General features: G+C 42.3%; 42 protein-coding genes and 1 rRNA gene (1 of these 43 running past the window's edge). 13 read left to right on the top strand and 30 right to left on the bottom strand.

Translation table 11 applies throughout. From position 1 onward, the window contains the following. From IEY67_RS21295 to miaB, 8 genes are all read right to left on the bottom strand, one after another. Positions 1-587, bottom strand: partial view of an alpha-N-acetylglucosaminidase gene (locus IEY67_RS21295; RefSeq protein WP_183672317.1) — the beginning only. The gene continues 1,675 nt to the left of window position 1, outside the view; the window shows 587 of its 2,262 coding nt (coding positions 1-587); its start codon is at positions 585-587; its stop codon lies beyond the left edge, outside the window. Positions 588-730: 143 nt separating this feature from the next. Next, complete coding sequence (locus IEY67_RS21290) at positions 731-1,438, bottom strand: DUF4998 domain-containing protein (RefSeq protein ID WP_183672316.1); 708 nt, start codon at positions 1,436-1,438, stop codon at positions 731-733. Between the two features lie 21 nt (positions 1,439-1,459). Continuing rightward, positions 1,460-2,644 carry a DUF5000 domain-containing lipoprotein gene (locus IEY67_RS21285; protein WP_183672315.1) on the bottom strand — a complete coding sequence of 395 codons (1,185 nt, stop codon included), beginning with the start codon at positions 2,642-2,644 and terminating at the stop codon, positions 1,460-1,462. Positions 2,645-2,671: 27 nt separating this feature from the next. Then, positions 2,672-4,564 carry a RagB/SusD family nutrient uptake outer membrane protein gene (locus tag IEY67_RS21280; protein WP_183672314.1) on the bottom strand — a complete coding sequence of 631 codons (1,893 nt, stop codon included), beginning with the start codon at positions 4,562-4,564 and terminating at the stop codon, positions 2,672-2,674. A gap of 11 nt (positions 4,565-4,575) precedes the next feature. Next, a complete protein-coding gene (locus IEY67_RS21275; RefSeq protein WP_122375444.1) occupies positions 4,576-8,007 on the bottom strand; it encodes a TonB-dependent receptor in 3,432 nt (1,143 codons plus the stop codon). Positions 8,008-8,160: 153 nt separating this feature from the next. Beyond that, positions 8,161-9,225 carry a FecR family protein gene (locus tag IEY67_RS21270; protein WP_183672313.1) on the bottom strand — a complete coding sequence of 355 codons (1,065 nt, stop codon included), beginning with the start codon at positions 9,223-9,225 and terminating at the stop codon, positions 8,161-8,163. Between the two features lie 67 nt (positions 9,226-9,292). Further along, entirely contained in the window at positions 9,293-9,859 is a 567-nt protein-coding gene (locus tag IEY67_RS21265) for an RNA polymerase sigma factor (RefSeq protein WP_229801161.1), read from the bottom strand. Between the two features lie 296 nt (positions 9,860-10,155). Beyond that, positions 10,156-11,526 carry a tRNA (N6-isopentenyl adenosine(37)-C2)-methylthiotransferase MiaB gene (gene miaB / locus IEY67_RS21260; protein WP_183672312.1) on the bottom strand — a complete coding sequence of 457 codons (1,371 nt, stop codon included), beginning with the start codon at positions 11,524-11,526 and terminating at the stop codon, positions 10,156-10,158. Positions 11,527-11,777: 251 nt separating this feature from the next. Between miaB and IEY67_RS21255 the strand changes: the two genes are divergently transcribed. The 4 genes from IEY67_RS21255 to IEY67_RS21240 all read left to right on the top strand — a co-directional run bounded on the left by IEY67_RS21255 (position 11,778) and on the right by IEY67_RS21240 (position 16,944). After that, the gene (locus IEY67_RS21255) at positions 11,778-12,215 is read left to right on the top strand and encodes a hypothetical protein (protein WP_183672311.1); all 438 of its coding nucleotides are present in this window, start codon (positions 11,778-11,780) and stop codon (positions 12,213-12,215) included. Between the two features lie 75 nt (positions 12,216-12,290). Then, positions 12,291-13,787 (top strand): butyryl-CoA:acetate CoA transferase, encoded by a 1,497-nt coding sequence (locus IEY67_RS21250; RefSeq protein WP_122354203.1) that lies wholly within the window; start codon positions 12,291-12,293, stop codon positions 13,785-13,787. 738 nt (positions 13,788-14,525) lie between these two features. Beyond that, on the top strand, positions 14,526-15,626 hold the full coding sequence (locus IEY67_RS21245; protein ID WP_183672310.1) for a DUF4934 domain-containing protein: 1,101 nt from the start codon (positions 14,526-14,528) through the stop codon (positions 15,624-15,626). Between the two features lie 43 nt (positions 15,627-15,669). After that, positions 15,670-16,944: a hypothetical protein gene (locus tag IEY67_RS21240; protein WP_183672309.1), complete on the top strand. Its 1,275-nt coding sequence runs from the start codon at positions 15,670-15,672 to the stop codon at positions 16,942-16,944. Between the two features lie 127 nt (positions 16,945-17,071). Here IEY67_RS21240 and IEY67_RS21235 read toward each other — a convergent pair whose 3' ends face one another. From IEY67_RS21235 to IEY67_RS21220, 4 genes are read right to left on the bottom strand one after another with little or no spacing between them, the layout of a single operon-like run. After that, positions 17,072-17,866 carry a gluconate 5-dehydrogenase gene (locus IEY67_RS21235; RefSeq protein ID WP_122354201.1) on the bottom strand — a complete coding sequence of 265 codons (795 nt, stop codon included), beginning with the start codon at positions 17,864-17,866 and terminating at the stop codon, positions 17,072-17,074. 13 nt (positions 17,867-17,879) lie between these two features. Further along, complete coding sequence (gene kduI / locus IEY67_RS21230; RefSeq protein WP_122354200.1) at positions 17,880-18,722, bottom strand: 5-dehydro-4-deoxy-D-glucuronate isomerase; 843 nt, start codon at positions 18,720-18,722, stop codon at positions 17,880-17,882. A 46-nt stretch (positions 18,723-18,768) separates the two neighbouring features. Beyond that, the gene (locus IEY67_RS21225; RefSeq protein ID WP_122354199.1) at positions 18,769-19,989 is read right to left on the bottom strand and encodes a DUF2264 domain-containing protein; all 1,221 of its coding nucleotides are present in this window, start codon (positions 19,987-19,989) and stop codon (positions 18,769-18,771) included. 6 nt (positions 19,990-19,995) lie between these two features. Beyond that, the gene (locus tag IEY67_RS21220) at positions 19,996-21,198 is read right to left on the bottom strand and encodes a glycoside hydrolase family 88 protein (RefSeq protein WP_183672308.1); all 1,203 of its coding nucleotides are present in this window, start codon (positions 21,196-21,198) and stop codon (positions 19,996-19,998) included. Between the two features lie 244 nt (positions 21,199-21,442). On the opposite strand from IEY67_RS21220, the gene pstC reads away from it, so the two are divergent. Genes pstC through phoU form a run of 4 tightly spaced genes read left to right on the top strand, consistent with a single transcriptional unit; the run spans position 21,443 to position 25,014 of the window. Next, on the top strand, positions 21,443-22,630 hold the full coding sequence (pstC, locus tag IEY67_RS21215; RefSeq protein WP_122354197.1) for a phosphate ABC transporter permease subunit PstC: 1,188 nt from the start codon (positions 21,443-21,445) through the stop codon (positions 22,628-22,630). 7 nt (positions 22,631-22,637) lie between these two features. Next, a complete protein-coding gene (gene pstA / locus IEY67_RS21210) occupies positions 22,638-23,525 on the top strand; it encodes a phosphate ABC transporter permease PstA (protein ID WP_122375450.1) in 888 nt (295 codons plus the stop codon). A gap of 27 nt (positions 23,526-23,552) precedes the next feature. Further along, positions 23,553-24,305, top strand: coding sequence for a phosphate ABC transporter ATP-binding protein PstB (gene pstB / locus IEY67_RS21205; RefSeq protein ID WP_122354195.1), 753 nt, complete (start codon positions 23,553-23,555; stop codon positions 24,303-24,305). Between the two features lie 34 nt (positions 24,306-24,339). Continuing rightward, complete coding sequence (phoU, locus tag IEY67_RS21200) at positions 24,340-25,014, top strand: phosphate signaling complex protein PhoU (RefSeq protein ID WP_122375451.1); 675 nt, start codon at positions 24,340-24,342, stop codon at positions 25,012-25,014. Between the two features lie 112 nt (positions 25,015-25,126). Here phoU and IEY67_RS21195 read toward each other — a convergent pair whose 3' ends face one another. The 8 genes from IEY67_RS21195 to IEY67_RS21165 all read right to left on the bottom strand — a co-directional run bounded on the left by IEY67_RS21195 (position 25,127) and on the right by IEY67_RS21165 (position 40,233). Next, the gene (locus IEY67_RS21195) at positions 25,127-29,215 is read right to left on the bottom strand and encodes a hybrid sensor histidine kinase/response regulator transcription factor (RefSeq protein WP_183672307.1); all 4,089 of its coding nucleotides are present in this window, start codon (positions 29,213-29,215) and stop codon (positions 25,127-25,129) included. Positions 29,216-29,280: 65 nt separating this feature from the next. After that, complete coding sequence (locus IEY67_RS25245) at positions 29,281-31,182, bottom strand: hypothetical protein (RefSeq protein WP_229801160.1); 1,902 nt, start codon at positions 31,180-31,182, stop codon at positions 29,281-29,283. Positions 31,183-31,198: 16 nt separating this feature from the next. Then, positions 31,199-33,136: a heparinase II/III domain-containing protein gene (locus tag IEY67_RS25240; protein ID WP_229801159.1), complete on the bottom strand. Its 1,938-nt coding sequence runs from the start codon at positions 33,134-33,136 to the stop codon at positions 31,199-31,201. Positions 33,137-33,227: 91 nt separating this feature from the next. Then, complete coding sequence (locus IEY67_RS21185) at positions 33,228-33,827, bottom strand: fasciclin domain-containing protein (RefSeq protein WP_183672306.1); 600 nt, start codon at positions 33,825-33,827, stop codon at positions 33,228-33,230. A gap of 12 nt (positions 33,828-33,839) precedes the next feature. Beyond that, positions 33,840-35,297: a RagB/SusD family nutrient uptake outer membrane protein gene (locus tag IEY67_RS21180; RefSeq protein ID WP_183672305.1), complete on the bottom strand. Its 1,458-nt coding sequence runs from the start codon at positions 35,295-35,297 to the stop codon at positions 33,840-33,842. Between the two features lie 12 nt (positions 35,298-35,309). Next, positions 35,310-38,348, bottom strand: a complete 3,039-nt coding sequence (locus tag IEY67_RS21175) for a SusC/RagA family TonB-linked outer membrane protein (RefSeq protein WP_229801158.1) — start codon at positions 38,346-38,348, stop codon at positions 35,310-35,312. A gap of 60 nt (positions 38,349-38,408) precedes the next feature. Beyond that, positions 38,409-39,098: an SGBP N-terminal domain-containing protein gene (locus IEY67_RS21170; RefSeq protein ID WP_229801157.1), complete on the bottom strand. Its 690-nt coding sequence runs from the start codon at positions 39,096-39,098 to the stop codon at positions 38,409-38,411. A 37-nt stretch (positions 39,099-39,135) separates the two neighbouring features. After that, a complete protein-coding gene (locus tag IEY67_RS21165) occupies positions 39,136-40,233 on the bottom strand; it encodes a glycoside hydrolase family 88/105 protein (RefSeq protein ID WP_183672304.1) in 1,098 nt (365 codons plus the stop codon). Between the two features lie 225 nt (positions 40,234-40,458). Between IEY67_RS21165 and IEY67_RS21160 the strand changes: the two genes are divergently transcribed. Next, entirely contained in the window at positions 40,459-41,556 is a 1,098-nt protein-coding gene (locus IEY67_RS21160; RefSeq protein WP_183672303.1) for a porin, read from the top strand. Here the strand turns inward: IEY67_RS21160 and IEY67_RS21155 are convergent. After that, positions 41,553-43,982: a glycoside hydrolase family 95 protein gene (locus tag IEY67_RS21155; RefSeq protein ID WP_183672388.1), complete on the bottom strand. Its 2,430-nt coding sequence runs from the start codon at positions 43,980-43,982 to the stop codon at positions 41,553-41,555. The genes IEY67_RS21160 and IEY67_RS21155 overlap by 4 nt on opposite strands. Positions 43,983-44,055: 73 nt before the next feature. Continuing rightward, entirely contained in the window at positions 44,056-45,903 is a 1,848-nt protein-coding gene (locus IEY67_RS21150; RefSeq protein ID WP_122376426.1) for an ABC transporter ATP-binding protein, read from the bottom strand. A 113-nt stretch (positions 45,904-46,016) separates the two neighbouring features. On the opposite strand from IEY67_RS21150, the gene IEY67_RS21145 reads away from it, so the two are divergent. The 4 genes from IEY67_RS21145 to IEY67_RS21130 all read left to right on the top strand — a co-directional run bounded on the left by IEY67_RS21145 (position 46,017) and on the right by IEY67_RS21130 (position 50,825). Beyond that, the gene (locus IEY67_RS21145; RefSeq protein ID WP_183672302.1) at positions 46,017-46,835 is read left to right on the top strand and encodes a radical SAM-associated putative lipoprotein; all 819 of its coding nucleotides are present in this window, start codon (positions 46,017-46,019) and stop codon (positions 46,833-46,835) included. An 18-nt stretch (positions 46,836-46,853) separates the two neighbouring features. After that, a complete protein-coding gene (locus tag IEY67_RS21140) occupies positions 46,854-47,924 on the top strand; it encodes a TIGR04133 family radical SAM/SPASM protein (protein ID WP_122376424.1) in 1,071 nt (356 codons plus the stop codon). 238 nt (positions 47,925-48,162) lie between these two features. Further along, a complete protein-coding gene (locus tag IEY67_RS21135) occupies positions 48,163-49,926 on the top strand; it encodes a DUF4091 domain-containing protein (protein WP_183672301.1) in 1,764 nt (587 codons plus the stop codon). Between the two features lie 428 nt (positions 49,927-50,354). Then, positions 50,355-50,825 (top strand): hypothetical protein, encoded by a 471-nt coding sequence (locus IEY67_RS21130; protein ID WP_122354182.1) that lies wholly within the window; start codon positions 50,355-50,357, stop codon positions 50,823-50,825. A gap of 158 nt (positions 50,826-50,983) precedes the next feature. Here IEY67_RS21130 and IEY67_RS25235 read toward each other — a convergent pair whose 3' ends face one another. From IEY67_RS25235 to rrf, 8 genes are all read right to left on the bottom strand, one after another. Then, positions 50,984-51,730: a PI-PLC domain-containing protein gene (locus IEY67_RS25235; RefSeq protein WP_229801156.1), complete on the bottom strand. Its 747-nt coding sequence runs from the start codon at positions 51,728-51,730 to the stop codon at positions 50,984-50,986. A gap of 203 nt (positions 51,731-51,933) precedes the next feature. Further along, positions 51,934-53,247, bottom strand: coding sequence for a ribosome biogenesis GTPase Der (der, locus tag IEY67_RS21115; protein ID WP_122354170.1), 1,314 nt, complete (start codon positions 53,245-53,247; stop codon positions 51,934-51,936). Positions 53,248-53,271: 24 nt separating this feature from the next. Next, positions 53,272-54,162 carry a GTPase Era gene (gene era / locus IEY67_RS21110; RefSeq protein WP_122354169.1) on the bottom strand — a complete coding sequence of 297 codons (891 nt, stop codon included), beginning with the start codon at positions 54,160-54,162 and terminating at the stop codon, positions 53,272-53,274. Then, positions 54,146-55,150 carry a beta-ketoacyl-ACP synthase III gene (locus tag IEY67_RS21105; RefSeq protein ID WP_122354168.1) on the bottom strand — a complete coding sequence of 335 codons (1,005 nt, stop codon included), beginning with the start codon at positions 55,148-55,150 and terminating at the stop codon, positions 54,146-54,148. Before IEY67_RS21105 ends, era begins: the two co-directional genes overlap by 17 nt. A gap of 106 nt (positions 55,151-55,256) precedes the next feature. Next, positions 55,257-55,442, bottom strand: coding sequence for a 50S ribosomal protein L32 (gene rpmF, locus IEY67_RS21100; protein WP_122354167.1), 186 nt, complete (start codon positions 55,440-55,442; stop codon positions 55,257-55,259). Positions 55,443-55,454: 12 nt separating this feature from the next. After that, complete coding sequence (locus IEY67_RS21095) at positions 55,455-56,039, bottom strand: YceD family protein (RefSeq protein ID WP_122354166.1); 585 nt, start codon at positions 56,037-56,039, stop codon at positions 55,455-55,457. An 88-nt stretch (positions 56,040-56,127) separates the two neighbouring features. Continuing rightward, positions 56,128-57,285, bottom strand: coding sequence for a sensor histidine kinase (locus tag IEY67_RS21090; protein WP_183672300.1), 1,158 nt, complete (start codon positions 57,283-57,285; stop codon positions 56,128-56,130). A 169-nt stretch (positions 57,286-57,454) separates the two neighbouring features. Next, positions 57,455-57,565, bottom strand: a 5S ribosomal RNA gene (gene rrf, locus IEY67_RS21085). Between the last annotated feature and the right edge of the window lie 106 nt (positions 57,566-57,671).

Below are 57,671 nucleotides of genomic sequence, written 5' to 3'. Positions count from 1 at the left end.
AGGTTTTGCATCCACTGCCAGGCGAAATGTCCGGGTCCTGCCAGGAAAGCACGGGCCTCTTCATCGGTAAAGCCATATTTCAATAAAGTATTATACCACACAGCTTCCAGTCCGACAACGGACAATGGCATATTGATGGAGTTCATCGCCATATAGTCCAATTCCCTTTGCCAGCGGTCCCAGTCCCACCAGGCAGCGGTATAGCTGACAGTACAGTAATTCATGTACACTCTGTATTTTCCATTGATCGTATTTTTTATTTCTTTTTCAGGGAGAGGCAACTGTTCCGGTAAATCCAGCTGGTCACCAAACCAGGAAACATGCGCATTGCAGGTATATTTCAGATATTGATTGTAGGCTGTAGCCAAAGAAACGGTATTATTACCCCGAAGAAGCACTTTTCCATCTACGGATGTTATTTCATATGCGTCCTGTCCGTCGACAGGTTCGATCAGTTCCAGTTTGAACTGTTTTCCATATCCGGGTGTAACACGCTCGATCAAATCGTAAGCCGCCCGGATCTGCGGGTCTTTCGTACATCCAATACAGAATATTGTAAGAATAAATAATGCTATTTTTAGTTTCATTTCGTATATCTTGTTTGTTATTTATTAGTATCAAATACTCGTAATTTAGAATAAACTATCTCCAAACATACCAATGGTATGCACAATAACACATTCCGAACGTATTATCTGCATACCATCAGTTCATAATCACCTTTCAGTTACTATTCCGCAATCGGGACATGATAGACCGTTGCACTCGCTTCAAAAGTATCCAGTGAACCATGAGGTTGATAAACAGAAAGCACAGCAAATTCATCACCTGCTTTCAGGTTCGACAGGACGGTTTCTGACATATCATTCTCCACTTTCTTCTCAATCGTCTTCGGATCAGACGGCTCGGTATTATCCGTATAAGTGATCATAGTATACGATAAAGTCTCGCTCTCGATCGAACTCCAGGTCAACTTAACGCTATTACCTTCCTGAGCTACTATCGTTCTGATTTCCCTGTTTCGCAAAGTAGAAACATATCTGGAACCATAAATATCCGCTGTTTTTTCTACGTTCAACGATTTATGACCTTCATCATCTTTTGTCACAAATTTGAAAATATAGCTATTCTCAGGCAAATTCAAACTTGTTTCCATCCGCATAATACCTGATTGAGTACGATTGACTTCTACAACAGCAGAATCTCCCCCGTCATTCCAGTAAATTACAGTTTTAGTAATACGAGGATCCGCATTGATCATCCAGGTAAATTTAATACGCTCATTTCCGGGATACGCTTCCAATGAATCTACAACGCCTGTATAGATTTCTTCCCCCCATTTCAGATACTCTTCATGTACATCATTGATATTTTCACAGCTGCTCAATCCTATGATGATACAAATAAACCCTGCAATGTTTTTTATTATACTTTTCATTCTGATTCTCATTTTAATAGTTTATCGATCATTACCCCAGAAAGTCAATTCAGCAATATGCAAATAGGCAGCTCCCGACCATGTACTTTTCACGACAAAACGCAGATAACGTACTTTTTTCAGGTCCAAAGGTGCAGAATACTCGAATCCCTTAGAAGCATACTCCGCATCTTCATTGGTGACAGTTCCGTCTCCGGAAGGTTTCAAGGTGACATAATCGCCCACTTGTACCCAATCATTCTTCCACTCTTCCGTCCAATATTCATCCCCCATTCCTTCTTTATAAGTATCGGTAGCCCATACTTCAAATGTTTTGGGGTTGTAATGTTTATAGAACCAGGACGTACCGTCACGATGATACAGCTTAAAGCGACTCAATTTTGCATCGACACCCAAATCCAGTGTGAAATAGATTGGTATAGAGCCATCTTTTTCCGTTGTATGCCACATACTCGAAAGGCTATTATCAAACATTTTTTCGAATGTATAATTTGTATTCAGGTTCGTACTATTATCCTTTGGCAAAACAAGCCGTTTATGCTTGCTCTTATCCAACTGCATTTCATAATACGGAGAAACCTCCTGTTGAATGGTATCAGAAACATTTCCCCACTTATCAGTCAGATATAATGCAAACACTCGTTTGACATCATCATAACCTCTAAATGAATAGTCACCTTCTTTCATATTCGAATAATATGTTTCGCCATCTTCCAATTCTCCTTTGCTGTTTGTAGCCATTATAGTTAAACCAATCTCCGAGCCCAAACCATTGTTCCAGGTGGCATTGACACCGCCAAAGTCTGCCTGCAATTTAACAGAGCTCAATATAAGATCGACTATCGGTGTCGACGGATTGATGGTCACCACGTACGGTTCGGAAACATTCTCACTATGATCGACGACATATAATGTGATATCTAATGGATCCGTTGTACCCAGACCTTCAATTTCCAAACTGTTTTTATAGATGGAAGACCTCACCACATGCTCCCGGTTATTTACATAATAAACACCCTTCACATACGAAATATCGGTTTCTTTAGGTATTGTATACGATATCTTAGCTCCACCGGGTGTACTTTCTACCTCCACCGCCGTGATCGTCGACGGAGCTGTACCATCCGTTGGAGTTTGTCCGATATGATCTTCCGCACATGATGAGATCAATACCAACAAAAAAAATGAATATATTAACTGTTTCATAATGTTCTCTTTTATTATTTCTACATATTACTCCCAGCCAGGATTCTGTACCAGATTCGAATTAATAGTTATAGAATTCGTTTTGATCGGCCATAGATAATCTTTAGTCTTAAATATACGGTTTGCATAAGTCACCACCGTATAATAAGAGTCGGCCGTTTCCCCTTGATAATTCCAGCCTCTAACCGGTTGGTTCAAATAATCCATAGCTTCTTTCCAACGGCGCAAATCAGCGGAACGTACACCTTCACAAGCCAGTTCGTTCAGACGCTCCTGATGAATGATCTCCCGCATCCCCTCCTGCGTATTCGGTTTATTAGCCAGTTTGGATTTCTTCCAGGATTCGACAACACCTTTTAGTCCGGCCCGTTCCCGAACTTTGTCGGTATATGCATAAACGTCTGCCACAGGAGTAGAGTTTGCCTCATTCAAGGCCTCGGCATATAAAAGATAGAGATCGGACATACGGACTAGCGGGAATGAATAGCGAACGCCGTTGTAAGTATTGGAAGCTGTCCCTGCCGTTGTTTCATAATTGATCAACTTTTTAATAAAGTAGCCGGTCGGAATATGTTCACCCGTACTTCTGAATCCGGATATCTCACTCTTGCGGGCATGTAAATACCACTTATCATTATCCGTGATTTTACCGGCACCTTCAAAAACAGATCTGTCAAATCCCAGGGTCGCATAAAAACGAGGTTCCCGGTTAAAATGAAGTTTGGCTGTCACCTCACCCGGTTCCAGATAAAACTTATCCTTATCCGTAACTTTCTGCGTATCATATCTATTTTCGTAGTCCCATGAAGGGTCCTCATCGATAGGAATACCATTTTCGGTATAAAATTGTTCTGCAATCTTCAGAGTAGCACATATTTCATTTGTACCGTTCCCCAAATTGTTTACGACCAGGTGAGGCATACAAAGTTTTTGTAAAGCCCCCACATCATGCGTCGATCCCCAAACAACCTCTTTATTCCATTTTTCAGAAAAGGCAGAACGAAGTGTCAACTTTAATGCAGTTGTATCAGATATAGAAGTGGTCGGTCTAAAAGTATGCAATTGATGTCCTGCCAGCTCACAGGTATCTATCGCATTTTTTAGTGCAGTTGCCGCACGTTGCCATTTCTCTACTTTAAATTCAGTATCAACCAGTTTCCGTCCCTGATTATCTACAAAATGTATATAATCCGCATTCCCGTTGAATAACGGGCTGGCAGCCCAGACTAAAGCTTTTGCTTTTATTGCAACCGCTATAGGCTGCGTGATACGTCCGGCTTCATTTGTCTTATCAGCAATTTCAAGCGGAAGATCGGGGATAGCTTCATTTATCAAATTCACAATATATTCTACAACATCATCCACCGGCTCCCGGTATACACGAACATCTTCCGGAGAAGCCGAAACCGGTAAATTCTTATCAATGATCGGAACAGGTCCGTATAAAGTCATTAAATAGTAATGATAGTAGGCTTTCAGGAACTTAACTTCCGAAATCCAGCGGCTCCTTTCATACTCCTCCATATCATGCACCCGGTCAATATTTTCCAGAAAAATATTGCAGTCGCGTATTGCCACAAATAATTTCTTCCCGTTTTGTTCGCCATCCCAATAGTTGAGATACGGGTTATTGGCATTCTGACTACCTTTAGCAATATAAGTCACCGGATTGGTAACCCAGTTAGGTTGATCAATATCCCACCATATCTCATCTCCGGTCATCAGCTCCGTACTATTCCAAATATCCGTCGGATTCGGAAGATAACTGTAACAAGTAAAGAAGAAACGTTCTGCTGCCGCCCTGTTATTAAACGATTTCTCTATTGTAGCAATATCATCCGGCACAATATCCAGATAATCTGCACATGAGGTAGAGAAAAAGGTCAATGCAATTATGATCAATCTCGAAAAGTATTTCATAATATTCTGATTTATAAGTTAATATTGACTCCAAAATTAAAGACACGCTGTAACGGGTAATTAAAAGCATTGCCAGCCAGCTCAGGATCCCACATTTTAAATTTCGACCAGACACAAAGGTTGTTGCCGGTCACATAAAGCCTCACATTAGCCAGACTTATCGTTTTTACCCATTTTTGAGGCAAAGAATAACCTACTTCCACAGTTTTTAAACGAATGAATGCACCGTCCCGCATAAACCAGGTACTGGCCTGCTCATTATTTTTGACCTGACTAGCCGATAACCTGGGCCACAAAGCGTAAATATTCTTATTGTCTTCAGACCAATGATCATCTGCATAATATTGTAACAAGGCTCTCGGAGCAGTATTTCCTACAAACGGAGCTGTTTTTGCAGGATCAATCCAGAAAGAAGAACGAGCCGACCCCTGGAAGAAACAAGAGAAATCAAGACCTTTATAACCGGCAGAAAGTCCGAAACCATAATTTATTTCCGGTGTTTTCGGAAAACCGATGGGCACCTTGTCGCGATCGTCGATGATCTGGTCGCCGTTAATATCCTTGTACTTGATATCACCGGCTCCGTAATCGCCGAAAGTTTGTTTAGGTGAATTCTTTACTTCTTCTTCGTCCAGGAATAAACGTTCCGCAACCAACCCCCATGTCTGGGATATTTTCTTTCCTTTACGCGACAGCCAAGGTGTATCACTGTAATCGGGTTCTTCATATTCCACATATTCACTACTTGCGTAAGTAAAATTTCCGCGCATAGATACCCATAAATCTTTTGAGAAAGAATGATTATAGTCAAGGGAAATATCTATACCTCCCCCTTTGGCTTTACCAACATTAGCCTGCGGAGTGGCTTGCAATCCCATTGTAGTCGGAATATATGAACGTTCCTGTAGAATATTCGAACGATGTTCCGTAAAATAATCCACCTGCAACTCCAAACTATTCCACAAATTCAACTCAAGTCCCAGGTTCATTTTCTTTCCTATTTCCCAGGTAATGAAAGGATCTTCATAACGAGATATGGAAACACCATTTCTGGTATAATTAAAATATTCGCCGAAAGTAAAACCTTTCCCCGAATCGTTTGCGTTTACTTGGGAAAGATAGAAGAAACGGTCTTTATTCTCTCCGATCTGGTCGTTACCGACCAATCCGTATGTAGCCTTCAACTTTAGTTTACTTAACCACTTGGAATAAGGCTTCATAAAAGACTCATTGGATACTATCCACCCTAAACCGATAGAAGGGAAAAAACCGAAGCGTTCATTCTTAGCAAACCGTTCGGAACCATTGTAACCGAAGTTACCCTCCACAAAATAACGGCTATCGTATCCGTAAGTAAAACGTCCGGCCAATCCTATGTTACGATGCGGAAGAGCCAACTGCAATGTCTCTGCATTACTGTCCACATAATCGCGCATTGTATAAACCAACATTCCGGAAACATTATGCTTATCATTAAATTCCCTCTGATAAGCAAGCGCACCTTCAAAATACAAGGTACTGGTTACCTCCCTGGCTCCGGTTGCAAACTCCAGATATTCTGTACCTCCATCCGGATTCAAGGCTGTCAATTTATATAAGTCCGGACTGTCCGGATTGGCAGAATAGGAATAATAAAACGGTTTATATGAATTTGAATTACCCAGTTTAGAATATCGGTTCACATTAAACAAAGCTCTTGCCGATAATCCCTCTGTAATAAAATCAAGTTTCTGCTTTGCCTCAAATTGAGCTAACATGGTCGAACGGCTATATTCCTGATAGCCTTTAACCATATCGGCATAAGGATTCGAATAATTTCCTTCCCCATAATTACCGAAAAGAATATGAGAAGTATATTTATTAGCTTCGTCAGCCGGATAATAAGGTTGGAACAATACAGGACTGGCATTTAACGCTTTCTCATATAAAGACGAACCACCGTCCAGCGGACCGGAATAATCATCAAAAGCTCCATGCAGACGGACAATGATTTCAGTCGATTTTGTCAGGTCTATATTAATGTTTGAACGTAATATATATTTATTGATACTGATATTATTATTAAAATTATTACGTTTATCCATCTGAATGATACCATTGTCCTTATTATAAGCTGCTGCAACATAATAACGGGCAATTTTACCACCACCGCTAATACTCATGTTGTAACGCTGATTGAACGTGTGATTGTTGAACAACATATCACGCCAATCGATGGCCGGGTATTGGAGAGGATTTAATCCTTTTTCCGTATTTACTATTTTTGATGTAGAGTAAGGTAATGCAGCCAACGGGTCACGTGTACGCACAGCTTCATTGTGCATACGCATGTAAGTGACCGGATCGGCAATTCCTACTTGTTCTGTCGGAGAAGAGAACGAACCTTCTGCCCGAACGGAAATACTGACTTTTCCCTCTTTTCCTTCCTTGGTACTGACAAGAATCACACCATTCGCACCACGCGCTCCGTAAAGAGCAGTTGCATTCGCGTCCTTCATAATAGAGAAGCTGGCAATATCATCGGTTGTCAAACGGGCCAAGTCCTCTGTCGTCATTTCCACACCATCAATCAGGATCAACGGATTCGACTTTCCGGTACCAAAGGTCGTCACACCACGAATGAAGAAGTCCGAATTATCTTCTCCGGGTTCCCCCGTACGCTGATAAGAGATCATACCGGCAATACGCCCGGAAAAAGCATTTGTCAAGTTACTGGAAGGAACTTTCAAGTCAGAAGGTTTAACCGTTGAAACGGAAGCAATCACACTTTCTTTTTTCTGTTTGGCAAAAGCAACCACCGTAACTTCTTCCAATTCATCCACCTTCGCTTTCAAAGTGACAATCAATTCTTTCTTACTTGCCACAGGGATCGTCTGAGGTTCCATTCCCAAATAAGAGAATATCAGCTTGTCCGAACTTTTTACATCTATACTAAAAGTTCCGTCGATATCCGTCGTGACACCACGAGGAGATCCTTCTACCACAATGGCCACACCTGGTAACGGTTCTCCCGTTTCATCCACTACTTTTCCCGTCACACTTTTTTGCTGTTGCGGAGTCGATGCAGGAACTGGCAGAGATTTCTCTTCTTTCTTTTTTAATACAACCTGACGATCTTTGATATCGTATGTCACTGAAGTATCTTTCAGCAACTTATTTAATACAGACTCAATAGATTCATCTTTGACGGAAACATTTACCTTGCGGTTCGTATCCAACACTTTTTCGTAAAAAAGGAATACAAACTCGCTGTTCTGCTCTATATAATTAAAAACGTCTTGTATTGTTTTTTTCTCAAAATGGAAAGTAAACTGTTTTATCTGAGCATAATTCGATACCGAAGCAGCATCAAGATTCAACGAAATTGTCAAAAAAAGATTAACAAAGAAGAGGATTTTTATTTTTTTTATCATCCACTTCATTTTAAATGTATTATAATTCATATCTTTGTGATTTAAGGATTTAACCTGTATGCAAATTGGTTCAATCTAATCATCCGGGTAGTACCGCTAATACTATCCGGATTTTTTATTTTTATCTTTTTATCATCTCATAGGCTTATTAATTTTAAGGTTGAACAAATTGTATTATCTCTCTCATTTTACATCTATATAATATTCTCCGTCTGTTTTATTCCAACGAATTGGAGCCGATGAAGAGATCAGCACGATCAGGTCGTCCAATGATTGTTTCAGATCAATTTTCCCCTTCATCTTCAGCAAACCGGCATCAGGAGAAACGTGAATTGAAATCCCATAAAAGCGTTCTAACTTTTTAAAGACTTTAGACAATGGCTCGGACTGCAAAACCAACAATCCATTCGTCCATGCAATATAGTCTGAAGCATCAACTTTTTTTATCTCCCCTATTTTCCCTTGATTGACCGCAACCAACTGATCCGGCCTTAATTCTATCCTGTTTTTATGCTGGTCGGACAAACGGACCGATCCTTCAATCAACACGACCTCGTGATCCGAATCCCCCTTGTATGCGTTCACATTAAAGATTGTGCCTAAAACTTTTACATCGAAAGACGCTGTTTTAACAATGAACGGAACATTTTCATTTTTAGTCACATCCAAACAGACCTCTCCTTCAACATATATCTCCCTGCTCTCCGAAGAAAATACACGCGGATATACGACACGACTACCGGAATTTATATGGACAGTCGATCCGTCGGAAAGTGTCAAATGAGTATATTTCCCTTTGGGAACAACGATTTGATTAAACTCTTGCTCTTTATTTTTTGATAGAGTATCCGATTGCTCCATCTGGTTGATAGAAACATTTCCTTTAGGTGAGTAACTCACAGATGCCGTATTCTCTTCGACCATCACTTTTTCTTCCGGAGACAAATAGACCTGAATCTGAGAACTATCCAATGTCGGTTCATCCAATAAGGCGACATAAGCATCCAGAGGATCAGAATCCCTGAGCCACAGATACTCAACCGATAAGAACAAGAGCAAAAGCACAGCGGCTGCAGTAGAAATAATAGAAAGCCGGCGTCTAAACAGAAATCTCTTCTTTCCTTCAATATTCTCCTCTATTCTTTTCCACACCTCGTCTTCGCCTCGTCTCTGTACATTTTCACGGATACGAAGATAAGTCGTCAATCGCTCTGTAACTTTCTGAAATTGTTTATAATCTTTTTCCATTTTTATTGAAATATCATTAGTATAACTGGAAAAAGACTTTTTACTCCTCACTTTTTGAGTAAAAAATTCATTTTTTATTTTCTGTCCCCATTATTTTCCTGAGTTTGGCAACGGAACGGGCGACCAGATTCATACAAGAATGTGTGTTAATATCCAAAGATACAGACATTTCATCCCATGAAAATTCTTTTATATAATAAAGGTAAACTGCATTTTTTTGGTTATCCGACAACTGAGCATAGGCTTTCACTAATAATCTACTTTTTTCAAGATAATCATCTTCCTTTTCAAATAATCTCACCAGTTCAATATCCTCGATCAGAAAATCTATGGTTAAATTCTCTTCCAAACTCACACTTTCCATAACCATATTAGACCTGTCGATCAGGAGGTTTCTCAATGCCCTGTATAAATAAGCTTTTACATATTCAATCGGGGTTAATGAATCAGAAGTAAAAAGCTTGACAAATAAGTCCTGAATACAATCTTTAGACATCTCGTCATCAAAACGAAAAGACAAAGCATAAGCCAATAGTGGAGAATAATAACGTCGGTAAAGTTGTTCAAAAGCTGCTTTATCCTTTTCTATTATCAAAATCCACAATTGTGCATCAGACATTTCAGTATATCTCATTTCCCCCTCCATTAGCTCAGACACAGTTTTTCATGCTCACCCGAAAATAAGTCGGACTTAGTTCTGATAGAACTAAGGTTTTTAGACTGTTTTTAGGCCTGAATAATAAGGAGTTAAGAAAAAGGAAGAGGACGTCTTTTTTTAGTGATGTGGAGCTAACTTGTTTAAAATAAACTATATTTGCGTGTTAGAAAAGGTTTAGTTCTATCAGTACTAAATACTTATTTATAAAAAATAACTCTGCTTTTATAGCAAATTAGTATAAAAGCAGAGCCTTTTTCTATATAAAATTAGTATTATTCTACCGTTTCGCCAAATAATGTAGCAGAAGAAGCACGGGTAATCCGCACCTTCACAAACTGTCCGACTTTATAGTTCTTCTTATCAAAAATAACGACTTTGTTCTGACTGGTACGACCGAACAACTGTTCGCGGGAACGTTTGGAGAAGCCTTCGATCAACACTTCAAATTCTTTTCCGATATCACGCAGATTACTTTCTTCCGACAACTTATTTTGCAGGTCGATCATTCCCTGCAAGCGGCGCACTTTTTCTTCTTCCGATACAGTATCCGGAAGATGTTTGGCTGCATAAGTGCCAGGACGTTCGGAATATTTGAACAGGAAAGCTGCATCATACTTGACTTCACGCATCAATGAAAGCGTTTCCTGATAATCCTCTTCCGTTTCCGAATGGAAGCCGCAAAACAAATCGGTTGCGATAGACGCTTCGGGGACGATGCGGCGGATAGCAGCGATACGGTCCAGATACCATTCGCGGGTATATTTCCGGTTCATCACTTTCAGTATCTTCGAACTTCCCGACTGGGCCGGAAGATGGATATACTTACAGATATTATCATGGGCGGCAATCACACGGAGCGTATCGTCGCTCATATCTTTCGGATGAGATGTCACAAAACGGATACGCATTTCGGGAGCTTCCAAAGCCACACGTTCCAGCAACATCGGGAACGTTACGGTTTCGCCATCCTTCTCAAAAGCATACGAATTCACATTCTGCCCCAACAACGTTGCTTCCTTAAAGCCTTTGTCACGCATATCCCGTATCTCGTTCAGGATACTTTCCACATCCCGGCTACGTTCACGACCGCGGGTATAAGGTACAATGCAATACGTACAAAAATTATTGCATCCGCGCATGATCGACACAAAACCGGAGATATGCACACCCCCCAATTTCAGCGGCATCACATCTTTATAGGTCTCCTGCGTGGAAAGCTCCACATTGATCGCTTTTTCACCATGCTCTACGGCGCCTACCAGGTTCGGCAGGTCCATATAAGAGTCCGGCCCGACAACCAGGTCCGCATGATGCACATTGATCAACTCTTCTTTCACCCGTTCGGCCATACATCCCAATACACCGACAATCAGCGATTTCTTTTTGCGTTTAAGTGACTGGAAATACTGTAGCCTTCCGTAAATTTTCTGTTCCGCATTATCACGCACAGAACAGGTATTCACAAAAACAGCATCCGCTTCTTCAATTTTGTCAGTCATGGCATATCCATCCATTTTCATAATGGAAGCGACTACCTCACTGTCCGCTACATTCATCTGGCACCCGTAGGTTTCGATGAACAACTTTTTCTCCTCAAATCCGGCTGCAGATTTTAAGTCTGCGCCATTTTCCTGATTCGTCATTTTGTCCTTGTTAATAAAATTTAAAATCTTACGTTCTATAAAAATAAACCTCCAAAGGTTTGCACAGTTCAAATTCGACTGCTATATTTGCATACGAAAAACGTAAATTTTTTCATAGTTAAGGTTTTGGTTAAATCGAATAAGGGTGGCTGTGAAGTTACCCTTATTTACTTTTATACTGCTTATATTACTTACCTCTTTCACTATTCAATTATTCTTCTTACATTTGGAGTGCAAAAATAATCAAAGTTATGGATAACTTAGGCGATTGGATCTATATTGTTTTTCTGATAATTGCCGCCGTGAGCGGTTTATTCAGTTCAAAAAACAAAAAAAAGCGCCCGACACAGGTACTCGGACAGCCCGGACATGACACGTTCCCTGAAGAAAATACATCTTCGGGCAAAGGTTTCTGGGAAATTCTGGAAGAAGTAAAAAATGTGTCGCCACAACAACCGGCTCCGGCCAAAGCCACTTCCGGTAAAAAGAATTTGAAAAAAGAGGCGCAGACTCCGAAAACTTTCCTTTCCGCAGAAAAAGAAATCCATCAATCCAAAGTCAGTACGTCCCGCCCTATGGCCTTTCCGTATGAAGAAGAACACACCATGCTGGAAGATATTGAGTTCAATAATATCGAAGAGTTAAGAAAAGCTGTTATTTACTCAGAAATACTTAACCGTAAGTATTGATCTATCTTCTTTTTTAATACCTTTGCAGCCGTTTAGCTGACTAACAAGTATTTATCTAATAAAAAAAATAATATCATGGCTTTAAAATTCATTACAGCTGAAGAAGCTGCTTCGTTCGTACATCACGACGACAATGTGGGATTCAGTGGTTTTACACCTGCCGGATGTCCGAAAGTTGTTCCGGGAGCCATTGCAAAAAAAGCGATGGAGGAACATGAAAAAGGTAATCCTTTCCAGATCGGTATGTTTACCGGCGCTTCTACCGGTGATAAGCTGGACGGCGAACTGGCACGTGCCAACGCTATCAAGTTCCGTACTCCATATCAATCGAACAAAGACCTCCGCGCATTGTTGAATTCTCACGGAGCACAGTATTTCGATATGCACCTTTCCGAACTGGCGCAAGACCTGCGCTACGGTTTCCTGGGAAAAATCGATGTAGCGATCGTTGAAGCAGCCGATGTAACAGAAGACGGTGAAATCGTTCCGACCAGTGGCGTCGGTATCCTGCCGACTATCTGCCGGATGGCTGACCGTATTATTATTGAATTGAACAGCCGCCACCCGAAAGAAATTCGTGGCATGCATGATATTTATGAACCGGCCGATCCTCCTTATCGCCGTGAAATTCCTGTTTATACTCCTTCCGACCGTATCGGTACACCTTATGTAAAGGTAGATCCGGCTAAAATCGTCGGCATTGTTAAAACAGAAGAACCGAACGAAGGTGGTAAGTTCTCTCCGCTGGATGACGTTACAATGGCTATCGGTAAGAATGTTGCCGACTTCCTGGTTAGCGAAATCAAAGCAGGCCGTCTGCCGAAAGAATTCGTTCCCCTGCAGAGTGGTGTAGGCAACGTTGCCAATGCTGTTTTAGGCTGTATGGGAGCTAACGAAGAAATCCCGGCATTTAATGTATATACAGAAGTTATCCAGGATGCTGTTATCAGCCTGATGAAAGAAGGCCGCGTTAAATTCGCCAGTGGTTGCTCTTTATCTGTAAGCAACGAAGTGATCCGCGAAATTTATGCGAACCTCGATTTCTTCAAGGATAAAATCCTTCTTCGTCCGCAGGAAATTTCCAACAACCCGGAAGTTGCCCGCCGTTTAGGTCTGATCGCTATCAACACTGCATTGGAAGCCGACATCTTCGGTAACATCAACTCTACCCACGTATCAGGAACAAGAATGATGAACGGTATCGGTGGTTCAGGCGACTTTACCCGTTCAGCTATGCTGTCTATCTTCACGACTCCTTCTACAGCCAAAGAAGGTAAGATCAGTGCTTTCGTTCCGATGGTTTCTCACCTGGATCATAGCGAACACTCTGTAAAGATCATCATCACAGAATACGGTGTAGCCGACCTGCGTGGTAAATCGCCGATCGAACGTGCAAACTGTATCATTGACAATTGCGTCCATCCGGATTACAAGCCGTTATTGAGAGAATATCTGGCAATGGGTGTAAAAGGTCACACTCCGCAGAACCTGAAATGTTGCTTCGCTTTCCACGAAGAACTGGCAGCAAGCGGTGACATGCACAATGTAGACTGGAGCAAATACAACAAGTAATTATCACATATTAATAGCACGCAGAACAATGAATAATCTGTCTGCGTGCTATTCTTTTCCCGCCTTTTATTTCTTTTTGACACAAAACAGACCTTTATAAGAACACTACTATTTCTCTTTTTCTTCCTTCCAGACAAACTTCGAATACAAATATTAACACATTCTCTAAAAAACATCTACCTTTCATCTCGTTTTAAATAAAATGTAAGTTCGTTTTAAACGAAAAAAAATTCCTTTTAAATAAAATGGGGGACCATTTAAAGAGATATTTTTGTTAATTATAGTAAAAACACCTATTAAAAGTAACCATATCCAGACCCTAAAGTATGCTTTTTAGCAGTTTTCATCTTCTATTTCACCACTGAAACAGATATAAATATAAACATCACAATATCACCATAAGGAATAAATATATAACACATTGAAAAACCCAAACCACAAATAAAAGCCAACCGACACAATAACCAGTCAATCAGCAACACAACGACCTCCGACAACTTCTATTAAAACGCATTTGATTCAATAGACTTGATAAAGGACACAGAGGGGACAACCATAGGATAGGTGAATTGTCATTTTGATATATTTCCAATAAATCAAAACTGAATAGTATCCTAAACAAGATTTTATTAGTAAAATAATAAAGAGTATATCTATTTGTCAGCACGAAACTTTTTCTGTAACTTCCCGACGTTTCCTTAGAACTATGAGACAGTGAACCATAAAACGATTAATAACATGAAACTTGTGAAACTTTTTTTACTGGTAGTTGTGGTATTTTGTTCATTTAGTCATGAAAAAATATTGACAATCGACTTACCGTCACATACTCCCAAACAGACGGCTCAGATGAGTAAATTATTCCGCAAAGTGAAATATATTCCTTTAGAAACAACAGATGAATGCTTACTTTCTTATATTCATGTGCAGAAGATACAAGATTATATACTTGCATGGGATTACAATAGTTGTTGCTTGTTTAGTGCTAAAGACGGAAAATTCATACGGAAAATAGGACATAAAGGTGACGATCCGGAAGCTGTATATTCATTTTATGAAAATTTTCATAATCCATACGATGGACTCCTTTATTTTTTAGGTGTAAACGGAGTGTGGGTAAAGTACAGTTTAGACGGCAAATATGCAGGAAAAATGAAAGTCCCATTATCGGCCGATGTCTCCCCTCAAATAATAAGACCTTTAGATTCAAAGACCTTTTTCTCTTTTTTTGCGAATAGAAGTGGACGAGAAAAAAAAAGAATAGTTCTATTTGATTATAATGGAAATATTATAAAAGAATATCCCAATCATCATTTTGTTGAGACAAAAAAATACATTCTTGATACGAATGATGGTCTTATTTATAAATATAAAGATAATCTCTATTTTAAAGAAATGTTTATTGATACGGTTTATCAGGTTAGTAATAATCCGTTGAAAGCAAAGTATATGTTAAACATAACATCTCGCTCTGTACCGTATAAAGAACGTTATGACAGACATAGGGAAGCGATATCTCCTATTTTTATATATGAAAACGATGCGAACATAGCATTTGATTATTATATGAGTGAAAGATATCAACTGTGTATCTATAATAAACAGACAAAGGAAAGCTCTTACTATTTGTGTGAAAAAGGATTAGTTGATGACATCAATGGTTTTATGCCTGTCCGAATATCTACCACCTGTGATGACGGAACTTGTCTAGGGGTTTTGAATGCAGAAGAGATTTGCGATTATATAGAGAAAAATGAAGTATCGCCAAACTCTAATCTCAGTTTTATCAAATCAATTTCACCAGATGATAATCCGGTGGTTGTATTTATGGAAAACTAACGTATTCAAATAAACATATAGCAGAATTGAAAATTTAAGAAAGATGGGAAATGGAGAGGATAAAACAAATGTGTGGAAATTTCGCTTAACGGACAAGATTGCGAATATCTCGCAAGTATCGATAGAGGAGAATACGGAGTTTTGGCTCGAATCGATGAAATTATGGTTTTACGGCTATAAGACATCGAAAGATTATAAAGTGACCATCTGGGGCAGAAAAGTGGATTTCTCTTTTTCCATCGCACCTGTGGGAATGCCGACAGACTACCCTCCTGTTACTGCCGCACCTCAAAAAAAGAAGATAACTGCGCCGTTTCCACCGGAGCAACGCGCTTATGTGAATTCGTTGAAGGTTAAAATAAAAGAGTTGAAGGAACATCTTCCTGAACTTCCGGATGAAGCGATGGAAAAGCGGTACTGGGATTATTTAGATCGCCAGTCTTTTATTGACAATCTGCAATGTGCAGCTGTTGCCTGGGATAATAAGGAAGCGGATATGATTGTGAAATGCCGCGAGGCAAGCGAGTATCTGGCTAGAATGTTACCTGCTCTACAAGCTATGCACTTACCGGACGAGTTGATGCGTGATGATACGAAGTTCTCTTTGGTATTGGCGAGGGTTCTACAGTTTGCCCGAATCGTGGAAGAGAATGCAGAGAAGAACCGGATCGATTTACCTGTTCAACTACATGAGTTGATTGTTTTCATAGATGATTTTACCGACCGGATGATTGAGGGAGGAAATAAACTGTTCGGTATAGAACGGAGAATGACTTTGGATGAGCATAACGCCTCTCTGGAATTGGATGGAGAAGCGTTGTATGGAGACAAACCGATAGAAGAACGGTTGGTCATGCTGCAAACGCTTTGGGAAAATCGCCTATTGTCACCAGTCGACCGAATAGAGTATCTGGAACAAGCGATAGAACTCGTAAAAAAGCAAAATCGTAAAAGGCAGGAGATTGTACCGTGTCCGCATGAAGAACTGATAAAAAAGCATCTTTCAGCCATTCACACGTATGTCAAGGAACTGGAGGATGAAGGTGAAACGGTTTGGCGTCGGCGAATGGCCGAAGGCATGGCAGAGAGTCTGGTCTCATGGAGAGAGGCAACAGGAGAACCTCCTTTGTCGGTAGAAGACTTTGCATCTCGAATTGATTTACAGTCTTTGCATATAAAGACAGAAGAGCAAGAAGATGGCTGTATTCTGTATGAGTTGGAACTCTATTTCCAAGACAGGGATGATTCCTTTGCGGGACATATAATGTATGCCCTTGTCAAAAATCATGTCGTGAAGGAGATTACATTAATGGGGTAAGATTTCCTTTTTATAGAGTATTTTATATTCCATCCGGTAGAAAATAAAATTCCTTCCGAAAGAAATCTGAATTTCTCCCGGAAGGAACCCTTTTTACCAGCAAAGACCATCGTCTTTATCAGGCTATTTATTTCGGTTGTTTTCCGATATAAGCCAGAATACCACCGTCTACATACAACACATGTCCGTTTACGAAGTCGGAAGCATCGGAAGCCAGGAACACAGCCGGTCCCATCAGATCTTCCGGAGTTCCCCAACGGGCTGCCGGTGTCTTGGCAATGATGAAAGAGTCGAACGGATGACGTGAACCGTCCGGCTGAAGTTCACGAAGCGGAGCCGTCTGCGGTGTCGCGATATAACCCGGACCAATACCGTTACATTGGATGTTATATTCGCCGTATTCAGAAGCGATATTGCGTGTCAGCATTTTCAGGCCACCTTTAGCTGCGGCATAGGCAGAAACAGTTTCACGTCCCAGTTCACTCATCATCGAACAGATATTGATGATCTTTCCGTGACCTTTTTTGATCATTGAAGGGATAACTGCTTTTGAAACGATGAACGGAGCATTCAGGTCGACATCGATCACCTGGCGGAACTCGGCAGCCGTCATTTCGTGCATCGGAATACGTTTGATAATACCGGCATTGTTTACCAGAATATCGATCACGCCTACTTCTTTTTCGATCTGGGCAACCATCGCATTTACCTGTTCTTCGTTGGTCACGTCGCAAACATAACCTTTGGCATCGATACCTTCTGCCTTATAGGCAGCCAGACCTTTATCCACCAGTTCCTGTTTGATGTCATTGAAGACGATCTTTGCACCTGCCTGAGAAAAAGCAGTAGCCAACGCAAAACCAATCCCGTAAGAAGCACCTGTTACAAGTGCCACTTTTCCTTCTAATGAGAAATTTACCATTTTAGTATTCGATTTATTTTAAGTCTGTAATTTTAGAAAAATCCTGATCGCCATAATCCAGGTTTTCACCACCCATACCCCAGATAAAAGTATAATTATGAGTAGCGGCCGCACTGTGGATAGACCATTCCGGAGACAGAACAGCCTGGTCGCCTTTCATCCAGATATGGCGGGTTTCGTCTACTTCACCCATAAAATGACAGATAGCCTGATCTTCCGGAATATCGAAATAGAAATAAGCTTCCATACGACGGCTATGAACGTGTGCCGGCATCGTATTCCATACACTACCCGGTTTCAGTTCGGTCATACCCATCTGTAGCTGGCAGGTAGGCAATACCTGATTCACGATCATCTTGTTGATATTACGGTCGTTCGACATTTCCAGCGACCCCATAGCAGCCACAACAGCATCCGCCTTGGTCACTTTTTTATCCGGATAATTACGATGAGCCGTAGTCGAATTAAAATAGAATTTAGCAGGATTCTTGGCATCTTTGCTTTCAAATGTCACTTCGCGATCACCCGAACCCAGGTAAAGCGCTTCTTTAAAGTCCAGTTCAAAAGTTGCATCACCCGCTTTTACAATACCGGGACCACCGACACTGAAAATACCTATTTCACGGCGTGTCAGGAAATAAGGAGCTTTCAACGGATCGATCGCTTCCAGTTTCAGGACCTCACCCACAGGCATGGCGCCACCCACAATCATACGATCGTACATGGAATAAACCATATTCACTTCATTCGGTGCGAAAACCGTTTCGATCAGGAAATCCCGACGAATACGTTTCGTATCATATTGCTTCGCATCTTCCGGATGCGCAGCATAACGCAATTCATAATTTGTTTTCATCTTCTTATCTGTATTTAATTTTCAATTTTCAATTCTCCACTTTCAATTACTTAAGCGCATGATCTGCCTTTACGTCACTTTCACCTTTCCAGGCACGCAGGTTTGTCCACTCCGCATAAGGAGCCGACCAGAATTCATTTGAAGCCGGCAATCCCAATGCCAGCAAACCGACAGCACACAGATAGACACTCCCTGTATTAATATAAGACTCAGACATATCGATTTGTTCACCGGTAAAGCCGACACGCAACCACCCGTTGGCATCGAAGTTCTTCGGCGATTTCATCTGGTTACGGATCACTGCTGTCATAGCACAACGCACCTGAGCAGGTTTTACCCGTTCGGGCAACACCTGCATCAAACTAGCCTGTGCCAATGCATGAAATGCACCGAAACGGTACACGATAGAACGACCGACTACCGGGAAAGTTCCTTCCGGAGAGATAAAACGTTCCAACTGTTCTGCATAACGGGTCAAGCGAGGCAACTGGGTATCGACAAAATCGGCACCTTCCAGATTATGCTTTTTCATAACCAGCAATACATCTGTCAGCATCGGATGGATAACAAAACTATTATAGTAGTCCATGTGGAAAGCAGGGCCGTCACCATACAAGGCATCCCCTTTATACCAGTCATCACGGAATTTCTTAACACCATAAGTCAGACGGTCCATATCACACTCACCGGTAAATTCCAGCAAAGCCGCCTCAACTGTCGAAGCAAATAAAAGCCAGTTGTTATCCCAGGGTTTGATGGCACGACTGCGTTTAAATTCAGTAATCATCCATTCTTTAGCCTGCGAATCCAACTTATCCCACAATTGCGTTCTCGCCCGTAACAAACCTTGCGCCAGAAAAGCGGCATCCACCAAAGGCTGATAAGGTTTTCCAAATACCAGATAGTCGGGAGATTCCGGATTGACGGCATTCTTCAGTCCTTTTACCGCCAGGCGGATATATTTATCGCGTAACTGACCTTCCGGTGTATTATCCGGCCCCAATTCCAGCCAGGGAGAAATACCACAGATCAGACGGCCTACAGCTTCCAGGTGAGAGAAATCACTCCTGTCTTTCGACAGAGATTCATAGGGCATATTCTTCTTCAACGTATTGTTACTCAGATTCGTCAATACCGGATCAGCAATACGGGTCAATGTTTCTACCCAAAAAGCACGGTCTTCCGCCCCGCTCTGCTGTGCTTTACCATTCAATGAAAAACACAGGAAACATACTAAAAAAGCAGTTGTTTTTATCAGATTAGTCATAAAGTCTTATTTTTCTGTCAGTTTTTTTAAACGCATCAATGCTTCCACATAATAATAGTCTGCATAGCTCAATGGCACATCCACTTCGCTGTTACCCGGGAAATGACCGGTAGAATGCATCAATGCAAAATTACAATTGGAACCTTTAGCTGCCAAATACTCAGGAGTAGTCAACGAACGCACCTGTTGTTCAGCGAAATCAAGGTAACTTTTGGCCTCTTCACTCTTATCCAACTGGCTCAATTCGATCAGGGCAGATGCCATAATAGCGGCGGCGGATGCATCTCTCGGAACATTCGGAATGCCCGGAGCATCAAAATCCCAATACGGCACTTTATCAGCCGGCATATTCGGATTGTTCATGATAAATGCAGCGATATGTTTTGCCTGATCCAGATATTCAGGCTTTCCCGTTTCACGATACATCATAGTAAATCCGTACAAAGCCCATGCCTGTCCGCGGGCCCATGCAGACTCGTCGGCAGCTCCCTGATGGGTCTGTTTTTTATGGGGAACACCGGTTATCGTATCATAAGAGACTACATGGTAACAGCTATAATCGTCACGGAAATGGTTGTTCATTGTCTTATCTGCATGAGAGATAGCCATTTTGCGAAAACGGTCATCACCCGATGCTTTGGATGCCCAGCTGAAAAACTCCAGGTTCATCATATTATCGATAATAACCGGGAACTGCCATACCTTTTTATTGAAATCCCAGGAACGGATCGCTCCCACCCGTTCGTCGAAACGAGTCGCCAACGAATTAGCTCCGGTCAGCATCACATCCTTATATTCCGGTTTTCCGGTTAGACGGTATCCGTTACCATAGCTACAATACAACATAAAACCGACGTCATGGCTGTAAGTGATATTCTTCACTTCTTCCACACGGTCGGTATACATTTCGGCATATTTCTTTAATTCCGGAGTCGGATTGTTTTCATACAGATACCATAATTCACCAGGGAAAAAGCCGCTACACCACCAGCTATAGTCGCTTGTTTCCAACGTGCCTTCTTTGTTGATCGCTTTAGGCAGACGACCTTCCTGGTTTTCCAGGTCTTTTGCCATTAAAAGAGCTTGTTCGGTCGAAGCCTTCAGACCGCGGTCAATAACATCAGCAATAGGTTCCTGTTTGGGTTGTGAATCACAAGAAGCCAATAGCACTGTGAACGCAAACACTCCGTACGAAAGAAATTTGTTCATGATAAAAATAGGTTATTAAGTTTTTAAGTTTGTGGCAAATATACTGGTTTATATTCTAAAATTCGACATAACCATCCAAAAAAGGTAAGATACTTGAATTTACAACATAAAAAGGCTTACGATTAATACCTGTCAGTCCGTGTAACATTTTTGAAATATCAATGTAACATTTACTTCAAAGCGTCTTAACCTGTTCTTAATACATGTTACCTTACTTTGCACTCAGAACAAAGAGGTAAATGACGTGAGAAAGTTTTTTGAAAAAATTGTCGAAGGAGGACTATTGATCAGCGGAAGTGTAACCAGTTTCACGATCCTGCTGATTGTCTTTTTCCTTTTTAAAGAGGCTTCCGGCCTTTTTAGCAGTCCGGTTGTGGAAGAAGGGTATGTACTCGCTGTGAATAAGAGTAATGATGTAAGCCATCTGTCTCCGGAAACGATCATGGATATTTTCGATGCCAAAATAACCAACTGGAAAGAGGTGAACGGCAAAGATGAAGAGATCCTGGTCTTTCGCTTTTCCGACCTGACACAATACTACAGTGAAGAAGAATTGGGAGATGAGTTCCAGTATGTCCCGGAAAAAATCAGCGAACTGGTCGGAAAAGAGCCGGGAATCATTGCATTCTTCCCCCAGCAATATCTGGCACAAAATTTCCAGGGGACTGTTCTTCCTGAAGAGAAAATATCACTATCCGATTTCTTCGCCGGGACTAAATGGTATCCGACTTCCGCACCTGCTCCCATCTTCGGACTTATTCCTTTATTGCTGGGAACATTGCTGGTCAGCATCGGAGCAATCGTCCTTTCACTTCCATTCGGTGTGGCAGTCGCCATCTATCTGGCGGAAATAGCCAATAAGCGAACCCGTGAAATACTGAAACCGGTTATTGAGCTTCTGGCTGGTATTCCTTCCGTTGTATATGGTTTCTTTGGTCTGGTCGTAATCGTTCCGCTCATACAGAAAGGATTGAACCTTCCGGTCGGAGAGACAGCCTTTGCCGGTAGCGTCGTATTGGCTATCATGGCATTACCGACCATTATCACAGTTGCAGAAGATGCCATGCGCACGACTCCCCGGGCAATGAAAGAGGCCAGTCTGGCATTGGGAGCTACTCAATGGCAAACAATTTATAAAGTGATTATCCCCTATTCCATATCCGGTATCACATCGGCGATCGTCCTGGGTATCGGACGGGCTATCGGAGAGACAATGGCCGTTTTAATGGTGACAGGTAATGCGGCCGTTATACCGACTTCTTTCTTTGAGCCGGTACGAACCATTCCGGCAACCATCGCAGCAGAACTGGGTGAAGCACCTGCCGGGGGAGCCCATTACCAGGCATTGTTCCTGTTAGGGGCAGTATTATTTATTATCACGCTGCTGTTAAGTATTTCAGTAGAATATATCTCATCCAAAAGAAAAATGTGATTAAGCTATGGCACCTGTTCAAAAATTAGGCAACGTCGACACAAAGAAACGGACTTCACAGAAAGTTGCGTTCGGTATATTCACTCTTCTCAGTTATCTGGTCGTAGTCATACTCTTCTTTATCCTCGGTTTTATCATTATCCAGGGAGGAAAAGTAATCAGTTGGGATTTCCTTACGAAAGCTCCTGCCGAAGGGATGACTGCCGGAGGTATTTTCCCGGCTATCGTCGGAACACTTTATCTCGTATTAGGCAGCAGCCTGATCAGTTTCCCTATCGGGATCATGAGCGGGATTTATATGAATGAATATGCTACAAACGGAAAGATCATCCGTTTCATCCGGATCATGACCAACAACCTGAGCGGTGTACCATCCGTTGTTTTCGGGTTATTCGGTATGTCACTGTTCGTGATCACGCTGGGATGGGGAGATTCTATTATCGCCGGCTCGTTCACTCTGGCATTGATGTCTCTACCGTTGATCATTCGCACGACGGAAGAAGCCCTGAAAAGTATCGATGATTCTTTCCGCCACGGCAGCCTGGCACTGGGAGCAACCAAACTGCAAACTATAGGCCGTGTCGTATTACCGATGGCTTTCCCGAATATCATTACCGGACTGATCCTGTCGATCGGACGCGTATCCGGAGAAACAGCCCCCATCCTTTTCACCGTTGCTGCTTACTTCCTCCCGCAATTACCGGGAAGTATCTTCGACCAGTGTATGGCTTTACCATACCATTTGTATGTAATATCCACCAGCGGAACAGATATCGAGGCTTCACGCGGAATGGCATACGGAACGGCGCTGGTCCTGATCGCCATCGTACTGGTTGTAAACTTACTGGCCAATGCACTAAGAAGTTATTTTGCCAAAAAAGTAAAAATGAACTAACAACAGAAAGAATAAAACAATAATAATATGATAAAGATTGATGCTCAAAACGTAGATTTCTATTATGGCGATTTCCATGCCTTAAAGAATATCTCGATGCAGATTGAAGCAAACACCTCGGTCGCTTTCATCGGTCCTTCCGGTTGCGGTAAATCCACCTTCTTACGCTTGTTCAACCGAATGAACGATCTGATACCCGATACGCATATGGACGGAAAAATCGGGATCGACGGAAGGGATATTTACGGAAAAGGGGAAAAGGTGGACCAGCTCCGTAAAAATGTGGGTATGGTATTCCAGAAACCGAATCCTTTCCCGAAAACAATCTTTGAAAACGTAGCGTACGGACTCCGGGTAAACGGGGTAAAAGACAATGGCTATATCGAAGAAACTGTTGTCAAGACGCTTAAACAGGTCGTTCTCTGGGACGAAGTAAAAGATAAACTGAAAGAATCGGCTTTTGCCTTGTCCGGCGGACAACAGCAGCGTTTGTGTATCGCCCGTGCATTGGCGATATCACCTTCTATTCTTCTGATGGATGAGCCGACTTCTGCACTGGACCCGATATCGACAAGCAAGATAGAGGAACTGATACATGAGCTTAAAAATGAATATACGATCGTCATCGTTACCCATAATATGCAGCAGGCTGCACGTGTCAGCGACAAGACGGGGTATTTTTATCTGGGAGAGTTGATTGAGTTCGACAATACGCGAAAGATATTCACGAATCCGGAGAAAGAATCGACTCAGAATTATATTACGGGACGATTCGGGTAATTGAAAATTGATAATTGAAAATCGATAATTACATATGAAAGTAATAGATCAGGAGATTGCCTCCTTAAAAAACAGTATCAGCGAAATGTGGGCTTTGGTCCACCAACAGTTATATAATGCAGGGGAAGCAATGCTTACCGGAGACAAGGAACTGGCTTATAAAGTGATCAGTCGCGAACGCCGTGTAAATGCTTTTGAATTGAAGATAGACAGCGATTGCGAAGATATCATTGCCCTGTATGCTCCGGTTGCCGTCGATCTGCGCTTTGTCCTTGCCATGTACAAGATCAACACAAACCTGGAACGCCTGGGTGACTTTGCTGAAAGTATCGCACGTTTTGCAGGTAATCTGCCGGAAGGTGCTCCCGTCGACCCGCAATTGATCAAAGAAACCCGGGTAGAGGAAATGTTACATGAATTATTAAGTATGCTCACCCTCAGCCAGGAAGCTTTCGAAAAAGAAAGTTCGGAAATTGCATCGCGTATCTTTTTAAAAGACAACCTCATCGACGAAATCAACCATAACTCAACCAAAATCATTGCCGACTATATCGAAAAGCATCCCGGAAGTGCCCTGGTAGGTCTGTATATGGCAGGAGTCATCCGCAAGATGGAACGTTTCGGCGACCATTGTACCAACATAGCCGAAGAACTGATCTTCTATCTGGATGCCAAGGTGATGAAGCATATCGGAAAGACAGAGAATTAATATTTACTCCCACTATAAATCGCCGGTTTATCAGAAAAGTATACTTTCTGTGAACCGGCATTGCTTTTCACAATCAGAGTTCCCCAAAAGTCACTATTGCTCAAAGAGGCTCTCACTCTCTTTTCTTATTTTTCTGAATAAAAGCCGTAGGGATCATTCCAAACTCATTTTTAAATATGCGGGTAAAATAGGACTGGCTTTCTATACCAATCCGTTCCATCGTGTCACGGATTGACAAATTTTCTTCTATCAGCAAAGCCGCAGCTTTCCGTAAACGATAGCTTCTGATAAACTCCACGATCGATTTATCCGTCAACGATTTAACCTTAGCATATAATTTACTGCGGCTCATAGACAATTCGGAAGCAATATAATTCACATCCATATCCGGTTGGTCGATCCGACTCTCGATAATTTCGATCAAACGGGTGATAAACTTATTGTCCTGCTGGTTTGCAGCCAGTTCCCGGCTATCAACAAAATAATTTCGGGCATAATGTTCTTTCAATTTCTGTTGTTGCTTGAATATATTCTGTACAGTAAGTTTCAAAAGCCCAAAATCGAGCGGTTTTTCAAAATAAGCATCAGCTCCGGAATCCAATCCTTCCAACTGGTTCTCCAATCCACTTTTAGCTGTTAACATGACAAATGGGATATGAGAAAAGTTTATATTCTCTTTCACCTCCCTACACAGGGTGATTCCGTTCTTTACCGGCATCATTATATCACTGATAATAAGATCTATCTCTATTTTTTCCATCAGATCAGCCGCCTCACCTCCGTCTCCTGCCTCAACAACATCAAAAGAAGAACGAAGATATTCTGCTATTAAACCGCGCAAGTCTGTATTATCTTCGACTAAAAGTATACGCTTCTGTACTCTCAACAACAAAGATTCCTGCTTATCGTCATACTCGTTGAACCGGACATCCGGTTCAACGACATATGATATCATATGTCGCATTGGAACTTCACTTTCAGACAGTTCCGTCATATCATACAAATCCTTATCCAAAGGAAACTGTACAAGCATTTCCGTTCCTTCATTTCTTTCGCTATAAATAGAAACCGCTCCTTTATGAAGTAGTACCAAACTCTTTACCAAAGCCAGTCCGATCCCTGATCCGATATGGGCTTCCGTATCATTTGAGTCGACTTTATAGAAACGCTCAAACACCTGAGCAATAGATTCTGCAGATATACCGACCCCTGTATCTTTTACTAAAATGCTGAAAGTCCGGTTTAAATTCGGATTACGCTGTATTCTGTAATTATTCTGGAAATCCGAATGAAAAGGTTTCTCATCCAAGCGTGTCTCAATAATGATATGTCCTCCGTTCCCCGTATATTTAAAAGCATTATTCAAGAGGTTCATTATTACCTTCTCCATAACCTGCTCGTCGAAATAAACAGGATCGGATAAAGACGGATCGCAAGAAATTGTATAATTTATCTCTTTCTGCAAAGCATATTCCTGAAAGTCGGAAGCTATCTCCTTTACAAAGCTGTTAATATTTGAAGATTGTACCTTCAATTTCATTTTGCCATTCTCCACCGTCCTGAAATCCATCAGTTCATTGACCAGATTTAGCAACCGGCGGGCATTACTATTCAGCAATTGGATATAATGATTGTTCCCGTATTGTTGCTGCATATGCTCGACTGCCGCCATAATCAGTGACAATGGGGTACGGAAGTCATGGGAGATATTCGTAAAGAAACGCAATTGAGCCTGATGATTCTCCTCCTTCCGTTGCATTTCCAGAGATTCCATATAAAGTTCCAGTTTCAGTTTCTTCTGATGATTGTAATAATGCATGATTGTACAGACCAGCCCCAAAAACAGCAACCCATAAATTGTATAGGCCCACCAACTGAACCAGGGAGCAGGTAACCTTCTGATCTGTATCGTCGTCGGTACTTCATTCCAAACACCATCATTATTGGATGCCATCACCTCTAAAGTATAAGTTCCGGAAGGTACTTTAGCATAGGATATGATACGATTAGTCGCATCGATCTCGATCCAACGGTTATCATATCCGACCAACCGGTATTTAAACCGGTTTTTCTCAGGGATAAGATAATTATTAGAAGATATTTTAAAACCAAAATTGATCTGATTATAATCCAACGCGATCTCTTTGGTTGTAGATATAGACTGATGCAAAGGAGACCCTGTTGAGTCCGGTTTGACAATCTCATTATCTATATAAAAATCAGTAATAATAGCAGTAGGTTTAAATTCGCTGAGCAATACTTCCTTTGGATTGACAATAGTAAAACCATTGGTACCACCAAAATACAACTCTCCGTTTTTTCCTTTCATACAGGCTTTCGGATAAAAGACAATTCCTTGTATCCCATCTTTTTTATCAAAGCGGAAAAACGTATTTTTCTCTATATTGTATTTGAATAAACCATTATCCGTTCCCATCCAAAGATCATTCTCGTCATCTGCACAAAGGCTGTAGATAGTGGATACTTCATATCTCAAAATATCGTTTACCGAGTAAAAGCGATTCTCCTTTACATCATATTTTATTAATCCGCTACCGACAGTTCCCACCCAAACATTTCCCGATTTATCCAGGCACAATACCTGCGCTCTGAGGCTACTAACCGAATCAGGAACAATCTTTTTAAACTCCTTCTTACTGACATCCATATAATAGAGTTCCTCATTATTGATAATCCACAAATCGTCATTTTCTCCCCTGCAAAGGTCAGAAATACTGCTATTGTTATTATCTCTTTTCAACATATAATGGGTAAAACGATCCGATGCAAATGAATAAAAAGAGATGCCCGTCGACTGGTAACTAATCCACAGACCGGAATCAGCCTCCAGTATAATCTTTCTCAAATCGTTTGTCAGCATCCTGTTATCAGAGCGATATTTATGATTGAATCTTCTGAAAGTCGAAGAATTATGGGAGAAACAATCCAACCCACCCCGGAACATAGCCACCCACAAATTGTGACTCGGATCAATTACCAACGACTTAACATTGTCATAAGTAAGACTATTCATCAAGGGATTATGAGTATAATATTTAAACTCCCCGGTTTTCTTATCCATCCGGTTAATACCTCCTCCTTCCGTTGCAATCCATAAAAAATCGTCATTCTCGGCAAAACCACTTACAACTTTATGGTTCAAGCCATTCTCGCGGGGAGTAAAAGTCCGGAACCGCGAGGTTTCCTGGAAATTAAGATAGCATAAACCACCGGAATAAGTACCTATCCAGACATTTTTTTGGGCATCTTCTTTTATCGTCCAGACGGAGTTGCTGGGCAATGTAAAAATATCTGATTTTGAATTCGTAAAATGGGTATACTCTTCACTCTCCGGATTCATGATATACAAACCCCGTTGTGTACCAATCCAGACATATCCGTTTTTATCGACATATAATGTTTTAGCTGGAACAAATTCATTATTCAACGTACAAAAAAAACTGTAATGGTTGGTTATAGACAATGTTTTGTAATTCAGTTTATACAATCCATAACTTTCGGTAAGCACCCACAACTCGTCTTTAAATTTCTTCAATTGAATGATAGATTGGTTATCCGGAAGTGTACTAAGCAGCTCAAATTGTGTTTTATCATACTCAAAACGGTAAATTTCACCATTTGAAGTACCGGTAATAAACTCATCTCCATCAGCACACAAAGCCACTGCGTTTTGCAACAATCCTTTTTCCGATTCCATTCCAAAAAATGTTCTTTTTTCTATATCAAATATCCCTAAGCTGGCGCTTAACAACCAAAGGTTCCCTCGCGAATCAGTTTTAAGACTCCTGACATCGGGTTTAAACATTCTTTTAAAAGAATCGGTCACTTTATCATAAATAAAAAGACCTTTATTGGTAGAAACGAACAAATGTCCGGACGCATCCAGTTCGACTTCTCTGAAATACCATTTATCAGAGGTATCCAGCATCCTGAAATAAGAATAATACCTTTTGAACTGGTAACCGTCAAAACGAAAAAGGTCATTTTCCATGACGATCCAAATAAACCCGTCGCTGTCTTGCTGGATAGATTTTACACCATCATAATAAAAACCTCCCTCCGGCGATAACGTATGGAATTTGTAGTTCTTTATATTTTCAGCCGGACACGGCAAACTAAAAAACAGGCAGATAAACAGTATCAGCTTATATATTCTATGATTTTTTCTCCAGATCCCCATGGAAATCCCTTTTTGGTGTAAAACAAAGATTCCCCCAAATATAAAGATATTCGGGGGATATGTTTTTATTCAACCTTGAAAAACACACGAATGTAACCCGTTTTTATTTTTTCATTCAGACGGATTCCGATACGGGAAAATTCAGGACCATTCTCCTGTATTTTCTCAGGAATAAGTGTATATCCTTTTGGAGAAGAGGTTTCAATCTTCACATTCACTGTATGTTGCTTTCCCGACAACTTCAGAGTTTTACCTCCATTCTCCTGCCAATCGGCCAAAGTTATAATTGCAGATTCGAATGATCCGGCATTTTTCAATTCGAACCGGTCTTCTATTAACAGGCTACCAGTTCCGGTCCGGTCATAAACGAATTTGCGGATATAGGATTTAAGATTTGGGCAATCATACACCTTTGTCAGATCGAGCACATATTCATCACGAAGTGCAGTAAAATCGGTTCCGGCTATTTCTGCCTCATATTCTTTACCGGCTCCCTGCAAGGTCTGATCCACCACAGCAACCGGATGCCCGAATGAAGAGATGGATTTAAATGTATATCGCTTGTTCGTCCACATAGCACCGGCATAATGATAAGGGCCTCCGGGATCGCCTGCCAACGTTTCATTTCCTACGATCAACGAATAGCTCCCTACATCATTGTGATTATGATGTTCAGCATTGTTTCCTCCTTTAAGAGCTACCCCCATAGAATGATCAGACATTTTTTCCGGACGGCAGATCAGGACACCAGCTTTATCAAAAAACATTCTGACCGGCTGTTTTCCTTCCACTTTTGCACTACCGTCAATATGACTGGAAGTCTGTTGAGCCGTATTGGGAAAAAGAAGCATCGCAGTTAAAACCGAAGGCCGCAGATCGTTGTCGTCAAGTCTGTCATAAGCAGCTAACCCTAGTCCCAGGTTATGATTACAGTACCACAGGATCAAAGGAGACACAGTCGTTCCGATCCGGCAGTCTGCAAATGCCGGATAAGTACCGTTTATAATCTCAAAATTGATACCATACATCGCTATTTTCTTCATCTTCTCACTCTTGAACAGGTCGATAGCTCCTTTTGTCCGTTGATATAACTGTTCACGCAAAATAATATAATGTTGAAATCCATAATTGAAATAGCCCAATCCTTCGGTACAATACCCGTCGTCAGTATATCCCAACACACTGTTTTGAGAATAATATTCAGCGGCCGCCACAAAAAAAGCACGTTCTCTCTTATCTTTTATGATACCTACAGCCGCACTGGTCACTCCGGCAAGACAAACCGCATTCCAGTTATTCGTATTGTTAAACCAACCGAACGTATATCCCTTTCCGGTTTTCAATGCATCTTTAACCGGATCAAAAGCACGAACATACATGGAATCGATCACTTCCTGACGTACTGGTTCGCTTATTTTATCATCCAGAAAATAAAGGGTTTCCGCCAATTCATGTACAAAAGCTGCCGCAACCAAATCCACCTCATGTTTCTTTCCATAAAAGACATTCAGATAAGTATCATGGGCAGGAAGTATCCAGGAGCGATGAGAGATCAACTCTCTCAAAGTCGATTCTATCTTAGGAACGAAACGTCCTTTATTCTCCATACATTCAGCCCACACTAAAGGTGCCAGACGTGATTTACGGGCATTCAGCATTTTTTCGCCGGGAGGTCTGAGCCCATTTCTCGAGAACTCCAGATAAAGATCATCATCCCAGGGAGGCATTTCCGTATTCAATACTTCCTCTGCCCGTTCCATTACAGCTTTATAATCTATCTTATTCCTGACCTTTTCCCATTCCGTACGATTCTTGTAAGAATAACCGAAACCAGCCGGTTCATCATCAAGATAACTGGTAATCTCGTCGATCCGCTGCCGGTTATTTTCTTCAAACGGTATACTTTTTGGAACTTGTGCCGTCAGCGCAAATGACAAAAGACTAAATAGTAAAATGTATTTTTTCATGGTAAACTATATGTATTTAAAATAATTGTATCTCAGAACATTCCATTACCGGTTGTTTATCACCCGGTATCAGGATCACATCGATAGACTGTCGGGTATTCGCCGGAACATCGAACTCAAAACCGACAAAAGTCGTTCCGGCATTCGATGTATCATAATCATGGGGCGACTCGGTACTCCAGATCTTGCTTTTCAAAGATACCGTTCCGTTAGCTTTAATGGTCAGTTTCCGGTTATCCATTGAAAGCAGGATAGTGTGATCGTCTATGAGTTCCGGAGTTGCAGCAGTCAAAAGATTCCAGCGAACGGAAGCCTCTTTATTTCCGGTCCGGACCTCATCACGAATCAATACATATTCATCATTTATGATCCCGGCACCTCTTTTCAGACTACTGACTTCCGTCTCATACAAAGGAGTCAAATCCATCGACACAGACATTTGTCCCCTTTTCTCCGTACTATTTTCAATCGGAGCATGACCGGCTATAATCTGTTTCTTCCCATTTATTGTCAGCGTATTATGGGCCATATTATTATAACGGAACACATCCCACCTCGGAGATTCCTGCTTCATATTCCACAGATCAATACCTTTCGATTCCAGGGAATGATAATCCTGTGCTCCGAAATCCATCGCCCAACGGATACCATCCGCCTCCATTACAAAAGAGCCGATATCCATATGACCGTGACTTTCATTCGGCGTTCCACCTTTTACACCTAAATAGATCGAATGATCCGAATCCCAGGAAGTTCGCATAATGGCCAGAGCACTTTTTCCCTGTCCGGTATACATCCGTTCTGCAGGAGTTTTCACATTCCTGAACGATACATCCTTACTCCATACAAGCAACATAGGGAGATAGCGGTCTTTTGTCAGGCTCGGGTCTTTCTTGACCTCCAGTGTTGCCAGCTTATCCAATTCCCGCCAGATAAGTGATAAATTCTTAGTTTTACCTGCAAACCAGTACATGACCGGATTAATAACAGTTGAGCTTCCGTTATCTGCAAAGTTAAAACACTGCAGGTTAGCCTGCTTCGATTCCGTTACACGCTCCAACGACTTAACAGCCAATTTATTTACGACTTTCGCAGTTCCTTCCATATGTTGCATGAAAGTGGCCGTGTTCAGAAATCCGGGAGCTTCGCAAAGGCCGAAATCTTTCTTCCAGATCGTTTCCAGCATATTTATGAACAAAACATTATAGGTTGTACCATAAATCCAGTAACCATACCCTTCCGGATAAGCACCGTTATTCACATAGACGGTCATTGGTCTACGTATGGATTCCAAAGCACGATTGACCAAAGCTGCCGATTCTTCCGGTTGCAGCTCATATAAGGCCAATGCTCCGAAAGTTATTCCTCCGTTACACACCTGGTTCCAGTTGTTATTACCAGCCAACCAGCCATTATATTGCTTTTCCAAAGAAGGTTGCAACCCCTTACTTCTGATCGCCGAAGCAATCTCCTTCCTCGAGTTTTCGGACAGTTCGTGATATAACCAGTCATATCCGACCGACACCGCAGCGGTCATCTCTGCTACGTCCAGAAAATGGCTTGGATTCCAATCCGATAAGGCCGCCACCGCCAACAGTTCTTTCTCGGCCCGCTTGAAATATTTCCCATCTCCGGTCAGACGAAAAGCATACGAGAGGTAGAAAATTCTCCGGATAGCTTCCCGTGAAGTATGTAATATCCTACGTCCTTGCTGGTTACGGGTAAGAACAGACAACGGTAACATCCTGTTACACTCCAGAATGATCTCCTCATGCAGATTCTTCAACAATGGTTCGGTAGCTATTTTGTCTTTCAGGATCTTCTCTTCCGCCTTCAATAAAAGAAGACGGGGATGATCCGGGATTACCTCGTTCGAAGAGACTCCGGATAACGACTGCGCATGCAAAACTACCGGTAATAATAGTAGCATGATCAATTGGATATACTGTTTCATTCTTTCCTCCTTTCAGCCAACTAAATTAATAAAAAACAAATGTACCGGATTCCTTCCGGAAAATCCGGTACACGACAGATCGATTATCCGATCATTTCAGTTTATATTCAGGATAAGCATCGACAACATGCATGATACCATTAGTCGGTTGCAGATTAGACGTTACCACAGAAACGATTTTTCCAGAGTTTACCACTTCATTGATTCTAACCTCAAATTTATTCTGTGCATCATTGTTCTGAGCCCTCAGACTAAGATACATGGTCGTATTCGGATTTATTGTTTCCACTTTGACCGGTGTCGTGGTCAAATCCAAAGAATGATAACGTCCTTTTATTATGTAAGAATTCAACAAAGTCTTAATATCCTCAATTTTCATCGCCTGCAAACCAGAATAATGCTGATCTTTCAAATAGCTGGTAAATGCTACATCATTGAGGACAATAAAGGTCCGTCCTTCGGTTTCATATTCCTGCTGATAACCTGCCAGGTTAATGGCATCATACAACAAGGACATATCCATATTTTTACGACTTTCAATAAAAGCATAAGCATTCATATCCATTGTTAGCTCTACCGGACTGTATTCATATTCAAAATCCTTTTGTAAGTCAAGTCCGAACAAATTACATGAACTGAACAAGGGAACCATGAAACAACCTATAATCAATTGTAATAGTATCTTTTTCATATCTATATCTTTTTAATAATTACCGTTTTGAACCAAATTCGCATTTTCCAGTATATTGTTATAATAAACAGGCCAATAGAGTTGCCATTCTTCTGTGAAGCGAGGACATACATCACTTGTCTGCGCTTCAATATAGTTCTCAAAATAGTTGTTCATTACTTTCATGGCCCGTCCCGTACGGATCAGGTCAAACCAACGATGCCCCTCCCCTAATAGCTCCAGTTGTCTTTCTTGTAAGATGGCATCTTCCATAGCTAGTATCTTATCCGATGCTTGTGTAAAATCATTCATCGTTTTCAGAGACAGACCGGCACGTTCACGGATCATATTCAAAAGTTCCAGAGCTTCAGCCTGCCTTTGTTGCTTATTCAGTGCCTCAGCCCTCAACAACAGAATATCGGCATAACGATAGAATGGGAAATATTTTTCATTTGCTTCAATGACCCGTTCACCAGGTTGCCACTTCCAGATGGCTGCATCCCCGTTCGGACTGGAAATATGATTGGAAGCATAGACTACTGTCGTATCGATCGTCTGGTATCGGCGAAGATCAGCCTGATACTCCTCGGTATTCCACAAATTCTTTACCCCTTCCGATGGGATCATCTGAGGGGCAGACGTACGGCACATCATATAAATGATCCAGTTCTGTTTGTTATTCTGGTAAGACCATTTCATGGTCCAGATATTTTCGCTAGTCGTACCATCTGCACAAACCTGTCCGAACTCAGTACCTTTGACCAGTGAATAACGTTGTAGATCCATCAACTTTCCGGAATATAATATCGCTTTATCATAATCGTGCATCCACATGGCATAATCAGTGTAAAGAGCATATAAAGCTCCTGGATTAAAACGAAAAACATCATTCAATCCTTCATCTGCCAGTTTAACCGCTTCTCCCAGGTCCTTCCCTATGAGTTCCAAAATCTGGACCTGAGAAGACTGGGTCGGTTTTTCAACATCCGTCAAAGAAAGGGTCGGTTTTTCAATCAAAGGCACATTTCCCCATATTCGCGTCAGGTTGAAATAACAAAAAGCACGTAAAAAATAAGCCTCAGCCATATAATTATTCTTCTTAATTTCCGTCAGACCTTGCACATCCGGAATATAATACAAAGCATAATTTGCTGTAGAAATTGATTTATACCATACATTCCAGTCTGCAGAAGCATGGGAAGAATTCAGTTTATTTGTATTGGCCGCAAATGTAGGCATACTGGATGAGACTGTCGTGCCAATAAAATTATCGGAACGCATCTCAAACCAGGTCATATAATTCCCCCCGCTATTCTTATTATAATTCGTCTGAAAATCTGCATAAATTGAATTCAACGCGGCGCGCACATCATTGTCTGTTTGCCAGAAAGTAGAAGTTGCAATGTCGCTCACTGGGTTCACATCCAAAAAGTCATTCAGACAAGAGGTGAACAAAAGAGCCGATAAGAAAACTGCATATATCTTTTTCATATTTGTATACATTTAAAAATTAACATTTACGCCAAACAAAATATCTTTTGCTTTCGGATAGGAATTATTATCATAACCTACTGAAAATCCGCTACTAGGTAATTCCGGATCGAATCCTGAATAGTTCGACCAGGTAAAGAAGTTCTGCATCATAGCCGATACACTCAGAGATTCAAGACCGATCTTTTTCACTATATTCCTGGGAACCTCATAAGCCAAACGGATATTCTTCAGACGGATATAAGAGCCGTCTTCAATCCAGAGACTGCTGGCAAAACGGGTGTTATCCATTACAGCCGCACCGTTCGGTTTCGGGAACTTAGCAATATCACCGGGAGCCTTCCATGAGTTTGCTATATTGGCCGGATTTCCACGGGTAATAGCCGACCATTTATGTTCAGAACGACTCTGTTCATAGGCATTGAAAACATCCCCTCCCAAAGCAAATGAGAAGAATAAAGAAAGCGTAAAACCTTTATAGGTAAAATCGTTATTGAAACCTCCGATCACATCCGGTTGACCACACCCCAGTACCTGACGGTCTTTAGCATCGATAATACCATCTTTATTCACGTCATCCCACATCACATCACCACCTTTGAATACATCTCCGTTGGCCGTATTATAACGATATTGTTTGATCTCACCATCATAGGCTTTTCCATCCAACTCATATCCGGTAAAACGGTCTTTCGCATCAAATATCGGAGTCAATTGCCGCCAGTCGGAAGTAAAAGCGTTGGATTCATCATACGGGAAAATAGCTTTTGCTTTCCAACCGTACATTGTTCCTACGGCATAGCCTTTATCAAGGATATACACGGTATTGATAAACTGCTGGCCACCTTCCGGAATAGAAACAATCTTATTTTTATTGAAAGAAAGATTCAAAGAGGTACTCCACTGGAAATCTTTCGTATCGATGTTTGTTGAATTGATCGTAATCTCCCAACCGGTATTTTTCACATCCCCGATATTCTGATAAGAACTACTAAAACCGGATGTCTGAGGTAATTTTACCTGATAAAGGACATCTGAGGTCTTTTTATTATAATAATCAGCTATTAATCCGATCCGTCCATCCAGGAAAGACACATCGAGACCTATATTATATTGCTTCGTTTGTTCCCATCCCAGATTCCTGTTTTCCAACTGGTTCGGATAAATACCCGGCATATCTGCATAAAAATTGGTCGTGTATAAACCCAAAGACGAGAAATTTCCGGCTACCTGATTACCTGTTACACCATAACTCAAACGCAATTTGGAGTCACTGACCACAGGTTTCATCCATTGCATAAAAATCTCGTCAGAGAACCGCCACCCGATCGATGCGGAAGGGAAAAATCCCCAACGTTTGTCAGTACCGAAACGGGAAGAACCATCATAACGCAAATTCGAATTAAACAGATACTTACCTTTATAGCTATAAGACACACGTCCAAAGAAAGAAGCTAGTCGGTTTGCCGTCCAGGTCGCTTTCGTATTGGTCATATCTACACCACCATAGGCATTGGAAATCTCAATGGCATCGCTGATATTATCCACTACAGCCAGTTTTGTCATTTCTGTTTTAAATTCCTGGATACTGAAACCTCCCAATACGGTCAATGAATGATCTTTATTAAATGTCTTGTTATAGGTCAGTACATCTTCGTGCGTCCAACTGGTCTTTGTATCATCCTGATTAGTTGCTTTACGCCGTTCATTTACATCCAGGATAGCCGGACGGAAGCTCTGATATTTTTGCAAATTGATACTACCGGCAATACTTGCCTTGAATTTTAATTCATCTAATATCTTATATTCCAGAAATTCATATATATCCAGATTGTATATTTTATAGTTATTCTTCCCCACCATACTTTCAGCCAATGGGTTACTACGACTGGCAAGGATCGGAGTGTAACTACCGTCAGGTTCTATTACATTATAATTAGCAGGCCGCTGGAGGAGTCGTGACCGGGATTCACTGGTAGATCTCCGTTGATTGGAAATAGTCAGTGCCAAACGATTACCGATAGTCAATCGCGGTGTCGCATTATAATCCGCATTGATACGGGTGGTCAGGCGTTTGTTAAAGGTATTGATCTGAATCCCCTGCTCACCCAGATAACCGGCACTGATAAAATATTTTATTTTCTTTTCCGCACCGGATACACTGACATCCACCTGGTTGGTCCAGGCATGTCTGAACAGCAGATCCTGATAAAAATTATCAGCGGTCATAGAGGGGTTCAAAGAGTCACGATTGGCTATTGTCGTATAGTTTCCATTCAGGAAATTACGCAATGTTTCATACTGGATACCTTGTAAACGGCTCATCTGTGCTAATTTCTTTCCAATACGCGATTGTTTTAATGAATAGTTGGCTGAAACTTTAGCCTTTCCTTCTTGTCCCTGCTTCGTTGAAATGATTACAACACCATTAGCTGAACGGGAACCGTAAATTGCTGCTGATGCAGCATCTTTCAAAACTTCAACAGAAGCGATATCACGCGGATTGATATTATCAATGCTTGAAACTTCCATTCCGTCAACGATAAACAACGGGTTGGACCCTCCATCACTTAAAGTGGATGTACCACGGATACGAAATGTAGCATCAGTACCTGGTTCGGAAGTACTCATGATATCCAGTCCGGATACCTTCCCTTGCAAAGCAGATGCGATATTGACAGGTTCATTCGATTGCAAGTCCTTGTCACTCACAGAAACAATAGACCCGGTTATATCCCTCTTTTTCATCGAACCGTAGCCGACAACAACGACTTCATCCAACGCCTGGGAAGATTCTTCCATATTCACATTGATAATTACCCGGCTGTTTACATTTACCGTATGTGTATTATATCCAAGAAATGTGAATTCCAAAACACCTGTAGGAGGTACCTGAATAGAGTATTTACCATCCATATCGGTCATGGTTCCGGTTTGCGTTCCTTTCAACACGATATTGACTCCTGCCATCGGGCCTAATTTGTCATTCACCGTTCCGGTAACTTGTATATTCTGGGCAGAAAGGAAAGTCCCTATACTTATAAAAAGCATAAAGAGCAAAAACTGTCTATATGTATTAATGTGGTTCATTATGTACTGGATTTATTGTTATTATTCTTGTATTGTTGTCACAGTGATTGTATAAGTAGCTGTCTTTTTTCCATCTTCCGAAGTGACAGTAAACTTAACAGGGTCCGTAAAATCATATGCTTTCCCATCCGGCTTGTCAAACGAGGCATTAAATGATTCAGGAGACAGTTCAAACTTCGGGACCAGTTTTGTAATATCAGTGTTTGCGGGCACTTTCAGAGTCGCAGTTTTATTATTTTCATTACAGATCGCCCTGATCGGTTCGCCTGTTTCCGGATCAGCCACTCCCGGGAAAGTAACGGCATATAGCTGACATGCCGCATACTGGTATGTCATATCCTTAATCACCTCATACACGGCCTTTTTACCACTTTCGGCCACAACCGTATATTCAATCAGATCTGCAGAAAAATCTATTGCCTCCAAACTTTTAGGAGTGACATCACTCCAGGGGGCTGCTACAATCTCCGGACGGATATTTTTCAAATCCAGATGAGGAGGCAATTTCAATGTAATTGTTTTTTTACTTTGGTCGATTGTTGCTATATGCTGCACATACACATTCCCCCCGTTTTGTGCCGGATTCAAGGTAAACCTGACTATACTACGCATATTGGAAGGTGGATAATCGCTCACATCCTCACTTCCACAACCAAAACAAATGCAAACCAGGCATAAAAATGCACTGAAATAAATACTTAGTTTTTTCATGTGTCAAAACAACTAAAAAGGTTAAACATATATTCTTTTATTTCTCACGTTCTGCAAACTTGTACATCTCGGAAGCCGCCATCAGAAAAGCTCCACTACCATATTCCTGGTTGTCAGAAGCTTTTACATTTTCCGGACTGGCCCCAATCGCCTGTACATATCCCAATTTACCATTTTCGTCGATACAGTCCAGTAAAGCAGTCCATGCCCGACGCACCTTCGGCAAATAAGTATCCTGCGGTAATAATCCGTTATTGATTCCCCAGATCATGGCAAAAGTGAAAAATGTACTGCTGCTGGTTTCTTTTACCGGAACCTCATCCGGATCGAGAAGGCTGGCCCGCCAAAGGCCATCCGGTTGCTGTACTGAAGCTATTTTCGTCATCATCTGTATATATAATTCCTGGTAATCTTTATAAATAGGGTTATTTTTCGGAACAAGTGAAAGCAGTTGGGCCAGTCCTCCTATCACCCAGGCGTTTCCGCGGCCCCAGAACACTTTTTGTCCATTAGCAGTCAATGCATTAAAATAACGTTTATCTCTGAAAAAAAGGCTATCTTCCTTACTATACAGAAAATCAGTCGAATCCCAATACATATCCTGAAGATATTCATAATACTTAGTATCTCCTGTTATATCAGCCAACCGGGCTAATACCGGAGGTTCCATATATAAAGCATCACACCACCACCAATCGACACGCCCGGGCTTCGGATCAGCAATCAGACTGTCTACCGCCTGTTGGATTCCCCAAAGCATTTTAGGATCGCTTTCTACTTTATATACATCCAAATAAGCCTGTCCGCAAGCCAGATCATCCGCATGACGAAACCGGCGTCCTCTTTTCCAATCCCATCCATCGGCCCATTTCTTGGTCTGTTCCAGATAAACAGGGTCGGAAGTTGTCTGGTAGGCGTACATTATTCCTGAATAGAATACGGAACGAGCCCATTGTTCCTGTTCTGCATTCAGATCTACCGGATGACCAATCTGCCATCGAAAAACCTCGAGCATCTTTTCTTTAATAAATGACTGCGAATAAATTTCATCCCCGGTTATCTTCTTTTCACCGGATAATGAACAGGAGCATAGCTGGATTGTCAATACGCTAATAAAAACAAATTTCAACTTCATGGCTTGTGATTTAGGTGATTTCTTGCTCAAATGTACATGGATAATAAAAAGTCTTTTTGCCCGAATTATCATCCTTTTGTCCCATTTTGCCATATATGTCGAAGAGAAGAAGAAAAAGCGATCTGTACTAATTTTTAGAACAAATGAGCAAAAGTATCCTATATTGTTTCGTTGCCGGTTTATATATATCTTTGCACCCCAAATCAACAAACAGAAAAAAGATTCATGAAACGACTACTGGTACTTTGCCTGTCCGCCTTTCTGGCAGGGACTACTTTTACCGCTTCTTCTCAAAAGCCATTAATCCCGAACAATACGGAAGCTTTCAAATTATTTCTGGAAACACATGGATCTTACAACGAAGCTCTTTCCGGAGAAGCGGAACGGGACCGTTTTCTGCTGAATGATCTTAAAGTGGAAGCGACAGGAACCGTTACCCCCTGGCTTTCTTATGCTTACCGGCAGGTTCTTTGTTACCGGAATGACTGGGTACGGGCAAACGGATTCGGTTCCTATATCGAGAATGCCTGGGTAAATTTCCAGTTATCGGAGAAGTTTTCCGTGACAGCCGGGAAACAGGATGCTGCCTGGGGAGGATTTGAATATGACGAGTATCCTTACCGGATTTATGACTACAGCGATATGAACGACTGGATGGATTGTTATTTTACCGGAATCGGAGTCAGTTATGAACCCGTCGAAACACAGGAAATCTGTTTGCAAGTGACTAACGGTAACGAGAACCGTAGCAAATCTCCTTCATTCTATAATCTGGGATGGAACAGCAGTTATCTGGACGAAATGTTATCGCTTCGCTATTCGGTTACCGCCGGACAACAAGCAAAAGGAAACTGGATGTGGATGGTCTGGGGCGGACAACAGGTAGAAGCCGGTAAATTTCTCGGATATTTCGACATCATGTATACACGGGGGAAAATGGATCCGCTGGGATTGTTAGCAGAACAATTTGAACCGGAAGATGAAGAATCGGGAGCCGAAATTGCCAATACCGGCTATCTATCCCTGGTAGCCCGACTAAACTATCAAATACATCCGAAATGGAATCTTTTTGTAAAAGGGATGTATGAAACAGCCTCTGTCTACAAAACGAACAACCTATTCGAATCCGGCAAATACCGTACTTCCTGGGGATATCAGGGAGGTGTCGAATTCTACCCGCTGGGCGACGATAATCTCCATCTTTTCATTACCGGAACCGGACGGGCTTACAGTCTGACAGAAAGAGCAAAGGCGCTCGATGCCTCTGTCGAGAACACCGGACGCCTTTCCATCGGGTTTGTATATAAAATACCTTTATTCTAGAACTGTAATAACAACGAATCCCCAGCCTTCATATCTACTGTCAGCATACCGTCGATAACAGGGAGGGATGCCGGATTCTGATTCATTTTGATACTCAGATTTGCCGATTGAGCGGGAAGCTTGATCCGGAATGTTCCCGGTACAGTAGCTTTCAATCCGGCTTCTGTCAGTTGCCCTTCCGCCCATTTAGCTGAAACTTCGCCGCCACCCTGTACCTTTAAGCCTTTAAAACTACCGGTCTCCCAAGCAGACGGTAAAGCAGGAAGCAACTCTATATTTCCGGTCTGGCTCTGTATCAACATTTCGGCAATACCGGCACAACCGCCATAATTACCATCGATCTGGAAAGGCGGATGCGCACAGAACAGGTTCGGATAAGAACCGCCTCCGTTCACCATGTTCGTCCCCTTCTCCACACAAGGACGAAGCAGGTCTACCAGCAATTTATAAGCATGGTCGCCATCATGCAGGCGTGCCCAGAAATTGATCTTCCAGGCCATCGACCAACCGGTGCTTTTATCACCACGGGCCTCCAAGGTCTTACGGGCTGCTTCAGCCAGTTCAGGTGTATGCTCCATCGAAATTTCATTTCCCGGATACAGGCCATACAGATGAGAGACATGGCGATGATGAGGTTCTACCTCTTCAAATTGTTCCAGCCATTCCATGATACGGCCATCTTTACCGATCGTAGTCGGCATCAAACGGGAACGTTTATCAGCCAGCTCCTGACAAAAAGCAGAATCGACACCGAGAATGTTGGCGGCTTGAATCGTATTGGTAAATAACTCGCGAACGATCTGGTTATCCATTGTCGATCCGGCACAGATATGCACCACTTTACCGTTCGGCATGCGATAAGCATTTTCCGGCGAAGTAGTAGGAGCCGTTACCAAATAATTACTTCGGGGATCACGTACCAACATATCCGTAAAGAACAGGGCCGCCCCTTTCATTGCCGGATATACTTCTTTCAGATATTCTTTATCCAGTGTGTATTGATAATGGGTGAACAGATGTTCACAAAGCCACGCAGCAGAGGTATTGGTCGCCCCCCACGAAGGATGCTCGCCCGGAGCCGTAAATTCCCATACATTTCCCAGGATATGAGTCACCCATCCACGGGCATTATAAAAGACTTTCGCCGTACGCTCTCCACTTTCTACCTGTTGTTTGATCCATTCCGTCATCGGAAGATGCAGTTCGGAAAGGTTGGCCACTTCTGCAGGCCAATGATTCATCTGAAAGTTGATATTCAAATGATAATCTCCGTTCCAGGGGGTATTGATCGTATTACACCACAATCCCTGAAGATTGGGAGGTAACGAACCGGTACGGGTCGAAGAGATCAGCAGATAACGTCCGAACTGGAAATAAAGCGCACCCAATGAGGGATCGTTCCGGTCTTGCTGGAAAGCCTGCAAACGTTCATCGATCGGCATATCGTCCCTTTCGGAACGTCCCAGATCCAGTTCGACCCGGTCAAACAAGGAACGGTAGGCATTCACATGCTCTTTTCTTAAAGTCGGATAATCTTTTCTTTCCGATTCAGCCAACAACGAGAATATCTGATCCTCGAATCCTTCATTCTTATAATTGGTAGCCATGCTTACCAAAAGAATAGCCTCGGAAGCATTCTGAACAGTCAGCGAACTATCCCCGGGGATAAGCGAGCCTCCTTTCGGCAGGACAACACGTACACGTGCTGCATATTTGGTACCTTTCATCTCCAATGTATCCACACCGTCGGGCAACTGGCCTTTCATCAGCAAGTCTTTGCCGTCGACCGACAATGCATAATGCTCGGGACGGTTCATGCCTACCGTGAAATTAAGCGCCTTATCAGCATCCGCCACCAGATGTACCACCCCCAGATCTCCGGAAAAAGAGGTAAACGATTCACGGCTGTAGTTCACTTTTCCTTTACGGAATGAAGTTGAAGCGATCGCATCATTCAGATTCAGTTCCCTCCGGTAAGCAGCCACTGAATCCGAATCACCAACATAGATATAATCCAGAACGAGATTTCCCAGCAACTGATAACTGCCATACGGTACATTGGCACCTTGCCCCTGACCGCTACCCGCACCTTTACAAACAAAAGTACGATACATCAGGTCCTGTGCTTCGTCATTCTTTCCTTCAAAGAGCAGACGACGTATGTTCGCCAGTGACCATACAGCTTGCGGATTATCCGTATCCTGTTTACTTCCCGACCACATGGATATTTCATTCAACAGAATGTTCTCCTTGTCGACCCCTCCGTCAGGCATCATTCCCAAGCGGCCGTTTCCCAATGGTAGTGTTTCCTCCCAGATACGGGCAGGTTCATCAAAATGATAAGCAATCTTGTTGGCTGTTTTCATTTCCGGCATATCGCAGGCTGTCAGTAAGACCAATAAGACGGCAACAGAAGGACGAATCATCTTCCGCCCTATCTCCTTTAATCGAATTGAGTTCATAGTATTATAAAATAAAAATAATTATTCTAATCCGGTATCAGAAACTCTGCATATCACACAGTCTCTTATAATACCCATTCAAATTCAACAGTTCTTCATGGCGTCCGCGTTCCACGATCTCTCCCTCATGCATCACGCATATTTCGTCCGCATTACGGATCGTAGAAAGACGGTGGGCGATAACGATGGTGGTACGGTTACGCATCAGGTTCTCCAGAGCTTCCTGGACAAGGCGTTCCGACTCCGTATCCAATGCTGAAGTTGCTTCATCGAGGATCAGTATCGGTGGGTTCTTCAATATAGCACGGGCAATACTGATACGCTGCCGTTGTCCGCCGGACAGTTTTCCTCCGCGGTCACCGATATTTGTGTTATATCCTTCTTCACTTGCCATGATAAACTCGTGGGCATTTGCAATACGGGCAGCTTCCTGAACCTGCTCCGGTGTCGCACCTTCCACACCGAAAGAGATGTTATTGAAGAAAGTATCGTTAAACAGGATCGCTTCCTGGTTCACGTTCCCCATCAGACCACGCAGGTCATAAAGGGATGCATCACGGATATCCGTACCGTCGATGGTAATGCTTCCCTTTTCCACATCATAAAAACGGGGTAACAGATCCACCAGCGTACTTTTACCGGAACCGGACTGGCCTACCAGAGCAACTGTTTTCCCTTTGGGGATTTCCAGGTCAACGCCTTTTATGATCCAGTCATGCTGATATTTAAACCAGACATTATTATATCGTATTTCTTTTTGCAGTGCAATCTTTTGAGGATGAACCGGGTCGTTGATATCACTTTCAGCTTTCAATATCTTATCGATACGTTCCATAGAAGCTAACCCTTTTTGGATGGCATAAACCGATTTGCTCAAATCTTTTGCCGGATTGATTATACTGTAGAAGATCACCAGATAATAAATAAAAGTAGATGCGTCAATCGAACTGTTGTTACTAAGAATAAGAGTACCTCCATACCAAAGCACAATGGCAATCGTTGCTGTCCCCAGGAACTCACTCATCGGATGCGCCATCTGCTGGCGGCGATAGATACGGTTAGTCATACGGCGGAACTGATCGTTGCTGTTCTCAAAACGGGTCTGTATCTTCTTCTCGGCATTAAATGCTTTAATAATGCGTAAGCCACCCAACGTTTCTTCTATCTGGCTCATCAGGCCACCCCACATCTGCTGTCCTTCCAACGATTTGCGTTTCAGCTTCTTTCCAACCTGTCCCATGATATAACCGGCTACCGGCAGGAGTATCAGGACGAAGATCGTCAGTTGCCAACTGATCACGATCATACCGATCAGATAGATGATGATCAGAATCGGATTCTTGAACAACATATCCAAAGAACTCATGATGGATGCTTCCACTTCATTCACATCACCGGACACACGGGCGATGATGTCCCCCTTACGTTCTTCCGAGAAAAAACCTAACGGCAGTTCGGTTATTTTCTTATTGATCTGGTTACGAATATCACGGACAACCCCTGTACGGATAGGAATCATTGTAAAAAAAGCCATGTACATAGTACCCACCTTCAAAAAAGTGGAGATAATAAGGAAGGCTCCCAAAACGATCAAAGTAAACGAACCGCCTTCCTTTTCGATCAGGTCGCTGACGAACCAAAAGAAATTGTTTTTTATCAATTCGGGAGTACCTTTCCAGCTTTCCCATGTCCAGGGATCAAAGACCCAGGCTTTGTAAGAATACACATCATCATTCAGCTTGAACAATATATTCAAAATAGGAATGATCAGTGCGAAAGAGAAAAGATTCAGTATGGCAGACAATATGTTGAATACAATATTCAACACCATATACTTCTTATAAGGAGGTACAAAACGCCTTAATATGCGTAGAAAATCTTTCATGTTTATTTAGTCGATTGGATTCGGCGCGCAAGTTACTCATAAAAAACAGGTGGTGCAACGTTTATTACGATCTTTGCATCTATTAGATATAACACTACACAAACAACATTATTATGGATAAAGCAAAACAATTGTTCCTGATCAGTATGAATAAACTTCTGGCAGGACTTCTCACATTACTGGGTTTCTCACTGGCTGCCTGCGATAAAGGGGGAACTTGCGAATACGGCTCTCCTTACGCCGATTATGAGATCAAAGGGAAAGTGGTAGACAACCAAGGCTACCCGATCGCGAACATACAAATAGAGATCAGCGATTCTATCCCTGAAAACGGATGGATGCAGAAAGATACGCTTTACACCGATTCAGACGGAAAATTTCAGTGGAAAAGAGGAGATTTTCCGAGAAATACCTTCCAACTGATTTCCAGAGATATCGATGAAGAAGATAACGGCGGCCAGTTCGTAACCAAGACCTCTTTCGTCTCATTCAGAAATGCAGATTTTAAAGGAGGAGGCACCTGGTATGAAGGAGCCGCTTCACTGGAAACGGAAATAACGCTCGACCGATATGTCGACACACATAAGGCGCCCCATGCTTTTTATACGATCCATGGACAGGTCACAAACGACGAAGGTCATCCGATGGGTGCCATAGTCATCAGCACTACCCCCTCCCTGCTGCCGAATGTCCCTGGCAATGCTTCAAAATATCTGGCTATTACAAACGAATATGGCATGTACAGTTTCACATGCGACCTGGAGGCGATAGAAGAATACACGATCGAAACATCACCTTTAGAAGGATACGGGAATTCCTATGAAATGAAATCAGAAATTATTAACTTTGCAGAAATTGAATTGTCAGGGGGTAAAGGGATGCTGATCGGAAAAGGATCAAAAGAAGTAAACTTCACTCTGAAAAAGAAATAGTAACTAAAAACGATAAGGATGGACAAACGCCCCGGATTTCGTAAGCGCATCGCTCTGGAACTCGCCCGAAGCATCAGGAGGAACAAAGCCAAATTACACGAACTACGCACGCTCTTTTGGGAATGTACGCTTCGATGCAATGCATCCTGCCGTCATTGCGGCAGCGATTGCCATGTATCGGCAGGCATGAAGGATATGCCGATGGAGGATTTTCTGAAAGTAGTGGATGATATCACCCCTTTCGTGGAACCGAATAAGGTGTTGGTTATCTTTACCGGAGGCGAAGCGCTGGTGCGCAAAGATATCGAGACCTGCGGGATGGAACTTTACCGCCGGGGTTATCCCTGGGGAATCGTTTCAAACGGCCTGTTGCTAACCCGCGAACGGCTCGATTCGTTATTGGCTTCCGGACTTCATTCGGCAACAATCAGCCTCGACGGCTTTGAAGAAGCACATAACTGGTTGCGCCGTCACCCGAAAAGCTTCGAAAATGCAGTCAATGCCATCTGCATGCTGGCAGAAGAAAAGGAAATCATCTGGGATGTCGTAACCTGCGTCAATCAGAAAAATTTCAAGGACCTGAAACTTTTCAAGGAGTTCCTGGTTGAAATGGGAGTTAAGCAATGGCGGCTATTTACGATCTTCCCGGTCGGACGTGCCGCCGAAGAAGCAGAGTTGCAACTGGACAACGAACAGTTTACCTGGCTGCTCAACTTCATCCGTTACTGCCGGAAAGAAGGAAAGATACAGGTCAGCTACGGATGTGAAGGTTTTCTCGGAAACTACGAAGCGGAAGTACGCGATTCGATCTTCCAATGCAACGCAGGTATCAGCACAGCATCGGTTCTGGCGGATGGTTCCATTTCCGGTTGTCCGAGTATCCGTGCCAACTTCCATCAGGGAAATATCTACAAAGACAAATTCATCGACATCTGGAACAATGAGTTCAAGCCTTACCGTAACCGCAAATGGACGCGCAAAGGCCAGTGTGCCGACTGCAAAATGTACAGATACTGTGAAGGCAACGGCATGCACTTATATGATGATGACGGCAACCTGCTGTTTTGCCATTATAACAGGATCAAGTAAACTTTTTCCAGTTGACAGTTGACAAGTGACAGTTGACAGTTAGGCTTCGCGCTCGGTAAATTAAGTCGGCTGAAAGCCGAAAAAACTGTCATCTGTCAACTGTCACTTGTCAACTGGAAAAGGGGGGTCTATTTCAGACAAAAACCGAAATAAATAATTTTGCAGCAATAGCCTTTGGTACAATATCCCATCTTTTTCCTATCTTTATCCCCCGAATAAACTTCTAAAACATTTATACATGAAAAACTCGCTTATCCTTTGTGCCCTGCTAACGCTAGGCCCGGTCTGTTACGCGCAGCAATCGGATTATAAAGTTACCACCGATTACACCGAACTAACCGACACCAAGCCACACGATAGTGAGGCTGTCTGGAATAAAATAACCACACCTACGCAACTAAGCTGGGCAAGTACGGATGTACGTTATCCGAAACTCAGCATCCCGACCGTTACTAAAAATTCCCGCTGGCAGACAAAAGCCTGGAAAGGGGAACGGGTGAATGCACAGGCTGTTCTATGGACTACCAACGACCTGTCGGATGCGACCATCACAGTCAGTGAGCTGAAGAACGGCTCGTCAGTCATCCCGGCCTCTGCCGTCACAACCAATTTCGTACGCTACGTCATGACCGACGAATTGAATAAAGAACGTAACGGCGGCTGCGGACACCGTGAAAATAAAGCAGAATGGGATTCTTCGATTGTTGCCGACGTGCTTGATATCGTAAAAATGCACGACATCAAGGCCCGTACGACACAACCTATCTGGATGAATGTATGGGTACCGTCGGATGCACGCCCCGGAAAATATAAAGGAACGCTGACCGTTTCAGGTAAAAACTTCCAGCCGATGAACCTGCAGGTTGAAATAGACGTCTTGAACCGTACCTTGCCTGAACCGCAGGACTGGAAATTCCATCTGGATTTGTGGCAAAACCCATACTCCGTTGCCCGTTTCTACAACGTGCCTCTCTGGAGCAAGGAACATTTCGATGCAATGCTTCCGATCATGAAGATGCTGGCTAACGCCGGACAACGTGCCATCACGACCAGTATCATGCACAAACCGTGGGCCGGACAGACGGAAGATCATTTCGACAGTATGGTATTCCGCATGAAAAAGATTGACGGCACATGGGAATACGATTATACGGTCTTCGATAAATGGGTCGAATTTATGATGAACGAAGTGGGTATCAAGGATCTGATCAGCTGCTATACGATGATCCCGTGGGCGCTCAGCTTCGACTATTACGACCAGGCAACCAACCGCATCCAGTTCATCGAAGCCAAACCGGGTGATGCAGCTTACGCCGACTACTGGGGTTCTTTCCTGAAAGATTTCTCCCGCCACCTGCGTGCAAAAGGCTGGTTTGAAAAGACTGCGATTTCTATGGATGAACGTCCGTTGGAAGCCATGCAAGAAGCCATCAAGGTGATCAAGCAAGCTGACCCTGAATTTAAGATCACGCTGGCTGGAAACTATCATAAAGAGATACAAGGCGACCTGTATTACCTGAGTATCCCCTACGGCCACAAATTCCCGGAAGACGTAAAAGCTGAACGCGACCGCAAAGGCCAGATCAGTACCGTTTACACTTGCTGCTCGGAGGCTTTCCCGAATACATTTACCTTCTCTGAGCCGGCAGAAGCTCCGTGGACAATCCTGCACGCTGTTGCCGGAGGTTACGACGGTTATCTGCGCTGGGCTGTCAACAGCTGGACAAAAGATCCGTTGCGCGACTCCCGTTTCCGTACCTGGGCTGCCGGCGATACGTACAGTATCTATCCGGGTCCTCGCAGCAGTATCCGTTTCGAACGTCTGGTAGAAGGTCTTCAGGATGCAGAAAAGATCCGTATCCTCCGCAAAGAGTTGAAAGGCGGCAAACTGGAAAAATTGAACAAGACTGTTGCCATGTTTACCCCGGAAGGGTTGGCTGAAACACAAAAGTCGGCTACGGAAATGGTGAACGAATTGAACAAGGTGCTGAATTCGTATTGATAAATTGTTCTTCAAAAAATAATGAGAAGCCGGTGTGTCATTAGGGTTAACACACCGGCTTTTTATTTAAGAAATATATATCCTATTATATTCAGAAAAAGCCGGAAATATTCTAAAAAGCCAAAAGCCCTATGAGATAAAAGCATAAATTTTTCTGATAAAGATTACATCTATTTCATTGCAGGCTTTAATTATTACCGTATATTTGTCGTGCATTTCATTAAATATTCCGAAGACGGGAAATCCCGCCTTCTATCGTAGCGGGCATTTTTATGCCCGCCTGCGACCATTCTATATGGCGGTTCCGTACCCCCGTGTAGAATGTTAATGCATCTACTGTCTTCGGAAGAATGATGAAATGCAACGGGACAGGCGGAACCGCTCTTATATTCAGAAAATATTCGCCTTCACATCTAATATTAATAGGTATGGAAACAGATTTTTTAACTGTCCAACAAAGTGAAGACTTGCAAAAGCTAAGTGGAAACCCCTCTCCCCTTTCCGAAGAGGAACTAAAAGATTTTTACCTCAAACTGGCCCGTCTGATTAATCCGAGCGCATGTTCCCCTCATCGCAATGAATTCGAAGTATTGAACATACTCCGTAAAGAGTTGAAGAGAAACCTCGGAATATTATGTAAATACACGCAACATGCATGGGACGAAGGCATGCTGGAAATACAAACGGCCTGCGGAATCTGTTCCGTGCAGGATTCTATCCCCAAAAAAGAAAGATTAGAGATGAATGTTTCTCTGGGTAAACATCTACAATTCCTTGCACAAATGGCGTCTGCCAGTTCGGTTATAAGAAAGATGCATGCAGAATATACCCGTCATTATATAAATGTGGAATATCTTTTGAAACAATTTTCCAAAGAAAAAGAAGACTCCAATAAGTGAAGTCGCCTTCCGGAAATCCGGAAAGCATTTTTTAACGGTGTAAACCAGTTTCCGGAAATCGAATAAAGGATAATATATTTTTTTCCTAACTACCCAAAAAAGGTTGTAAGAAACGGAAATATCCTTTCACTTACAACCTTTTTTATTCTTACAAAGCTCTATTCAAACTTCGGTCTGGTCTTTGCCAGTTGACGTATCCTCTCCTGCAATGATGCAGGCAATTTGGACAGATAGTCATCCGAAGCTCCGATCTGGACAAAGTCCATCATTGTATACGAATCTTCATTTACGTTCTTCCAGTATTCCGGATTGTTCTGTTGTGCAAAGAACACAGGGCTTTTCAGAAGTTCAACACCTCCGTCGACGATCTTTTTCAGGACATCCTTCCCGTTACCGCTAGGATTTTGGATCTCAGACTTGCCTTCCTGGATCCCTTGATTCAACAAAGTAAACACTTTATAGACTTCGTTTTTTTGAATCCGCTCTTTGGGGGCAAAAGTATAAAGGGAATGTCCACTCGACGGGAATTTACTCCATCCGCCAATAAAAGTAATCTCTTTATAGGTGGCTTCGGACATCTTGCAGAAATCAACGAAAAAGGCATCCTGAGTATCCTGCACTTTACCAAAACTTTCCATTACCAGATTAACGACACAATCCCGCTTCCCGTTTAAGAAGTCAAGAACATCCGTCACTTTTTTCTTGCGAAACTCTAAAAATCCGTGTGCAAAATAAGGCGTGTCTTTATCCTCGAAACGGATTCGCAGATCAAAAAGTCTGACACCAAATTCATATTGTTCTTCGATAGTCAGATCCTGGCATTTTCCGGTAGGCCAGGCCAATACCTGAAGTGCCCCTGTAGGCGTCAGGTAAGTCATTGAGTTATGGGTTCCTAATTTTATCATAATACTAGTTTTATCGATCAACAATGCCTCTTCATATTCTTCAGATGCACGTCATTCATATTAATAATGCGTAAATATAAACATTCAAAGTTATATCTGTAACATATCCCTACGATTGTTATATAGCCTATTCATGAAAAAACCGCTTCCCCGAAAGAGGAAACGGCTTTTCTTATGTTGTAAAAAATTATTTCTATCAAAAATCATTTCTCACGAATGAAAATATTGATCGGTGTCCCGGTGAAATCCCAGTTATCCCGTATCTTGTTCTCCAGGAAGCGTTTATAAGGTTCCTTAATCCATTGCGGCAGGTTGGCAAAGAAAACAAACGAAGGAACAGATCCGGCAGGCAATTGGGTAATATATTTGATCTTGATATACTTTCCTTTCCATGCAGGAGGCGGATAGTTCTCGATGATCGGCAACATGACCTCATTCAATTTCGCTGTAGGAATACGTTTCTGGCGGTTGTCGTAGACTTCTTTAGCCGTTTCCAACACTTTCAGGATACGCTGCTTGGTCAACGCCGAGATAAACAGAATAGGGAAATCGGTAAACGGAGCCAAACGCTCACGGATGGCATTCGTATAACTGTCGATCACTTGCTGGCTCTTATCTTCCACCAGGTCCCATTTGTTTACACAAACAACCAAACCCTTTTTATTCTTCTGCACCAAAGAAAATATATTCAGATCCTGACTCTCGATACCACGGGTGGCATCCACCATCAAGATACAGACATCGGAATTTTCAATAGCACGGATCGAACGGATCACAGAATAATATTCCAGATCTTCGTTCACTTTTCCTTTCTTACGGATACCGGCTGTATCTACCAAATAGAAATTCAGGCCGAATTTATTGTATTTCGTATAGATCGAATCGCGGGTCGTACCGGCAATATCCGTTACGATATGACGCTCTTCGCCGATAAACGCATTGATTAGGGAAGACTTGCCGGCATTCGGACGGCCGATGATGGCAATACGGGGCAGTTCTTCTTCTAATTCCTCCGGTTTGTCTTCAGGAAGCGTTTCAATGATCTTATCCAACAGGTCGCCCGAGTTGGAACCGTTGATAGCCGATACACAGAAAGGATCACCCAAACCGAATGAATAGAACTCCGCAGAAGCAGCGTGCATCTCAAAATTGTCTGCCTTATTAGCAACAACAATAACCGGCTTCTTGTTGCGGCGCAGAATCTTAGCCACTTCAATATCCAGGTCGGTAATACCGTTCAATACATCTACGACAAACAAGATCACATCTGCTTCATCGAGTGCGACCTGTACCTGTTTGTTTATCTCTTCTTCAAAAACGTCATCCGAATTAATTACCCATCCGCCTGTATCTACCAGCGAAAACTCTTTACCGGTCCAGTCCACTTTACCGTATTGACGGTCGCGGGTAGTCCCTGCTTCATCGTTCACGATAGCCTGACGCGATTGTGTCAGACGGTTGAACAGGGTGGACTTTCCTACGTTGGGCCTACCAACGATTGCTACAATATTTCCCATAAATTTCCTTTCTGTACGCTGTTATTAATCCAGCTGATAACCAAAATTCTTCAGAATGTTATCCCTGTTACGCCAGTCTTTTTCTACCTTGACAAACATTTCCAGGAATACCTTCTTATCAAAGAAACGTTCAATATCCTTGCGGGCCATCGCTCCGACCTTTTTCAGAGCCTGTCCCTTATGCCCGATGATAATCCCTTTCTGGGAATCCCGTTCCACAATGATGAGCGCTTTGATGTGAATCATTTCTTCTTCTTCCTTAAACAGCTCTACAACGACTTCCACCGCATACGGAATCTCCTTCTGATAGTACAGGAGTATCTTCTCGCGAATGATCTCCGTCACAAAGAAGCGGGCCGGTTTATCGGTAAGTGCGTCTTTTTCAAAATAAGGGGGAGATTCGGGCATCAAAGTCTCCACCCGTTGCTTCACATAATCAATATTGAAGTTCGAAAGCGCTGAGATCGGAATGATCTCTGCCTTCGGAAGTATCTCTTTCCAATGGGCGACCAGCTTTTCCAGTTCGGCCTGATTACTTGTATCGATCTTATTGATCAGCAACAGGACCGGACATTCTACCGTTTTTACCCGTTGAAGAAACTCTTCATTTTTATCGATTGTCTCAACGACATCGGTCACATAGAGTAACACGTCGGCATCACCTAGTGCCGACTCCGAAAAATTCAGCATAGATTCCTGCAACTTATAGTTCGGATGCAGGACTCCCGGCGTGTCTGAATACACGATCTGCATATCGTCGGTATTCACAATCCCCATGATACGATGGCGGGTAGTCTGAGCCTTCGATGTGATGATGGAGATACGTTCCCCCACCAGACGGTTCATCAGCGTAGACTTCCCTACATTAGGATTACCGACAATATTAACAAAGCCGGACTTATGCTTGTTTTCCATTATAACCCCATTTAAGATAAATTGCACCCCAGGTAAAACCGGCACCGAATGCAGCCAGGATCAGGTTATCCCCTTTCTTCAGCCTGTCTTCCCACTCCCAAAGGCAGATAGGAATTGTTCCGGCACTTGTATTACCGTATTTCTGGATATTGATCATTACCTTCTCCATATCCACACCCAAGCGTTTTGCAGTTGCATCGATGATGCGTAAATTGGCCTGATGAGGTACGATCCATGTAATATCGTCGTGAGTCAAGTTATTTTTCTCTGCTATCTCAGCAGCCACATCGGCCATATAAGAAACAGCATACTTAAATACATATTTACCATCCTGGAAAACGAAATGTTCACGATTATCAACAGTTTCATGGCTGGAAGGATATGCCGAGCCACCCGATTTCATGATCAGGTGAGAATAGCCTGTACCATCCGTACGCAAGATCGTATCGATAACACCGACATCTTCCGTTGTCGGTTCCAGTAGGACGGCACCACAAGCATCGCCAAACAAAGGACAAGTCGAACGATCTTCATAATTAGTAATCGATGTCATCTTATCACCGGCAACAACAATTACTTTCTTATAACGTCCCGAACGAATATAGTTTGCACCTGTTTCCAGACCATACAGAAAACCTGCGCAAGCACCCTGCAAATCGAAAGTCATTGCATTCTTGCATCCCGTATGGTAAGCGATGATCGAAGAGGTAGTTGGGAAATGATGATCGGCTGTCGTAGTAGCCGTCAGAATCACTTCTATCTCTTCCGGGTTTACATTCGTTTTCTCAAGCAGTTGCTTCACAGCACGTATGCCCATGTAAGAGGTTCCTACGCCCTCTCCTTTCAAAATTCGGCGTTCTTTGATACCAACACGTGTCATGATCCATTCATCCGTCGTATCGACCAACTTCGAGATATCCTCATTTGTCAATACATCTTCAGGAACGTATCCGCCTACACCTGTTATAACCGCATTTAATTTATCCATAACTTAAAAAATAATAGAGACTATATCCCAATTAAAAAATTAGCCCTAAAAATACTTTTAGGGCTATTTCTTTCGTTTATCAGAACCTGTTATGTTCGTGACAAACTTACACAGCTGCTTCTTTTTCGATAGCTAATTTACCTCTGTAGTAGCCGCATTCGCCGCATACAGTGTGATAAATATGCCATGCGCCGCAGTTCGGGCAAATAGCCATTGTTGGAGTGACAGCCTTGTCATGAGTTCTTCTCTTGGCTGTTCTTGTCTTACCTTGTCTTCTTTTAGGATGTGCCATGTTTTAATTTATTTAATTGTTATCATTCTCTATTAAACCTTTCAGGGCATCCCAGCGAGGATCAGAATTACCGCTTACGTCATCATCCATGGAAATATCGTCCACTTCTTCTTCTTCGTAATCATCATCTCCGTCATCTGTACTTTTAGCAGTGTGCTTCTTCAGCTTCGTCGACATAGTCTTATTGCATTTGCCCGGAGCATGTACATGCTTCATCGGTACTGCCAATGCAATAAACTCATAAAGGAACCATGCCAGATTTATAGCACCTTCCTCTTCGGGTATTACTACCACTTCGTCGCTCTCTTCGGCATATTCTTTACCGAACTTCACCACCAAGCGATTATGGGTATCAACCGGGATCTCCATGTCGTCCAGACATCTGTCGCACGGAACGATTGCTACACCTTCAATCTGAAAGTTCATTTCAAAAGCCACTGACGTACGTTTCACCGTCAGGTGAACCTTGACTTTGCCCTTCTGGACTTCATCTCCGTCAATGTCCACAAAAAACTTGTTCTCCAGTAAATACTCGAATTCGTGTACTCCTGGAGCGAGATTTTTCAAATCTACATTATATAATTTAAATTTTCCCAAAGCCTTTTAGTGTAAAAACCTTGCAAAGGTACGAAAAAACTAAACACAAATGCAATACCTTTACAGTTATTTTTTATTATCGAATGAATTAGCCTCTATATTTCCGAAGCTCTATACGAAATGTCGTACCTTTTCCGACTTCCGAGTTCTTAACGAATATCTTACCTCCATGATAAGATTCAATGATACGCTTAACCAAAGACAGCCCGAGCCCCCATCCGCGTTTCTTGGTCGTATAGCCCGGATTGAAAACTGTTTTGTATTTTGATTTGGGAATGCCTTTACCTGAATCCGTAATGTCGATACGTACCGTCTTATCGCGTTCTTCTACCTGGAAAGTGATTTCACCCCGTCCTTCCATAGCATCCACTGCATTTTTTGTCAGGTTCTCAATCACCCAGGCAAATAAAGAATCGTTCATTAAAACCAATACCGGTTTTTCCGGAAGATGAGTATATATCTTTACTTTGGAAGAAATGCGCGTTTCCATGTAATTTAAAGCCGTACAGATCGAATTACTGATATTGACAGGCATTGGGTCCGGATTGGATCCGATCTTTGAGAAACGTTCTGCAATCATCTCCAAACGCTTCACGTCTTTTTCCATCTCACTGAGCAACGACGGATCTATTTCTTTGGTACGGAGATATTCCACCCACGCGATCAGCGAAGATATAGGGGTTCCGAGCTGGTGGGCTGTTTCCTTGGATAGTCCGACCCATACTTTATTTTGTTCGGCTTTCTTCGTGCTGGCAAGAGCAAGGAAAGCGATCAGGATAAATATGAATACAACCGTCAACTGGGCATAAGGATAAATAAGAAGCCTTTTCAGGATAATGGAATCATCATAATACAGATACTGGAAAGTTCCATCCTGCATATCGATCAGAATGGGAGGATTCTTACTCTTTAATTCACGTACCTTATTTTTGAGAAACTGGTCGACCTCCTTTTCGGGAAGTTCGATATTCTTCTCAGCGATGACACTATCCTTTTCATTACACCAAAGAACAGGGATAGTCGTATTACTCTCCAGAATTTTGAGGATAAGAGCCATATTCGACCCATTCGTTTCAGAAGCGATCATACGTTGCGCTTCTGCCCAAATCTCAACCTTCTGGCGTTCTTCCTGTGCCAAACTCTTCACAAGTTTATCAGAAACGAACACAGATACGATCGCAATCAATGTGGCAATTAAAATAAAAAGATATTTCAGCCGTTGCCGGGAATCATATATACTGCTCATAATCTAAAATTCATGCTCAATGTATATTAGAACGGAAAATAGGATACATTATTATAAAAAGGAAGAAGAATAAAGATTCAATTTTAGAAAAAAGTGAACCTATGATAAATGCAAAAAGGAGTCCACTCTTTCGAATGAACTCCTTCTACCTTTCAGCTCTCGCTTACTAAAACGGCGGCTATCTACTCTCCCACTTTTACGCAGTACCATCGACGTGGTTGGGCTTAACTTCTCTGTTCGGAATGGGAAGAGGTGGATCCCCAACGCTATAACCACCTTAATACCTTTTAAGATGTTTGACTTTGGACAACGTTACTTTTAACGTAACTCATTTTCTTTGAGCTTATGACAGGTATTACTACCCACCACCTGCTGATATATCAACC

This window comes from Parabacteroides faecis (genome assembly GCF_014647375.1).
GTDB classification, from domain to species: Bacteria; Bacteroidota; Bacteroidia; order Bacteroidales; family Tannerellaceae; genus Parabacteroides; species Parabacteroides faecis.
Note: the sequence above shows the minus strand (reverse complement) of the source record. Positions and strands in the feature narration are given on the sequence as shown.

Excerpts from the sequence above, each read along its gene's own strand:
- IEY67_RS21145 (WP_183672302.1), top strand. The coding sequence starts at position 46,017 with ATGGATAAAGCAAAACAATTGTTCCTGATCAGTATGAATAAACTTCTG.
- IEY67_RS21220 (WP_183672308.1), bottom strand. The coding sequence starts at position 21,198 with ATGAACAAATTTCTTTCGTACGGAGTGTTTGCGTTCACAGTGCTATTG.
- IEY67_RS21245 (WP_183672310.1), top strand. The coding sequence starts at position 14,526 with ATGAAACTTGTGAAACTTTTTTTACTGGTAGTTGTGGTATTTTGTTCA.
- IEY67_RS21180 (WP_183672305.1), bottom strand. The coding sequence starts at position 35,297 with ATGAAAAAGATATATGCAGTTTTCTTATCGGCTCTTTTGTTCACCTCT.
- IEY67_RS21255 (WP_183672311.1), top strand. The coding sequence starts at position 11,778 with ATGGATAACTTAGGCGATTGGATCTATATTGTTTTTCTGATAATTGCC.
- IEY67_RS25240 (WP_229801159.1), bottom strand. The coding sequence starts at position 33,136 with ATGAAACAGTATATCCAATTGATCATGCTACTATTATTACCGGTAGTT.
- IEY67_RS25245 (WP_229801160.1), bottom strand. The coding sequence starts at position 31,182 with ATGAAAAAATACATTTTACTATTTAGTCTTTTGTCATTTGCGCTGACG.
- IEY67_RS25235 (WP_229801156.1), bottom strand. The coding sequence starts at position 51,730 with ATGATAAAATTAGGAACCCATAACTCAATGACTTACCTGACGCCTACA.
- kduI (WP_122354200.1), bottom strand. The coding sequence starts at position 18,722 with ATGAAAACAAATTATGAATTGCGTTATGCTGCGCATCCGGAAGATGCG.
- IEY67_RS21105 (WP_122354168.1), bottom strand. The coding sequence starts at position 55,150 with ATGGATAAATTAAATGCGGTTATAACAGGTGTAGGCGGATACGTTCCT.
- IEY67_RS21135 (WP_183672301.1), top strand. The coding sequence starts at position 48,163 with ATGAAAAACTCGCTTATCCTTTGTGCCCTGCTAACGCTAGGCCCGGTC.
- rpmF (WP_122354167.1), bottom strand. The coding sequence starts at position 55,442 with ATGGCACATCCTAAAAGAAGACAAGGTAAGACAAGAACAGCCAAGAGA.
- IEY67_RS21175 (WP_229801158.1), bottom strand. The coding sequence starts at position 38,348 with ATGCTTTTTATAAGTATAGGGACTTTCCTTTCTGCCCAGAATATACAA.
- IEY67_RS21225 (WP_122354199.1), bottom strand. The coding sequence starts at position 19,989 with ATGACTAATCTGATAAAAACAACTGCTTTTTTAGTATGTTTCCTGTGT.
- IEY67_RS21160 (WP_183672303.1), top strand. The coding sequence starts at position 40,459 with ATGAAACGACTACTGGTACTTTGCCTGTCCGCCTTTCTGGCAGGGACT.
- IEY67_RS21285 (WP_183672315.1), bottom strand. The coding sequence starts at position 2,644 with ATGAAACAGTTAATATATTCATTTTTTTTGTTGGTATTGATCTCATCA.
- IEY67_RS21240 (WP_183672309.1), top strand. The coding sequence starts at position 15,670 with ATGGGAAATGGAGAGGATAAAACAAATGTGTGGAAATTTCGCTTAACG.
- der (WP_122354170.1), bottom strand. The coding sequence starts at position 53,247 with ATGGGAAATATTGTAGCAATCGTTGGTAGGCCCAACGTAGGAAAGTCC.
- IEY67_RS21185 (WP_183672306.1), bottom strand. The coding sequence starts at position 33,827 with ATGAAAAAGATACTATTACAATTGATTATAGGTTGTTTCATGGTTCCC.
- IEY67_RS21275 (WP_122375444.1), bottom strand. The coding sequence starts at position 8,007 with ATGAATTATAATACATTTAAAATGAAGTGGATGATAAAAAAAATAAAA.
- IEY67_RS21170 (WP_229801157.1), bottom strand. The coding sequence starts at position 39,098 with ATGAAAAAACTAAGTATTTATTTCAGTGCATTTTTATGCCTGGTTTGC.
- era (WP_122354169.1), bottom strand. The coding sequence starts at position 54,162 with ATGGAAAACAAGCATAAGTCCGGCTTTGTTAATATTGTCGGTAATCCT.
- IEY67_RS21150 (WP_122376426.1), bottom strand. The coding sequence starts at position 45,903 with ATGAAAGATTTTCTACGCATATTAAGGCGTTTTGTACCTCCTTATAAG.
- phoU (WP_122375451.1), top strand. The coding sequence starts at position 24,340 with ATGAAAGTAATAGATCAGGAGATTGCCTCCTTAAAAAACAGTATCAGC.
- IEY67_RS21265 (WP_229801161.1), bottom strand. The coding sequence starts at position 9,859 with ATGAGATATACTGAAATGTCTGATGCACAATTGTGGATTTTGATAATA.
- IEY67_RS21235 (WP_122354201.1), bottom strand. The coding sequence starts at position 17,866 with ATGGTAAATTTCTCATTAGAAGGAAAAGTGGCACTTGTAACAGGTGCT.
- IEY67_RS21165 (WP_183672304.1), bottom strand. The coding sequence starts at position 40,233 with ATGAAGTTGAAATTTGTTTTTATTAGCGTATTGACAATCCAGCTATGC.
- IEY67_RS21290 (WP_183672316.1), bottom strand. The coding sequence starts at position 1,438 with ATGAAAAGTATAATAAAAAACATTGCAGGGTTTATTTGTATCATCATA.
- pstB (WP_122354195.1), top strand. The coding sequence starts at position 23,553 with ATGATAAAGATTGATGCTCAAAACGTAGATTTCTATTATGGCGATTTC.
- pstA (WP_122375450.1), top strand. The coding sequence starts at position 22,638 with ATGGCACCTGTTCAAAAATTAGGCAACGTCGACACAAAGAAACGGACT.
- IEY67_RS21280 (WP_183672314.1), bottom strand. The coding sequence starts at position 4,564 with ATGAAATACTTTTCGAGATTGATCATAATTGCATTGACCTTTTTCTCT.
- miaB (WP_183672312.1), bottom strand. The coding sequence starts at position 11,526 with ATGACGAATCAGGAAAATGGCGCAGACTTAAAATCTGCAGCCGGATTT.
- IEY67_RS21140 (WP_122376424.1), top strand. The coding sequence starts at position 46,854 with ATGGACAAACGCCCCGGATTTCGTAAGCGCATCGCTCTGGAACTCGCC.
- IEY67_RS21130 (WP_122354182.1), top strand. The coding sequence starts at position 50,355 with ATGGAAACAGATTTTTTAACTGTCCAACAAAGTGAAGACTTGCAAAAG.
- IEY67_RS21270 (WP_183672313.1), bottom strand. The coding sequence starts at position 9,225 with ATGGAAAAAGATTATAAACAATTTCAGAAAGTTACAGAGCGATTGACG.
- IEY67_RS21090 (WP_183672300.1), bottom strand. The coding sequence starts at position 57,285 with ATGAGCAGTATATATGATTCCCGGCAACGGCTGAAATATCTTTTTATT.
- IEY67_RS21250 (WP_122354203.1), top strand. The coding sequence starts at position 12,291 with ATGGCTTTAAAATTCATTACAGCTGAAGAAGCTGCTTCGTTCGTACAT.
- IEY67_RS21155 (WP_183672388.1), bottom strand. The coding sequence starts at position 43,982 with ATGATTCGTCCTTCTGTTGCCGTCTTATTGGTCTTACTGACAGCCTGC.
- IEY67_RS21195 (WP_183672307.1), bottom strand. The coding sequence starts at position 29,215 with ATGGGGATCTGGAGAAAAAATCATAGAATATATAAGCTGATACTGTTT.